This window comes from Microbacterium sp. NPDC096154, assembly GCF_040302945.1.
GTDB lineage: Bacteria > Actinomycetota > Actinomycetes > Actinomycetales > Microbacteriaceae > Microbacterium.
Window position 1 is genome coordinate 1 of the sequence record NZ_JBEOSM010000003.1, and the last position, 57,501, is coordinate 57,501.

52 protein-coding genes and 3 riboswitches (1 of these 55 only partly in view) are annotated in these 57,501 nt (G+C 67.9%); of the genes, 23 read left to right on the forward strand and 29 right to left on the reverse strand.

What is annotated here, in order from left to right; all coding sequences use genetic code 11:
- The 4 genes from ABTW64_RS04750 to ABTW64_RS04765 all read left to right on the forward strand — a co-directional run.
- On the forward strand, positions 1 to 171 hold a 171-nt coding region (locus tag ABTW64_RS04750; protein ID WP_350620495.1), incomplete at its 5' end, for an ATP-binding protein.
- A 302-nt stretch (positions 172 to 473) separates the two neighbouring features.
- Entirely contained in the window at positions 474 to 1,601 is a 1,128-nt protein-coding gene (locus ABTW64_RS04755; RefSeq protein WP_350619750.1) for an ABC transporter permease, read from the forward strand.
- On the forward strand, positions 1,598 to 2,272 hold the full coding sequence (locus ABTW64_RS04760; protein WP_350619752.1) for an ABC transporter ATP-binding protein: 675 nt from the start codon (positions 1,598 to 1,600) through the stop codon (positions 2,270 to 2,272). Before ABTW64_RS04755 ends, ABTW64_RS04760 begins: the two co-directional genes overlap by 4 nt.
- Before the next feature lie 350 nt (positions 2,273 to 2,622).
- Entirely contained in the window at positions 2,623 to 5,358 is a 2,736-nt protein-coding gene (locus tag ABTW64_RS04765; protein WP_350619754.1) for a glycoside hydrolase family 20 protein, read from the forward strand.
- A 626-nt stretch (positions 5,359 to 5,984) separates the two neighbouring features.
- On the opposite strand, the gene ABTW64_RS04770 is transcribed toward ABTW64_RS04765, so the two are convergent.
- The 6 genes from ABTW64_RS04770 to ABTW64_RS04795 all read right to left on the reverse strand — a co-directional run bounded on the left by ABTW64_RS04770 (position 5,985) and on the right by ABTW64_RS04795 (position 13,542).
- A complete protein-coding gene (locus tag ABTW64_RS04770; RefSeq protein WP_350619756.1) occupies positions 5,985 to 7,502 on the reverse strand; it encodes a UvrD-helicase domain-containing protein in 1,518 nt (505 codons plus the stop codon).
- 25 nt (positions 7,503 to 7,527) lie between these two features.
- Positions 7,528 to 8,091 (reverse strand): hypothetical protein, encoded by a 564-nt coding sequence (locus ABTW64_RS04775; protein WP_350619758.1) that lies wholly within the window; start codon positions 8,089 to 8,091, stop codon positions 7,528 to 7,530.
- A 1-nt stretch (position 8,092) separates the two neighbouring features.
- Positions 8,093 to 9,820, reverse strand: a complete 1,728-nt coding sequence (locus ABTW64_RS04780; RefSeq protein WP_350619760.1) for an ABC transporter ATP-binding protein — start codon at positions 9,818 to 9,820, stop codon at positions 8,093 to 8,095.
- Positions 9,817 to 10,722, reverse strand: a complete 906-nt coding sequence (locus ABTW64_RS04785) for an ABC transporter permease (RefSeq protein ID WP_502892304.1) — start codon at positions 10,720 to 10,722, stop codon at positions 9,817 to 9,819. Before ABTW64_RS04785 ends, ABTW64_RS04780 begins: the two co-directional genes overlap by 4 nt.
- 70 nt (positions 10,723 to 10,792) lie before the next feature.
- A complete protein-coding gene (locus ABTW64_RS04790; protein WP_350619764.1) occupies positions 10,793 to 11,722 on the reverse strand; it encodes an ABC transporter permease in 930 nt (309 codons plus the stop codon).
- Between the two features lie 188 nt (positions 11,723 to 11,910).
- Positions 11,911 to 13,542 (reverse strand): peptide ABC transporter substrate-binding protein, encoded by a 1,632-nt coding sequence (locus ABTW64_RS04795; protein ID WP_350619766.1) that lies wholly within the window; start codon positions 13,540 to 13,542, stop codon positions 11,911 to 11,913.
- Positions 13,543 to 13,757: 215 nt separating this feature from the next.
- Here ABTW64_RS04795 and ABTW64_RS04800 point away from each other — a divergent pair, with 215 nt between their 5' ends.
- Positions 13,758 to 14,543, forward strand: coding sequence for a CPBP family intramembrane glutamic endopeptidase (locus ABTW64_RS04800; RefSeq protein ID WP_350619768.1), 786 nt, complete (start codon positions 13,758 to 13,760; stop codon positions 14,541 to 14,543).
- Positions 14,544 to 14,571: 28 nt separating this feature from the next.
- Here the strand turns inward: ABTW64_RS04800 and ABTW64_RS04805 are convergent, their stop codons facing one another.
- The 9 genes from ABTW64_RS04805 to ABTW64_RS04845 all read right to left on the reverse strand — a co-directional run bounded on the left by ABTW64_RS04805 (position 14,572) and on the right by ABTW64_RS04845 (position 25,825).
- Complete coding sequence (locus ABTW64_RS04805) at positions 14,572 to 15,159, reverse strand: GNAT family N-acetyltransferase (protein WP_350619770.1); 588 nt, start codon at positions 15,157 to 15,159, stop codon at positions 14,572 to 14,574.
- A complete protein-coding gene (gcvP, locus tag ABTW64_RS04810) occupies positions 15,156 to 18,029 on the reverse strand; it encodes an aminomethyl-transferring glycine dehydrogenase (protein WP_350619772.1) in 2,874 nt (957 codons plus the stop codon). Before gcvP ends, ABTW64_RS04805 begins: the two co-directional genes overlap by 4 nt.
- Positions 18,026 to 18,400, reverse strand: coding sequence for a glycine cleavage system protein GcvH (gene gcvH, locus ABTW64_RS04815; RefSeq protein ID WP_350619774.1), 375 nt, complete (start codon positions 18,398 to 18,400; stop codon positions 18,026 to 18,028). Before gcvH ends, gcvP begins: the two co-directional genes overlap by 4 nt.
- The gene (gene gcvT / locus ABTW64_RS04820) at positions 18,397 to 19,521 is read right to left on the reverse strand and encodes a glycine cleavage system aminomethyltransferase GcvT (protein WP_350619777.1); all 1,125 of its coding nucleotides are present in this window, start codon (positions 19,519 to 19,521) and stop codon (positions 18,397 to 18,399) included. Before gcvT ends, gcvH begins: the two co-directional genes overlap by 4 nt.
- Before the next feature lie 55 nt (positions 19,522 to 19,576).
- Positions 19,577 to 19,686, reverse strand: a riboswitch (glycine riboswitch).
- Positions 19,687 to 19,792, reverse strand: a riboswitch (glycine riboswitch). It lies immediately after the preceding riboswitch.
- 139 nt (positions 19,793 to 19,931) lie between these two features.
- Positions 19,932 to 21,407 (reverse strand): bifunctional hydroxymethylpyrimidine kinase/phosphomethylpyrimidine kinase, encoded by a 1,476-nt coding sequence (locus tag ABTW64_RS04825; RefSeq protein ID WP_350619779.1) that lies wholly within the window; start codon positions 21,405 to 21,407, stop codon positions 19,932 to 19,934.
- Positions 21,404 to 22,072 (reverse strand): thiamine phosphate synthase, encoded by a 669-nt coding sequence (gene thiE / locus ABTW64_RS04830; protein WP_350619781.1) that lies wholly within the window; start codon positions 22,070 to 22,072, stop codon positions 21,404 to 21,406. The genes ABTW64_RS04825 and thiE overlap by 4 nt, the downstream gene beginning before the upstream one ends.
- Positions 22,069 to 22,944, reverse strand: a complete 876-nt coding sequence (thiM, locus tag ABTW64_RS04835; RefSeq protein WP_350619783.1) for a hydroxyethylthiazole kinase — start codon at positions 22,942 to 22,944, stop codon at positions 22,069 to 22,071. Before thiM ends, thiE begins: the two co-directional genes overlap by 4 nt.
- Positions 22,936 to 23,029, reverse strand: a riboswitch (TPP riboswitch). Its footprint overlaps the gene before it by 9 nt.
- Before the next feature lie 29 nt (positions 23,030 to 23,058).
- On the reverse strand, positions 23,059 to 23,523 hold the full coding sequence (locus ABTW64_RS04840; protein WP_350619785.1) for a MarR family winged helix-turn-helix transcriptional regulator: 465 nt from the start codon (positions 23,521 to 23,523) through the stop codon (positions 23,059 to 23,061).
- A 1-nt stretch (position 23,524) separates the two neighbouring features.
- On the reverse strand, positions 23,525 to 25,825 hold the full coding sequence (locus ABTW64_RS04845; RefSeq protein ID WP_350619787.1) for an MFS transporter: 2,301 nt from the start codon (positions 25,823 to 25,825) through the stop codon (positions 23,525 to 23,527).
- A gap of 139 nt (positions 25,826 to 25,964) precedes the next feature.
- Here ABTW64_RS04845 and ABTW64_RS04850 point away from each other — a divergent pair, with 139 nt between their 5' ends.
- The 6 genes from ABTW64_RS04850 to ABTW64_RS04875 all read left to right on the forward strand — a co-directional run bounded on the left by ABTW64_RS04850 (position 25,965) and on the right by ABTW64_RS04875 (position 32,695).
- On the forward strand, positions 25,965 to 26,654 hold the full coding sequence (locus ABTW64_RS04850) for an NUDIX hydrolase (protein WP_350619789.1): 690 nt from the start codon (positions 25,965 to 25,967) through the stop codon (positions 26,652 to 26,654).
- 160 nt (positions 26,655 to 26,814) lie between these two features.
- Positions 26,815 to 28,218, forward strand: coding sequence for a quinolinate synthase NadA (gene nadA, locus ABTW64_RS04855; protein ID WP_350619792.1), 1,404 nt, complete (start codon positions 26,815 to 26,817; stop codon positions 28,216 to 28,218).
- A gap of 2 nt (positions 28,219 to 28,220) precedes the next feature.
- A complete protein-coding gene (gene nadB, locus ABTW64_RS04860) occupies positions 28,221 to 29,735 on the forward strand; it encodes an L-aspartate oxidase (RefSeq protein WP_350619794.1) in 1,515 nt (504 codons plus the stop codon).
- A complete protein-coding gene (gene nadC / locus ABTW64_RS04865; protein WP_350619796.1) occupies positions 29,729 to 30,589 on the forward strand; it encodes a carboxylating nicotinate-nucleotide diphosphorylase in 861 nt (286 codons plus the stop codon). Before nadB ends, nadC begins: the two co-directional genes overlap by 7 nt.
- 1 nt (position 30,590) lies before the next feature.
- A complete protein-coding gene (locus ABTW64_RS04870) occupies positions 30,591 to 31,721 on the forward strand; it encodes a cysteine desulfurase family protein (RefSeq protein WP_350619798.1) in 1,131 nt (376 codons plus the stop codon).
- An 86-nt stretch (positions 31,722 to 31,807) separates the two neighbouring features.
- Positions 31,808 to 32,695 carry a glycosyltransferase family 2 protein gene (locus ABTW64_RS04875; RefSeq protein WP_350619801.1) on the forward strand — a complete coding sequence of 296 codons (888 nt, stop codon included), beginning with the start codon at positions 31,808 to 31,810 and terminating at the stop codon, positions 32,693 to 32,695.
- A 7-nt stretch (positions 32,696 to 32,702) separates the two neighbouring features.
- On the opposite strand, the gene ABTW64_RS04880 is transcribed toward ABTW64_RS04875, so the two are convergent.
- Positions 32,703 to 34,733 (reverse strand): ABC transporter ATP-binding protein, encoded by a 2,031-nt coding sequence (locus ABTW64_RS04880; RefSeq protein ID WP_350620497.1) that lies wholly within the window; start codon positions 34,731 to 34,733, stop codon positions 32,703 to 32,705.
- Positions 34,734 to 34,945: 212 nt separating this feature from the next.
- Here ABTW64_RS04880 and ABTW64_RS04885 point away from each other — a divergent pair, with 212 nt between their 5' ends.
- A complete protein-coding gene (locus ABTW64_RS04885) occupies positions 34,946 to 36,439 on the forward strand; it encodes an MDR family MFS transporter (protein ID WP_350619803.1) in 1,494 nt (497 codons plus the stop codon).
- Between the two features lie 77 nt (positions 36,440 to 36,516).
- On the opposite strand, the gene ABTW64_RS04890 is transcribed toward ABTW64_RS04885, so the two are convergent.
- Positions 36,517 to 36,669, reverse strand: coding sequence for a hypothetical protein (locus ABTW64_RS04890; RefSeq protein ID WP_350619805.1), 153 nt, complete (start codon positions 36,667 to 36,669; stop codon positions 36,517 to 36,519).
- A gap of 162 nt (positions 36,670 to 36,831) precedes the next feature.
- Here ABTW64_RS04890 and ABTW64_RS04895 point away from each other — a divergent pair, with 162 nt between their 5' ends.
- Both ABTW64_RS04895 and ABTW64_RS04900 read left to right on the forward strand, forming a co-directional pair.
- Complete coding sequence (locus ABTW64_RS04895; protein WP_350619807.1) at positions 36,832 to 37,245, forward strand: CBS domain-containing protein; 414 nt, start codon at positions 36,832 to 36,834, stop codon at positions 37,243 to 37,245.
- Entirely contained in the window at positions 37,242 to 39,071 is a 1,830-nt protein-coding gene (locus ABTW64_RS04900) for a thiamine pyrophosphate-requiring protein (RefSeq protein ID WP_350619809.1), read from the forward strand. The genes ABTW64_RS04895 and ABTW64_RS04900 overlap by 4 nt, the downstream gene beginning before the upstream one ends.
- Before the next feature lie 40 nt (positions 39,072 to 39,111).
- Here the strand turns inward: ABTW64_RS04900 and ABTW64_RS04905 are convergent, their stop codons facing one another.
- Together ABTW64_RS04905 and ABTW64_RS04910 are read right to left on the reverse strand one after the other, a co-directional pair.
- Positions 39,112 to 39,714, reverse strand: a complete 603-nt coding sequence (locus tag ABTW64_RS04905) for a flavodoxin family protein (protein ID WP_350619811.1) — start codon at positions 39,712 to 39,714, stop codon at positions 39,112 to 39,114.
- A gap of 13 nt (positions 39,715 to 39,727) precedes the next feature.
- Positions 39,728 to 40,867 carry a glutathione-independent formaldehyde dehydrogenase gene (locus ABTW64_RS04910; RefSeq protein ID WP_350619813.1) on the reverse strand — a complete coding sequence of 380 codons (1,140 nt, stop codon included), beginning with the start codon at positions 40,865 to 40,867 and terminating at the stop codon, positions 39,728 to 39,730.
- A 142-nt stretch (positions 40,868 to 41,009) separates the two neighbouring features.
- On the opposite strand from ABTW64_RS04910, the gene ABTW64_RS04915 reads away from it, so the two are divergent.
- A complete protein-coding gene (locus ABTW64_RS04915; RefSeq protein WP_350619815.1) occupies positions 41,010 to 41,711 on the forward strand; it encodes an SGNH/GDSL hydrolase family protein in 702 nt (233 codons plus the stop codon).
- Between the two features lie 37 nt (positions 41,712 to 41,748).
- Here ABTW64_RS04915 and ABTW64_RS04920 read toward each other — a convergent pair whose 3' ends face one another.
- The gene (locus tag ABTW64_RS04920) at positions 41,749 to 42,747 is read right to left on the reverse strand and encodes a magnesium and cobalt transport protein CorA (protein ID WP_350619818.1); all 999 of its coding nucleotides are present in this window, start codon (positions 42,745 to 42,747) and stop codon (positions 41,749 to 41,751) included.
- A gap of 184 nt (positions 42,748 to 42,931) precedes the next feature.
- On the opposite strand from ABTW64_RS04920, the gene ABTW64_RS04925 reads away from it, so the two are divergent.
- Entirely contained in the window at positions 42,932 to 43,351 is a 420-nt protein-coding gene (locus ABTW64_RS04925) for a pyridoxamine 5'-phosphate oxidase family protein (RefSeq protein WP_350619820.1), read from the forward strand.
- A gap of 66 nt (positions 43,352 to 43,417) precedes the next feature.
- On the opposite strand, the gene ABTW64_RS04930 is transcribed toward ABTW64_RS04925, so the two are convergent.
- Complete coding sequence (locus tag ABTW64_RS04930) at positions 43,418 to 43,642, reverse strand: hypothetical protein (protein WP_350619822.1); 225 nt, start codon at positions 43,640 to 43,642, stop codon at positions 43,418 to 43,420.
- Between the two features lie 136 nt (positions 43,643 to 43,778).
- On the opposite strand from ABTW64_RS04930, the gene ABTW64_RS04935 reads away from it, so the two are divergent.
- Both ABTW64_RS04935 and ABTW64_RS04940 read left to right on the forward strand, forming a co-directional pair.
- Positions 43,779 to 45,725, forward strand: a complete 1,947-nt coding sequence (locus ABTW64_RS04935; RefSeq protein ID WP_350619824.1) for a penicillin-binding transpeptidase domain-containing protein — start codon at positions 43,779 to 43,781, stop codon at positions 45,723 to 45,725.
- Between the two features lie 25 nt (positions 45,726 to 45,750).
- Positions 45,751 to 46,044 (forward strand): DUF1905 domain-containing protein, encoded by a 294-nt coding sequence (locus ABTW64_RS04940; RefSeq protein WP_350619827.1) that lies wholly within the window; start codon positions 45,751 to 45,753, stop codon positions 46,042 to 46,044.
- 45 nt (positions 46,045 to 46,089) lie between these two features.
- Here the strand turns inward: ABTW64_RS04940 and ABTW64_RS04945 are convergent, their stop codons facing one another.
- The 6 genes from ABTW64_RS04945 to ABTW64_RS04970 form a co-directional block, all read right to left on the reverse strand.
- Positions 46,090 to 46,602 carry an HPP family protein gene (locus tag ABTW64_RS04945; protein WP_350619830.1) on the reverse strand — a complete coding sequence of 171 codons (513 nt, stop codon included), beginning with the start codon at positions 46,600 to 46,602 and terminating at the stop codon, positions 46,090 to 46,092.
- The gene (locus tag ABTW64_RS04950) at positions 46,599 to 47,057 is read right to left on the reverse strand and encodes a hypothetical protein (protein ID WP_350619832.1); all 459 of its coding nucleotides are present in this window, start codon (positions 47,055 to 47,057) and stop codon (positions 46,599 to 46,601) included. The genes ABTW64_RS04945 and ABTW64_RS04950 overlap by 4 nt, the downstream gene beginning before the upstream one ends.
- Positions 47,054 to 49,537: a molybdopterin oxidoreductase family protein gene (locus ABTW64_RS04955; protein WP_350619835.1), complete on the reverse strand. Its 2,484-nt coding sequence runs from the start codon at positions 49,535 to 49,537 to the stop codon at positions 47,054 to 47,056. Before ABTW64_RS04955 ends, ABTW64_RS04950 begins: the two co-directional genes overlap by 4 nt.
- A gap of 95 nt (positions 49,538 to 49,632) precedes the next feature.
- Positions 49,633 to 50,301 (reverse strand): hypothetical protein, encoded by a 669-nt coding sequence (locus ABTW64_RS04960; protein ID WP_350619837.1) that lies wholly within the window; start codon positions 50,299 to 50,301, stop codon positions 49,633 to 49,635.
- A gap of 88 nt (positions 50,302 to 50,389) precedes the next feature.
- Positions 50,390 to 51,271, reverse strand: coding sequence for an AraC family transcriptional regulator (locus ABTW64_RS04965; RefSeq protein WP_350620499.1), 882 nt, complete (start codon positions 51,269 to 51,271; stop codon positions 50,390 to 50,392).
- A 295-nt stretch (positions 51,272 to 51,566) separates the two neighbouring features.
- The gene (locus ABTW64_RS04970; protein ID WP_350619839.1) at positions 51,567 to 52,265 is read right to left on the reverse strand and encodes a catalase family protein; all 699 of its coding nucleotides are present in this window, start codon (positions 52,263 to 52,265) and stop codon (positions 51,567 to 51,569) included.
- A 155-nt stretch (positions 52,266 to 52,420) separates the two neighbouring features.
- Here ABTW64_RS04970 and ABTW64_RS04975 point away from each other — a divergent pair, with 155 nt between their 5' ends.
- From ABTW64_RS04975 to ABTW64_RS04990, 4 genes are all read left to right on the forward strand, one after another.
- Positions 52,421 to 53,119, forward strand: a complete 699-nt coding sequence (locus tag ABTW64_RS04975) for a hypothetical protein (RefSeq protein ID WP_350619841.1) — start codon at positions 52,421 to 52,423, stop codon at positions 53,117 to 53,119.
- 90 nt (positions 53,120 to 53,209) lie between these two features.
- On the forward strand, positions 53,210 to 53,587 hold the full coding sequence (locus tag ABTW64_RS04980) for a GIY-YIG nuclease family protein (protein ID WP_350619843.1): 378 nt from the start codon (positions 53,210 to 53,212) through the stop codon (positions 53,585 to 53,587).
- Positions 53,588 to 54,470: 883 nt separating this feature from the next.
- The gene (locus tag ABTW64_RS04985; RefSeq protein WP_350620501.1) at positions 54,471 to 54,629 is read left to right on the forward strand and encodes a tetratricopeptide repeat protein; all 159 of its coding nucleotides are present in this window, start codon (positions 54,471 to 54,473) and stop codon (positions 54,627 to 54,629) included.
- On the forward strand, positions 54,620 to 54,982 hold the full coding sequence (locus tag ABTW64_RS04990; protein WP_350620503.1) for a tetratricopeptide repeat protein: 363 nt from the start codon (positions 54,620 to 54,622) through the stop codon (positions 54,980 to 54,982). The genes ABTW64_RS04985 and ABTW64_RS04990 overlap by 10 nt, the downstream gene beginning before the upstream one ends.
- Here ABTW64_RS04990 and ABTW64_RS04995 read toward each other — a convergent pair.
- Together ABTW64_RS04995 and ABTW64_RS05000 are read right to left on the reverse strand one after the other, a co-directional pair.
- Positions 54,954 to 55,730, reverse strand: coding sequence for an SDR family NAD(P)-dependent oxidoreductase (locus ABTW64_RS04995; RefSeq protein WP_350619845.1), 777 nt, complete (start codon positions 55,728 to 55,730; stop codon positions 54,954 to 54,956). The genes ABTW64_RS04990 and ABTW64_RS04995 overlap by 29 nt on opposite strands.
- 158 nt (positions 55,731 to 55,888) lie before the next feature.
- Entirely contained in the window at positions 55,889 to 57,430 is a 1,542-nt protein-coding gene (locus ABTW64_RS05000; RefSeq protein ID WP_350619847.1) for an MFS transporter, read from the reverse strand.
- 69 nt (positions 57,431 to 57,499) lie between these two features.
- On the opposite strand from ABTW64_RS05000, the gene ABTW64_RS05005 reads away from it, so the two are divergent.
- On the forward strand, positions 57,500 to 57,501 hold a 2-nt sliver of the coding sequence (locus ABTW64_RS05005) for a TetR/AcrR family transcriptional regulator (RefSeq protein WP_350619850.1). The gene runs 562 nt beyond the window's last position; a 2-nt sliver of its 564-nt coding sequence is all that appears in the window; the start codon is cut by the window's right edge — 2 of its three bases fall inside, at positions 57,500 to 57,501; its stop codon lies off the right edge, out of view.

Sequence of the window (57,501 nt, forward strand, 5' to 3'; positions counted from 1 at the left end):
GATCAGGTTCGCTCTCGTGAAGGTAATGAGGATAATAGTACAGGGTTAGGACTTGCCATTGTCCAAAAAATTGTCCATCTTCATCAAGGAACAGTGGAGGTATGGAGTAAGGAAGGGAAAGGGACTACGTTCGTTGTTACCTTACCAACCACTTTGTTAACTCAATTATAGTTAACACATGTATTACTCAATCTTGAAATTAGTGGTTGACAGGAAGCAAAAATAGCGAAGGGGTAGAGGGATGGTGGAGAAGTGAACACGTCCGCCTTTACAGACTGTTTTTCAACCGATAAATATCTAATTCAAGAAAATCAGGCTGTAACAGGGGTCGAAGCCACCCTCTGCACCGTAGCTGCTTTCCTCGGAAGTTAGCAACGACTGATTTATAAATAGAGACACATTTGTAATTGATTATTCATATTCCGTTCACGAACCCCTCTTACACTGTGATTATACAGAAGGAGGGGATTTTTATGTTTCTTGCCTGGCGAGAAATAAGGCATTCAAAAATGAAGTATGTATTTATTTTTACGATTATGTTTCTAGTATCCTTTTTAGTGTTATTTGTGACAGGTCTAGCTAAGGGCTTGTCTTATGCGAATACGTCTGCGTTAGAGCAATTTCCTACACACTACTATTCCATTCAAGATGATGCTGATCAAACTTTTAGAAGATCACAATTAGGTGAAGAGGATTTACAGCAAATACAAGCGTTGATTGGAAAAGATAAGGTATCCCCGCTTGGGGTTCAAACCAGCACCGTAACAGTCGAACATTTAAATCGTAAGCAGGATGTTACCTTTTTTGCAATCGATATGGCAGGGGTCTTGGCACCTAAAGTAACAGAAGGACGCATTCCTAGTGATGGAGATGGAGAGGGAACAAACGGAGAAGTAATTGTGGATAGCAAGCTAGCTAAGGAAGGCTTAACACTTGGAAGCCAAATTACAGATCAAATGTCAGGTCGAACCTTTACCATTGTGGGGTACACGAAAAATCAATCGTATAGTCACATGCCTGTCGTCTTTGTTTCCTTTGCGGATTGGAAGCTGATGAAGGGATCAAACGGACAAATATCGATAGCAGAACCTCCTTTATATAACGTATTTGCTTTGGACATTGATAAGGGGCAAGCAGAGCAACTTAAAACAGAGCTTAAAGGGCAGGAAATCATTACACAAAAACAAGCGATTGCAAATATTCCTGGTTATGCAGGTGAGCAAAAGTCGTTAACGATGATGATTGCTTTCTTATACGTCATTGGAGCGTTAGTTTTAGCAGTTTTCTTTTATGTCATTACGATGCAAAAAACTAGCCAATTCGGGATTTTAAAAGCGATGGGAACCAAAACCTCCTACTTAGCACGAAGTGTGATCGGGCAAGTGTTTATATTATCGTTACTTAGCTTAATGGTGAGCTTATTGCTCATTTGGGGAATCACCCTCATTTTGCCATCCACCATGCCATTTAATTTAGATGCAAATGCAGTAGGGACGAGCTGTGTATTGCTATTAGTGATGTCCTTGTTAGGTGCAGTAGTGTCGGTATTTAGAGTAGCAAAAATTGATGCATTGGTTGCGATTGGAGGCGGACAAGGATGAGTATAAAACTGAAAATGAGTGGTGTGACTAAAAGCTATGGTGATGGTGACAGTACATTATCCGTATTAGCTGGCTTAGAGCTTGAGGTGCGGGAAGGTGAGTTTGTCGCCGTATTAGGTCCTTCTGGTTCAGGAAAAAGCACCTTTTTATCAACTGCGGGTGCATTGGTGACACCAACGAGTGGAGAAATTAAAATTGATGGCGAAGCAATAGGTTTAAAAACGAAGCAACAGTTATCTGACCTACGACTTCATAAAATTGGATTTATGTTTCAAAGCGCACATCTCATTCCTTATTTAAAAGTAGAGGAGCAACTTCTCTTTGTGTCAAAGCTTGCAGGAACAGAACAAGCTATCGCGAAGCAACGGGCACAGGCGCTACTGACACGCTTAGGGATGTGGGAACGTCGTCATTATTATCCTGAGAAGTTATCTGGAGGCGAAAAGCAAAGGGTTGCGATTGCAAGAGCATGGATGAATAACCCAGCAATATTGTTAGCGGATGAGCCTACTGCGAGCTTGGATTATACGAGGGGAAGAGAAGTTGTGAAAATGATTGCTGATGAGGTTCAGTTAGAAGGTAAAGCAGCAGTGATGGTGACGCATGATGAGCGAATGCTGGAATGGTGTCACCGTGTGCTATATTTGAAGGACGGTAAGTTAGAAGAGTAACATTAAGTTAATAAGTTAGTAAACTAGTTGGTTGTTAGCGAAGTAAAGTTTGTTTCATGCCTAGTGTAGTGAGCCACTTAATATAAGGGTATCTTAACGTCAGCAACGAGTTGCGTTAGGATGCCCTTGTTGTTTTGAAGTTTATAAATTCGTGATGAAACGCAACTTTAGACAAAAAAATGCGTATGAAAAATATCACTGGCATACTGTGTTTTTTCCTTTAGTTTGCTCAAAGGGGTTGTCGAAGATTGTGTTGTATGAAACAATACAAGGTAAGGAAGATTAAGGATTTTAAGCTGTAGTACGCTACTTTTAAGCAAAAAGACTTACGAATTGGAGAGGTATAATTTATGAGGTTTTTGAAGACACAACATTGTTTTAAAATTTTGTTAGCTTTTACGTTATTGATTTGGGGCGTGCCTTTGTCAGCAAGTGCTGACAGTAAAGTCGAAAATTTAAGTAATGCGACGACAAATACGACACTTAATACGATCCCAGCTATTCAGAGCTGGAGTAGTGTAGCAGGTCATTATGAATTTGATTCTAATGTGAGAATTGTTGTGCAGGAACGTTACGCTGATCAGTTATCCCCAATTGCCACAACACTTACACAAGACTTACGTGCATTAACTGGACTTGAAATTCCGGTCATTAAGGGAAGTAAAGGACAAAAAGGTGATATTATTTTGACAATGGGAGCAGACGAAGCCCAATTTGTTCATGATGGTTATAACATGGTGGTATCCGATACCGTTGAAATTAATGGACAAACCTCCTCTGGTGTTTTTTATGGCACTCGTACTTTGTTACAACTATTAAAACAAAGCTGGGTAATCCCACATGGAACTGCTAAGGATTGGGCAGTTTATCCAGAACGTACCTTTATGTTAGATAATGGACGTAAATTTTATTCAATGGACTTTTTAAAAAATACGATAAGAGAAATTTCATATTTAAAATACAATTATTTCCATATGCATTTTTCCGATAATGAAGGCTTTAGAATCGAATCGGATCGCCATCCTGAAATTGTATCCAAAGATGGATTTTTAACGAAGGAACAAGTTAAGGAATTAATTGAATTCGCAGCTCAGTACAACATCACGATTATTCCAGAAATCGATATGCCTGGTCATATGGGGCAAATTTTGTCCCAATATCCTGATTTACAGTTAACTGATATGAATGGCGTAAAGAAAAGTGATTATATTGATCTTTCGTTAGATGAATCTTATACATTGCTGCAAGAGATTTTAGAAGAGTATTTAGCTTTATTCCCTGGCCCTTATTTTCATATTGGCGCAGATGAGTATTTGCGTGATGATAAATATGTTCAATACCCGCAGATGCATGACTATGCCATTAAGCATTATGGTTCAAATGCGGAACCAAGAGATACGTTTCTTGGATTTATTAATTGGGCAGATGATATTATTCAAAAGGCAGGAAAAACGACAAGAATATGGAATGATGGCTTGCAGGATAGCAAAATCACACCAGTAAACACACAAATCCAAGTTCAGCATTGGACAACTAAATATTTGTCTCCAATAGAGCTTATTGAACGTGGCTATACTTTAATTAATGCCAATTCAAAAGCAACCTATTATGTAATGGGCTTGCTGCATTCTAGACCAGATAACAAAGCAGTATATGAAGATTTTACGGCAACAACGTTTAGAGATGAAACGAAATTAAAAGAGCGTCACCCTCAATTTCTTGGCGCAAGCTTGCAGGTGTGGGCTGATTCCCCTGATGCTGAAACTCCAGAGCAGGTTGTATTAGGTACAGAATCAACCATGCGTGTTATTGCTCAAAAAAACTGGGGATCACCGTTGTTAACCCCAACATATACTGCATTTATGCCATTGATTGGTGCTGTAGGTAATGCACCTGGCTATACTGGGGATAACGGCTTTGTTTCCAACAATAATCTTGTATTAAATAAAAAAGCGACTTCATCCAAAAATGAAAGCAAGTTACTTACCGCAGAGAAAGCGATGGATGGGGAAGGATACAATACGCGTTGGAGTAGTGGTCCAATAAAAACAGCATGGCTTCAGGCTGATTTAGGTGGAGTTTACGACATCAATGAGTTGGCAATTCGTTGGCATGAAGAAGCATACGCTCAGTCTTACCGTGTTCAGACTTCAATGGATGGAAAGACATGGAGCAACGTTTATAGCACTACATCAGGTACAGGTGGTGTGGAGAGAATTCAAGGCTTAGCTTCAAAGGGACGTTATATAAGATTAACAGGCTTGGTGTCTGCTAATTCTAAGTTAGGTTATTCTATTTATGAGATGCAGGCTTATGGTAGCTCGCCTGACCTTGCTTTAGGGAAAGCGGCAAAAGCATCCTCAATTGAGAAGAAGACAAGCTTCTCTGGGGAATTGGTGACAGATGGACGTGCTAATACCCGTTGGAGTAGTGAAAAAGGCGATACACAGTGGGTACAAGTAGATTTAGGGCAAACTTATCGTATCGAAGGGTTACAGTTGAATTGGCAAAATGCGTATGCAAAAGCGTATCAAATTCAAGTTTCCGATGATGCGAAAACATGGAAGAACATCTACAGTACAAGCGCGGGTAAAGGTGGCGTGGAGCAAATTAAGGCGTCAGGCACTGGACGTTATGTGCGTATGAATACTACGAAGCGTGTAAATGCAAAATGGGGTTATTCCTTATTTAATTTGCAAGTATTTGGCACGGATTTAGCTAAAGGTAAAGCAACGACGGCTTCTTCCAACCAAAATGCAAGCACAAAGGCAAGCTTTGCGACAGATGGCAATGCATCTACATTATGGACAAGCTCTGCGGAGGATACAAAATGGTTGCAGGTTGATTTAGAAGCAGAAACTAATTTAAATAGAATTGTGTTAGATTGGGGAAAACTTGCCCCTACAGCATATCAGCTTCAAATTTCGAATGATGGAACAAACTGGACCACAATCTATAATGCAATTGATAATGATCGTAGCATTAATGATATTAATAATCTAAGCTTGAATGCTCGTTATGTACGGGCAGTCAGCCATGATGAGCAGACTATTTCATTACGTAGCTTGCAGGTGTTTGGGCAATAATGTGAGGGTAGTGCAGCCTTAGATGACTTAGAGTTGCAAAAAGAAAAATAGGGTAAAGCTCAAAAACGCCACTAAACAGTAAAAATGTTTAGTGGCGTTTTGTAGTTTAAATGCTTTAGACTAATTTCAATTACAGAAAAGAATCTTTTATTTCATCTACAGGGTCCCATTGCGACCATGCCGCTGTGATAACCTATTCTAGTAAACGGTAGTTGATTCCCCATAATATCCACCTTTCTGTTTGAAAGAAAATAAAGTTTCCAGAATAGTTAAATTATATGTATATGAAATTTTAGTGTCAATTTTTTCAAAGCAATTTTGGACAAAATTAAGTAACTGTTAAGATAAAAAAATAAATGAGTTAATTAAATAGGTTTAAGGTAAACTAGTCTGCTGAAGTTCAGGCAATGTGATCCCTAACAGATGAAGTTCCTGAAGGATACATTGCATATGGTAGTCCACAACAATATCTTGTGAGGAAGTGTCTAAGGACTGAACTTGTGTTAAAAATGACTGTACACTCGGCTCACCATGTAGACGTTGGATCATACGCATATGTGCGTATATATGGTTAATGATATCAATCTCCTCTTGGATTTGATTCATTAATGAAGACAAGTCTTTTTTTAAATGAAACTCTTCTTTACACCCACATCGATGCCGGAGACCGGCGCATCCGAGACCAGCGCGTCGACCGCGCGCCACGTGCGTCCGGCGAAGTCCTCGGCCCCGCGCTCATCCAGGCGCGCGGCGTACGCGTCGAGCACATCCGCGCACAGCGTGATCAGCGGCTCACGACGCGGCTCGCCATCGTGGCGGGCCCACGCCGCCCGCAGATCGGCACCGCTCCAGCGCAGCTGGCGGGCGCGGGAGAGCACCTGCTCCGCCGCGGCCCGAAAGCTGTCGGTGACGCGCCGCTCGAGCACACGCCAGATGTCATCGCGATCGAGCCGCCGCGTCGGGACGCCCGCGCGCTCGAGGCGCCGCGCCAGCCGGTCGATGAAGTCGGGCTGCGTGGTGTCGGACGCACGCAGGCGCAGCACGTTCGGCGAACCGGAGTCCTTCGGCGACCCTGCGCCGGGCGCAGCGCCGAGGTCGATCGCGAGGCGGGCCGCACCCGACGCGTCGACCAGCGCGGCACTCGGCCGCATCCACGTCCCGTCGAGCGTCATGCCGTACCGCACGCGGTAGTCGAGCCGACTCCACTCCCCTCCCACGAGGCCCAGGCGCAGCAGCGTGTCCGCCAGCACGCGCTCGGAAGCCGACGCGACCCGCTCGCCGCGCAGCGTGTGGGCGACGCCGTCGGCACCGCCCACCGCGGCGGCATGCAGCCCCAGTGCCGTCCGCACGCGCCCCGCCTGCCGCGGGTCGGCGAGGAAGCGAGCCACGACATCGGCCACCTCGCGCGCGGCCTCGCCCTCGGCCAGCAGCCGCATCGCACCGCCATCCGGCAGAATCGCGCGGGCGAATGCGTCGAACGTGCGCACGTGCGGCTGCCGGCTGCCGGGCACCCAGCGCGCCACCCGCTCACGCAGCTGCTGCGCCGCCGAGGCGTTGAAGGCCAGCATCAGGATCGCCCCGGGATCGGCGCCCCGGACGCGCACCAGATGCGCCACGCGGGCGACCATCGTGGCGGTCTTGCCGCTGCCCGCCCGTGCCGTGACGAGCGTGTGGCGCTCGCCCGCGAGGATGACGCGGGCCTGCGCCTCGTCGGGGCGGAACATGCGGCCGTCGTCCAAGGGCAGGTTCGCGGCGCACCAGTCCTGCACCTCGCGGACGCGCGCGGCCTCGGCCGGGTCGAGCGCGGGAGCGCCCGACGCGGCGGTGGGCGTCGAGGAGGGCGCGCGGGTCAGCGGGGTGTCGAACACGGCGGCGATGGCCTCGGCGTCACCGCGCAGCCTCGCGATGTCGTCGCGATGCTGCGCGTAGGCGTCGTCGAGAAGCTCCGGCAGCTTCCGCCATTCGTCTCCGAGGGCGGCGCGGACGATGCCGAGCCTCTCGGCCTCGGTGCGGTTGCGGCCGACGCGCCGCCCCGACAGGATGCCGGCCAGCACCCGCGCATAGGTGGTCTCGCGCGTGGTCTCCCACGACTCCCAGCCGGCCAGCAGCGCGATCAGCAGCCGCGTGGCGCGCGCATCGACCATCGCAGGTTTGGCGGTCCGACGCGCGTCAGCGCGTGACGACGAGCGCCACCACGCACCACGCGGCGATGACGACGCCCGTGACGATCGCGGGGATATCCCACGAGACGGTCGGGCGGGCATCCGGCTGCGGCTCCGCCGAGGCCCGCAGGCCGCGCAGCACGTCGAGCGTGTCGTCGGTCTCCTCGGCGACCCGTGCGGCCGCACGTCCGCGACCGCGACGCGTGAACGACCACGCGAGCACCACGCCCTTGCGGCCGCCCGCAGCGGGGTTCGCGGCGCGTGCCGCCTCCGTGAGATGGAACTCCAGCTGCCAGCGCATCACGATGTCGTCGACGGCCGCCCAGGGCAGCTCGACGGCGCGCAGGACGTTGTGCACCCGCACCCGCCGCGCGTCCACGGCGACGTGCGGTGCGTAGAAGAAGACGTACACGAACCACACCGGGACGAGAAGCCACGGCGCGATCAGCAGCGCCTGCTCCCCGCCGCCGCGCACCACGACGTCGCCGAGCAGGAGGACCGCGACCGCCGCGACGCCCACGAGCCAGAACAGGCCCGTGGGCGCGCGGAGGATGCGCGGACGCTCGGTCACGTCAGTGACCGGCCAGCTGCACCGAGGCGCCGGGGATCGCGTCGAGCAGGCGCTGCGTGTACGCCTCCTGCGGGTTCGCGAAGATCTCGTCGACCGTGCCCTGCTCGACGATGCGGCCCTTCTCCATGACCGCGACCAGGTCGGCGGCCACACGCACGACCGCGAGGTCATGCGTGATGAAGAGGTAGGTCAGCCCCAGCTCGGCCTGCAGCTCGGCGAGGAGCTTCAGCACCTGATCCTGCACCAGCACGTCGAGGGCGGACACGGCCTCATCGAGCACGACGATCGACGGCTTGAGCGCGAGCGCACGCGCGATCGCGATGCGCTGACGCTGTCCGCCCGACAGCTCGTTCGGGTAGCGCGAGGCGAGCTCGCGCGGCAGCGACACCTGGTCGAGCAGCTCGAACACGCGCGCCTGGCGCGACTTCTCGTCGCCCACGCCGTGCACCTTCAGGGGCTCGGCGATCAGGTGGCCGATGCTGCGCAGCGGGTCGAGCGATCCGTACGGGTCCTGGAACACCGGCTGCATGCGGCTGCGCAGGTCGAAGACGTCCTTGCGGCTCATCGCCTGGGTGTCGGTGCCGTCGATCAGGATCTGCCCGCTCGTGACGCTCTCCAGCTGCAGCACCATCTTCGCCACAGTCGACTTGCCCGAGCCCGACTCCCCCACGAGGGCGAGCGTCTTGCCGCGCGGGATCTGGAACGAGACGTTGTCCACGGCACGGAAGGGCTCGCTGCGGAAGCCGCCCTTGCGGATGCGGTAGTCCTTCACGAGGTCGCGCACCTCGACCACGGGCGCAGTCGTGGCGACCTCCTCGAGCGTCTCCACCCCCTGCTCCTCCACCACGGCCTGGATGCGCTGCGACGCCAGGCTCGGCGCAGCGGCGACCAGGCGCTGCGTGTACGGGTGCTGCGGGCTCTCGAGGATCACGCGGCTCGGGCCGGCCTCCACGATCTCGCCCTGGTTCATCACCACGATGCGGTCGGCGCGGTCCGCGGCCAGGCCCAGGTCGTGTGTGATGAAGAGCACGGACGTGCCCTTCTCACGCGTCAGCGACGCGAGGTGATCGAGGATGACCCGCTGCACGGTCACGTCGAGCGCGCTGGTCGGCTCGTCCGCGATCAGCAGCTTGGGGTCGGCCGCGAGGCCGATGCCGATCAGCGCGCGCTGGCGCATGCCGCCCGAGAACTGGTGCGGGAACTGGTGCAGCCGGCGCTCGGCATCGGCCAGGCCCGCCTGCTTCAGCACCTCGATCGCGCGCGCCTCGACCTCCTTGCGGCCGGTAGCCAGGCCGTTGGCCTTCACGGCCTCCTTGACCTGGAAGCCGATCGACCACACGGGGTTGAGGTTCGACATCGGATCCTGCGGCACGTAGCCGATCTCGCGACCGCGGATCGACTCCATCTCGTGACGGCTCGCCTTCGTGAGGTCGACGCCGTCGAGCGTGATCGTGCCGCCGGTCACCTGGCCCGTGCCGGGCAGCAGGTCGATCACCGCGGTCGCGGTGGTCGACTTGCCCGAGCCCGACTCGCCCACGATCGCGACGGTCTCGCCGGGGAAGACGTCGAGGTCGACGCCGTGCACGACCTCGCGCACCTTCTTGCCGGTGCCGAACGAGACCTTCAGGCCCCGGATCTTGAGAAGCGGCTCGGACACAGGGTTCTCCTTCTTGGCCGCGCGCACCTCGGCGCGCGTCAATGGGGCCTCGTTGATGTTCTGCTCGCTCATCGCTGGGCCCTCGACTTCGGGTCGAGCGCGTCGCGCAGCAGCTCGCCGAGCGTCACGAACGCCAGCACGGTGAGCGTCAGCGCCAGCGACGGCCAGAACAGCGCCATCGGCGAGGTGCGGATCGACGTCTGCGCCTGGCTGATGTCGGCGCCCCACGAGACGCCGCCCAGACCGACGCCCAGGAACGACAGCGTGGCCTCCGCCACGATCGCCTGCCCCAGTCCGATCGTCGCGACGACGATGACGGGAGCGAGAGCATTGGGGAGCACGTGCACGACCAGCGTCTTGAAGCGCGAGACGCCGAGGGCGATCGATGCCATGACGAAGTCCGCCTGCTTCACGCGCAGCACCTCCGCGCGCACGATGCGCGCGGTCGACGACCATGCGAAGCCGCCGATCGCGAGGGCCAGCACGAACTCGTTGCGGTAGTCCTTCAGCACCGTCATCACGACGATGGCCGCGACGATGTAGGGGATCGTGAAGAAGACGTCGCCCACGCGCGAGAGCAGCGAGTCGAGCCAGCCGCCGTAGAACGCGGCCAGCGCACCCATGATCACACCGATGACGGTGCCGATGATCGTCGCCATGAGGCCGACCGCGAGCGACACGCGCGTGCCGTAGACGAGCCGCGACCAGACGTCGCAGCCCTGGAACGTGTAGCCGAGCGGGTGGCCGCTCGCGGGACCGCCGTTGCTGTTCGCCAGGTCGCACGCCCCGGGCCCTGCCGGCGGAACCGAGGTGAACAGGCTGGGCCACAGAGACGTGATGACGATCGCCAGGCACATCAGCACCGACAGCCAGAAGAGCGGACGCTTGCGCAGGTCGCGCCACGCGTCGAGCCAGAGGTTGCTCTTCTTGTCGCCGAGCCGAACGGCGTCGACGACGACCTGCTCCGACCTCACCGGAGCGACGAAGTGTCCATTGTCAGCCGAGCTGACGTGTCCGTTGTCAGCGGAGCTGACGTGGGAGGCGTTACTTGACATAGCGGATCCTCGGGTCGAGCAGACCGTAGAGCAGGTCGACGAACAGGTTGACGATCACGTAGACCACCACGAACACCGTGACGAACGACACGACCGTGGGCGTCTCGTGCCGGATGATCGCCTGGTACAGCGTGTTGCCGACGCCGGGCACGTTGAAGATGCCCTCCGTGACGGTCGCGCCGACCATCAGGATGCCGAAGTTGGTCGCCGTGTCGGTGACCATCGGGATGAGCGAGTTGCGCAGCACGTGCACGGGCACGACGCGCTTGCGCGACAGGCCCTTCGAGTACGCCGTGCGCACCCAGTCCTGCCCGAGCGACTCGATCATCGAGGAACGCGTGAGCCGCATGCTGGCGGCGTACACGCTGAAGCCCAGCACGAGCGCGGGCAGCCAGAGGTCGCCCCAGCCGTTATCGCCGCCGACCGTGGGCTTGAACCAGCCGAGCTGCACACCCAGGAAGAACTGCGCGACGAACGCCAGCACGAAGATCGGCACCGCGATGAAGATCAGCGCGAGCACCAGCTGGAAGTGGTCGTACCAGGTGCCCTTGAGCATCGCCGAGCTCGCACCGATCACGATCGACAGCACGAACGCGATGAGGATCGACAGCACGGCGAGACGGAGCGTGACGGGGAACGTGCGTCCGAGCACCTCGCCGACGCTCTGACCCGTGAAGGTCGTGCCGAAGTCGCCGGTCAGGATGCCGCCGAGGTAGTTGAAGTACTGCACCACGAACGGCTGGTCCAGCATGTACCGCTGGCGGATCGCGTCGATCACCGCCTGCGGCGGCTGCTTGTCGCCGAACATCGCCGCGATGGGGTCTCCCGGCATCGCGAAGACCATGAAGAAGATGAGCAGTGTGGCTCCCAGGAACACGGGAATCACCTGCAGCAGACGTCTGAGGATGTATGCGAGCACCCTCACCCTCCCTTCGGGGGTTTGCTCTGCCGTGCGGGCACACGGAAATGGGCCCCGCACGGCGGTGCCCAAGAGTGCATCCTCACCCCGTCTCCCTGGGAAAACGGTGTGACGACGGCCCAGGACATGGGCGAGGCGGTGGCACGAATGCCACCGCCTCGCTTAGTGGAAGCTGCGCTCCCGACCGATCACTCGGCCTTGGTGATCTCGGTGTAGATCGGCACCGAGTCCCAGCCGAACTCGACGTTGTCGACGCCCTCAGCCCAGCCGCCCGTCACGTTCGAGTACCACAGCGGGATCGCCGGAAGGTCCTCGAACAGGATGGTCTGCGCCTCCTGGAACTTGGCGTTCGCCTCGGCCGGGTCGGTCGCGCTGATGCCCTCGGCGAGCAGCGCGTCGAACTCGGGGTTGTTGTACTTGCCGTCGTTGCCGCCCGCGGTCGACGCGTAGAGCGGGGCCAGGAAGTTGTACAGACCCGGGTAGTCGGCCTGCCAGCCGGCGCGGTACGGACCGACCGACGCCGCGTCACGCGCGTCGAGCAGCGTGGCGAAGTCGGGGTACGGGTCGCCCTTGGCGGTGATGCCCAGCGCGTTCGAGATCGAGTTCGCGGTGGCGTCGACCCAGGCCTGGTGTCCGCCGTCGGCGTTGTAGGCGATGGTGAACTCGCCGTCGAACGGACGGATCTCGTCGGCCTGCGCCCACAGCTCCTTGGCGAGCTCGGGGTCGTACTCGAGCACCTCGCTGCCGGGAACCTCGTCGCTCCAGCCGTCGATGACGGGCGACGTGAAGTCGCTGGCCGGCGTGCGGCTGCCGTGGAACACGACGTCCGTGATCTGCTCGCGGTTGATCGCGTGCGAGATCGCAGCCTTGCGCAGCTTGCCCTCCTCGTCGGTCGAGAAGTGCTCGAACCACTCGGGGATGGTCAGCGACTGGAAGATCGCGGCCGGCTGGTTGACCGTGCGGCCGTCCAGGTCGGTCTCGTAGGTCTCGAGCGCCGAGTCGGGCACGGCGTCGAGCACGTCGAGCACGCCACCCTGCAGGTCGGCGTACGCCGCCTCCTGGGTCGCGTAGAAGACGATGTCCAGGCCGCCGTTCTGAGCCTCGCGGGGACCGTCGTAGTCGGGGTTCTTCACGAGGTCGATGCGCACGTCGTGCTGCCAGGCGCCCTCGCCGTCGAGCATGTACGGGCCGTTGCCGATCGGGTTCTGGGCGAAGGCCTCGAGGTCCTCGAACGCGACGTCGGGCAGCGGGTAGTACGCCGAGTAGCCGAGACGCTGGGCGAAGTCCGAAGCCGGCTTGTTCAGCGTGATCGTGAACGTGTAGTCGTCGACGACCTTCAGACCCGTCAGCTCCGAGTCCTCCTCGGCGCTGTAGCCCTCGATGTCCTCGAAGAAGTACGCGCCGTAGTGGCCGTTCGAGAGCTTGGCGCCCTCGTTCCACGCCTTGGTGAAGTTGTCGGCGGTGACCTCTTCGCCGTTCGAGAACTTCAGGCCCTCGCGCAGCTTCACGGTGAGCTGCGTGGGCGAGTCGGTCGTGATCTCCTCGGCGACGTCGTTGACGACCGAGCCGTCCGCCTCGTACGAGACGAGTCCGGCGTAGATGGAGGTGACGATCTTGCCACCACCGGTCTCACCGGTCATGGAGCCGATGAGGCCGTACTGCGGCTCCGAGCCGTTCGTCGTGATGACGGCGGTCGACGAGCCCTCGGCCGGCGACTCGCTGGCGTTGTCGCCGCTGCCGCCGCTCGCGCAGCCGGCGAGCACGATGCTGCTCGCGCCGAGCAGCGTGACGCCCGCCAGGGCGATCTTGTTGCGCTTCACTAGAGGTTCCTCCTGGGGAAGGGGTGGGTGATGCCCGCGGCAGCAAAGGGCCGCGAGCGATAGCGACGACTCTAAGCCGCTTGCCGGAGTGACCCAAATCTTGCGCAGAACTGTTACATAGCCTTTACCGCGCCGGATTCGCGCTGGGCAATCTGCCGGTTTCGCCTCTGTTTCCGCCGGGTTACGCCCATCCCGCCCTATGGCAGGCTGGCCCGGTGAGCACGACCGAGCCCTTTCCCGCCGCCGTCGCCCCGACCGCCCGGCCCCGCCTGCGCGTCGAGATCGGCATCGTGCTCGCCCTCACCGTCGGCCAGTCGGCGCTGTACGCGGTGCTGGCGCTCGTGCGACGCCTGCTCGATCCCCTTCCGCTGGCCGAGCAGTCGGCGCAGCTGAACTCGCCGCTGGACGCGGCGGTCGCCTGGGACGTCCTCTATCGGCTCCTCGATGTCGCGTTCGACCTGGCTCTCGTGGCGCTGGTGCTGTATCTGCTCTGGGAGCCCGGTCGCAATGCACTGCGGCGACTGGGGCTCGGATTCGACCGGTTCGGAGCCGACGCGGCACGCGGCATCGCGCTCGTCGCCCTGATCGGCATCCCCGGCATCGCACTGTATGTGGCAGGCCGCCTCGCGGGGGTGACGGTCGCGGTCGAAGCCTCCCCCGCCGCCCTCGACTGGTGGACCGTGCCTCTCCTCGTGCTGTCGGCCCTGCGCGCGGGGCTCATCGAGGAGGTGATCGTCGTGGGATACCTCGGCGACCGCCTCTCCCGCCTGGGGTGGCGCCCCTGGAGCGTGATCGTGGCCGCGGCCCTGCTTCGCGGCGCGTACCACGCCTACCAGGGGTTCGGCGCGATCGCGGGCAACGTCGCGATGGGTCTCGTCTTCGGGTGGTGCTACCGCCGCTGGGGCCGTCTCATGCCGCTGGTGGTGGCGCACACGCTGATCGACGTGATCGCGTTCGTCGGCTATCCGCTGGCTGCGTCCGCGTTCCCCGACCTCTTCTGACCGGGGCGCCGGACCGCCGCCGCACCGATCAGGCGCGGGCGGCGATCCGGTGCTCGAGGCCGGCGCGAACGGCCGGCCACTCGGTGTCGAGGATCGAGAAGACCACGGTGTCGCGCACCGTGCCGTTCGGCAGGATGCGGTGGTTGCGCAGGACGCCGTCCTGCTTCGCACCCAGTCGCGCGATCGCCGCGCGGGACTGGTGATTGTGCCAGTGCGTGCGCAGCTCCACCGCGATGCATCCGAGCTGCTCGAACGCACGCTCGAGCAGCAGCAGCTTCGCCGACGGGTTGATGCCCGTGCCCTGCGCCGAGCGCGCGATCCACGTGTAGCCGATCTCCACGCGGCGGTTGGCGACATCGGGATCGGCGAGCGATGTCATGCCGACCGCGCGCCCCGTCGCCGGGTCGACGACCGCCCATGGCGCCATCGTGCCGTCCGCCTGCCGCGCGAGGCGGCGCTCGATCTCGTCGCCGATGCGCTCGGGAGCCGGCACGGACGTGTACCAGGTGCGCCAGAGATCCCCCACGGCGGCCTCGAGATTCTCGCGGTGCGCCGGGGACAGCGGCTCGAGCCGCGCGAGCCGGCCGTCGAGCACCGGCGTGTCGGCGAAGCTCACGCGAACGCCTCGATCGGCGGGCACGCGCACACCAGGTTGCGGTCGCCGTAGGCCTGGTCGATGCGGCGCACCGGCGGCCAGTACTTCGCCGCCGTCGACCCGGTCGGGTACACGGCGAGCTCGCGCGGGTACGGGTGCGTCCACTCGCTCGCGACCGCGGCCGCGGCGGTGTGCGGGGCGTTCACGAGCGGGTTGTCCTCGGCGGGCCACTCCCCCGCTGCGACCCGCTCGGCCTCGTCGTGGATCGCCATCATCGCGTCGGCGAAGCGGTCGAGCTCGGTCAGGTCCTCCGACTCCGTCGGCTCGACCATGAGCGTGCCCGCGACGGGGAACGACATGGTGGGCGCGTGGAAGCCGTAGTCGATCAGGCGCTTGGCGACGTCGTCGACCGTGATGCCCGTGCGCTCCTTGAGCGGGCGCAGGTCGAGGATGCACTCGTGCGCGACCAGGCCGTCCTCGCCCGTGTAGAGCACCGGGAAGTGGTCCTTCAGACGCGCCGCGACGTAGTTCGCGGCGAGCACCGCGGCGCTGGTCGCCTCGGTCAGGCCCTCTCGACCCATCATCCGGATGTACGCCCACGTGATGGGCAGGATGCCCGCCGAGCCGTAGGGTGCGGCCGACACCGGGCCGATGCCCGCGGTGTGGGTCTCGCCCTGCGCGAAGGGATGCGACGGCAGGAACGGCGCGAGGTGCGACTTGGCCGCAACCGGGCCCACGCCGGGACCGCCGCCGCCGTGCGGGATCGCGAACGTCTTGTGCAGGTTGAGGTGCGAGACGTCGCCGCCGAGGTCGCCGAAGCGCGAGTGGCCCACCAGCGCGTTGAGGTTCGCGCCGTCGATGTACACCTGGCCGCCGGCCTCGTGCACGGCCGCGGTGATCTCGCGCACATCGTGCTCGTAGACGCCGTGCGTGGACGGGTAGGTGATCATGAGGGCCGCCAGCGTGTCGGCGTTCTCCGAGATCTTCGCGCGCAGGTCGGCCAGGTCGACGTCTCCGCCCTCGGCCGTCGCGACGACCACGACCTTCATGCCGGCCAGCACGGCCGACGCGGCGTTCGTGCCGTGCGCCGACGACGGGATCAGGCACACGTCGCGCCGCACGTCACCGCGCGAACGGTGGTAGCCGCGGATCGCGAGCAGTCCCGCCAGCTCACCCTGCGATCCGGCGTTGGGCTGCAGTGACACCGTGTCATAGCCCGTGATGTCGGCCAGCCATCGCTCCAGCTGGTCGATCATCTCGAGGTATCCCGGCACATCCTGCACGGGGGCGAACGGATGGACGCGGCCGAACTCCGGCCACGTGATCGCGGCCATCGCCGTGGCGGCGTTGAGCTTCATGGTGCACGAGCCGAGCGGGATCATGCCGCGGTCGAGCGCGTAGTCCTTGTCGGCGAGCGACTTCAGGTAGCGCATCATGGCCGTCTCGCTACGGTGCGCGTGGAACACCGGGTGGGTGAGGAAGTCGTCCTCGCGGGACAGCGCGGCAGGCAGGCCGCGCAGGTCGAGCGCCGGATCGAACTCCTCGGGGGCCGCGCCGCCGAACGCCACGATCACCCGCGCGAGGTCGTCGGTCGTGGTGCCCTCGCCGACCGCGATGCCGAGGGTGTCGGCATCCACGCGGTGCAGCAGCACGCCGTGCTCGTGCGCCGCTGCCAGCACCTCGTCGGCGCGGCCCGGCACGCGCACGGTCAGCGTGTCGAAGAACGCGTCGTTCACGATCTCGGCGCCCGCGGTCGCGAGCGCGTCGCGCAGCAGCGCCGTCTTGGTCGAGATCTCGGTGGCGATCGCGCGCAGTCCCTCCGGGCCGTGATAGACGGCGTACATCGACGCCATGACGGCGAGCAGCACCTGCGCCGTGCAGATGTTCGAGGTCGCCTTCTCGCGTCGGATGTGCTGCTCACGGGTCTGCAGGGCGAGGCGGTACGCCGGCTTGCCCTCGGCGTCGACCGACACGCCCACCAGGCGTCCCGGCAGCTGGCGCTCGAGCCCCTGGCGCACGGCCATGTAGCCCGCGTGCGGACCCCCGAAGCCCAGCGGCACGCCGAAGCGCTGCGTCGAGCCCACGACGATGTCCGCGCCGAGCGAGCCCGGCGACGCGATCAGCGTGAGGGCCATGAGGTCCGCCGCGACCACGACCTGGCCGCCGGCGACGTGGACGGCATCGATCACTCCCGAGGGATCCCAGACACGGCCGGATGCGCCGGGGTACTGCACCATGGCACCGAAGACCCCGTCGGGCAGCGGCGCGCCGCCGGCCAGGTCGAGCTCGACCAGCTCGATGCCGAGCGCCTCCGCCCGCACCAAAAGCACCGCCTTGGTCTGCGGCAGGGCGTCGGAGTCGACGACGAACACGTCGCCGCCGCCGCGCACCGCGCGCCGCGCGACGAGCATGCCCTCGACGACGGCCGTGGCCTCGTCCAGCATCGACGCATTGGCGACGGGGAGGCCGGCGAGATCGCCCACCATGGTCTGGAAGTTGAGAAGCGCCTCGAGACGGCCCTGCGAGATCTCGGGCTGGTAGGGCGTATAGGCCGTGTACCAGGACGGGTTCTCGAGCACGTTGCGCTGGATGACCGACGGCGTGAGCGTGTCGCTGTAGCCGAGGCCGATCATGGGGGTGAGCACGCGATTCCTGCCCGCGAGCGCGCGCAGCTCGGCGAGGGCCTCCGCCTCGGACACGCCCTCCTGCGGCAGAGCGCCCTGCCCCGCCGGCGATCCCGTGCGGATGACGGCGGGCACCGCGGCATCCATGAACCGTTCGGCCGCGCGCCTGCCGTCGGTCGCGGTGCCGATCAGCTCGGCCATGGCCTCCTGGTCGGCGGGCGACGTGCCGATGTGGCGGGCGGCGTACGACCCGGGCCCGCCGATCATGCCTGGCCCGTCAGCGCGACGTAGGCGTCGCGGTCGAGCAGCCCCGCAGGCTCGCCCGTGACGCGCACCCGGATGAGCCACGCGCCGAACGCGTCTGCGTTCACGAGGGCCGGGTCGGCGTCCACGTCGCCGTTGACCTCGACGACCTCGCCGTCGACGGGGGCGTACAGCTCGGACACCGACTTGGTGGACTCGATCTCGCCAAAGACCTGACCGGACGTGATCGTCGTGCCCACCGCGGGCAGGTCGACGTAGACGACGTCGCCCAGCTGGTCGGCGGCGAAGTCGGTCACGCCGACGGTGGCGACGTCGCCCTCGAGGGCGACCCACTCGTGCTCGGCGGTGTACTTGAGGGCGGTGAGATCGGTCATGAGTTCCTCCGGTAGAAGGGCAGATCGGTGACGGTCGCGGGGATCCGGGTGCCGCGGACGTCGATGGTCAGGTCGGTGGCGTCGGCCGCAGACGGCTCGAGGAACGCCATGGCGATGGGGTGGCCGAGCGTCGGGCTCAGGGCTCCGCTGGTGATCTCGCCCACGGGCGCGTCGCCGCGATACACGCCGTAGCCGGCGCGGCCGGCCCGTCGGCCCTCGGCCGTCAGCCCGACCAGCACTCGGGCATCGGGACGGGCGTCGTGTGCGCCGATGAAACCGGTCTTGTCGGCCGGGATTACCCGGCCGAGGCCGGCCTGCGCGGGCACGATGTCAGGCGAGAGCTCGTGGCCGTAGAGCGGCATTCCAGCCTCGAGGCGCAGGGTGTCGCGCGCCGCCAGGCCGGCCGGCACCAGGCCGTGGGGTCGGCCCGCCGCGAGCAGCGCGCGCCACAGGGCGGCGGCCCGCGGCACGGGCGCCATCACCTCGAAGCCGTCCTCACCCGTGTACCCCGTGCGCGCGATCAGCAGCGGCTCCCCCTCGAAGAGCGCCGCGCCCCACGCATAGCTGCGGAGGTCGGCCAGCCGCGGCGAGATCTCCTGGACACCGGCGGTCTCCGACAGGATGCGCTCGGCCGCGGGGCCCTGCAGCGCGATGAGCGCGTAGTCGTCGCTCTGGTCCTCGACCGTGGCGTCGAACCCCGCGACGCGGTCGGTCAGCTCGCGCGCGACGGTCTCGCGGTTTCCCGCGTTGGCGACCACGAGGTACTGCTCGTCCTGCAGCCGATACACGATGAGGTCGTCCAGGACGCCGCCGTCGGGAGCGAGGATCATCGTGTACTTCGCCCTGCCGACCGGCAGCCCCGAGAGGCGCCCGGCGAGCGCGTGGTCGAGGAACTGGCCCGCCCCGGCGCCTTCGACGAGGATCTCGCCCATGTGCGAGATGTCGAACAGTCCGGCCGTCTGCCGCACCGCGTGGTGCTCGGCGAGATCGGACGTGTAGCGCACCGGCATCATCCAGCCGCCGAAATCCGTGAACGAGGCGCCGAGCGCTTCGTGCTCGGCGCGCAGCGGGGTGTCGCGCGGCTCGTCGCCCTCGGGGGCGTCGGGAGGGTGCTGATCCATGAGTTCTCCTGCGGCGGTTGCTCGCCAGTCCCTGGTCTCGGAATGAGACCGGGAGAACTCCCCCTCTGTCATGGACCTGAGAGCTTCGACCGGACGCGCCTCGCTGCGCGGGGCATCCGGTCTTTCACCGTCGGCGGGAGCGTGGGCTCCACTTTTCAGAGTGGCCCGATCCGCACGGTACGTGCACCTGAGAGATTGGCGGGGAGGCTTGCTCCTTCGGTGTCGCGGTGGCGTCTCGCGTGAGACGACCGGACTCTCCCGGGCGGATCATGGGGCCGTATTCGGTTGTGCCGCCCACAGGGATGGGCGCGGTGCTCCGGCCAGCATATCGCGCGGCGCCCGGGGAGACCATGCCGCGGCCCGCGGCGCGTCGCGACGGGAGCGGCGACCGCGGAGCAGGCAGGAGGGTCTCACGCGATCGCGGGCGCCCGCTGCGCGAAGAAGGCGAGCTCGTGCCCGCACGACGCGTCGAATGCCGTGCGCATCCGGCGCAGGCGCTCGTCGTCCGCCGCTCGCGCGGCGTCCTGCGTGAAGGCGATCGCGCGACGCGTGGCGTCGGCGAACCCGGGGTCGCCGTAGGTCGCGAGCCAGTCGGCGTAAGGGTGGGCCGAGCGGTCGAGGGCCGACAGACGCGCGCCGAGATCGTCGTACAGCCAGAAGCACGGCAGGACGGCCGCGACGAGCACCGCGTGATCCCCCGACGCCGCGGCGGCGCGCAGGTGGTCCAGGTACGCGGTCGTCTCAGGCGAAGCTGCGACGGCACGCCGCGTGTGCGCACGGTGCAGCTCGAGCTCGACCTCCCGGCAGCGGCGCGACGACTCGGACCAGAACGCCCGCTCGTGAACCGACGGGGCCAGCTCCGCCGCGCGCGCGAGCACCTCGGCGTAGTCGTGCAGGTAGAGCGCATCCTGCGCGAGATAGTGCTCGAAAGCGGCCCGCTCCAGCGTGCCGTCCGCGAGAGCGCGCACGAACCAGACCTCGTCGATCGCCGCCCGCAGCTCGGCGATGTCCTCCCACCAGTGGGTGAGCTCGGCCGCTCGGCGGGGCACGCCTCGCCCACTCCACAGGGCGTGGGCATGATGCAGCGGACCGTGACCGCCGGGGCCGCCCACGTCGAGCCCCGTCGCCGCCTCGATCGCATCGCGCAGCCACGCGCGGGCCAGCCGTGCAGCAGCGGTCCAGTCCCCCTCGCGCGCGTACAGCGTGGCGAGAGCCGACGAGAGCGAGCAGCCCGTGCCGTGCGTGCTGCGGGTGCGGATGCGACGGCCGGCGAACTCGTCGACCACGCCGTCGGCGCCCACGAGCGCATCAGGCGTGTCATCGCCGGCCAGGTGACCGCCCTTGGCCAGCACGAGCAGCCGGCGCCCCTCGGAGCCGTGGGCGCGGGCGAGCCGCCGGGCCTGATCGAGCGCGTCCCCCCAGCTCGCCGCGGTCGGCTCGCCCAGCAGCACCGCCAGCTCCGGAAGGTTCGGCGTCACGACGTCGGCCCGTCCAATCAGGCGGCCGAGGGCGGCCTCGGCCGCCTCGTCGATCAGGCGATCGCCGCTCGTGGCCACCATGACGGGATCGAGCACCACCGGAGGGCGGGCGGGAAGACCGTCGAGCCACTCCGCGACGGCATCGATCACCTCGGCCGTGGGGAGCATCCCGAGCTTCACGGCGTCGATGCGGATGTCCGCGGACAGCGCGTCGAGCTGGGCTCGCAGGAACGACGCGGGCGGGACGTGGACGCCGGAGACGCCCTGGGTGCTCTGTGCCGTGAGCGCGGCGACGGCCGCCATGCCGTATCCGCCGCACGCGGTGATCGACTTCAGGTCGGCCTGGATGCCGGCTCCGCCCGACGGATCGGACCCGGCGATGGACAGGATGTTCGGCACCCGCATCATGCGGCGACCCCTGCTTGCGCCCACTCGCGCCGCAGCTGCGCCGCGGCGTGCGCGGGCGCGTCCGCCGCGCAGATCGCGCGCACGACGGCAAGGCCGGCCGCACCCGCGCGCCGCGCGTCTGGCGCGTCGCCCGATCCGACACCGCCGATCGCGACGCACGGAAGATCCGCGGCGAGCGCCGCGAACCCGCGGAAGCCCTCCCAGCCGAGCGGGGTGGGGTGATCCTTCTTGGTCGGCGTGGCGCGGATGGCGCCCACGCCCAGGTAGTCCACCGTGCCAGGCGGCATGCGGCGCAGGGGCTCGAGCTCCTCCGGGCGGCTGGCGCTGAGACCGATGATCGCGTCGGGCCCGAGCAGCGCCCGCGTGCGGTCGGCGGGCAGGTCGCTCTGCCCGATGTGCACGCCGTCCACCGGAGTCCCCGCGATCCGTGCCGCGAGCGCGACGTCGACGCGGTCGTTCACGAGAAGCGCGGCCCGTCCGTCGATCCGCGCTGCGCACGCCTCGACGAGGCGCAGCAGCTCCGCCGCGCTCAGCTCCTTGCCCCTCACCTGCACGACGCCCGCCCCACCCGTGACGGCGGCATCGACGATGTCGGCGACCGCACCCGCGGGAACGCTCGCCACGTCGGCGACCAGATACGTCGACAGGTCGAGCGCCCGCCTCATCGGACCGGCTCCGCCTCTGCCACGGCTTCGAGGGGCAGGGCACGCTCCGCGAGATCCTGCGGCTGGACCGCGGCGAGCGCATCCAGGAACGCGACCGCGAACCCACCGGGACCGGACGCGGCCGCCTCGGCACGCTCCGACGCCGCCGCATGCAGCGCGTGCGCGGCTACGGCGCCCGTGAGAGCCGGGGTCGCGTCGGCGGCGGAAGCCGCGACGAACGACGCGACGGTGGCGCCGAGGGCGCAGCCGCCGCCCGTGACCCTGGTCAGAAGTGCGCTGCCGCCCGGCACGCGCACGACCTGCCGACCGTCGGTCACGAGGTCGACGGCGCCCGAGACGGCGACCACCGCGCCGGTGTCGCGGGCGAGTGCGACGGCGACGGCACGCGCCTGCTCGACGTCGTCGGCCGAGTCGACCCCCCGGCCACCGAGCCCGGCCCCGGCGAGGGCGAGCACCTCCGACGCGTTGCCGCGGATCACCGCCGGCCGGTGGGCCAGCAGCTCGCGGGCGAAGCCGGTGCGCAGCGTCAGCGCCCCGACGCCGACCGGGTCCAGCACCCAGGGCGTGCCGGCCTCGGCCGCCGCGGCCACCGCCTCGACCATCGCCGCGCGCTGCTCGGCGCCCGGCGTTCCGAGATTGACCAGCAGCGCCGACGCGAATCGCGCGCACTCGGCGGCCTCGCCCGGCACATCCGCCATCACCGGCGCGGCCCCCGCGGCGAGCAGCGCGTTCGCCGTGAAGTTCACCACGACCGCGTTGGTGATGCACTGCACCAGAGGCGCCGTCTCGCGCAACCGCGCGAGCGCCTCTCCGGCGTCGACCCCGGCCGGGCCCCTCCGAACCCGCCCCTGCTGTGAACGCACGTCACTCATCTGCGACATCCCTCCGCTCGTGCTAACGAGATCAGGTGAATACGGGTGTGATCTCAGTCCCGATGGGACACCCCGTGTCACTGCCGCCGAGCCTAGCGCTCCTTCGCGACGTCGTCACTCGATCCGGTGCAGCGCCGACTGCGCCAGCCGACCCAGCAGCTCGGTGAGCTTCTCGACGTCGCGCTCGTCCCACTCGGCGAACACCGAGCGATACTGCGCGCGCGCCGCGCGGCGCACCGCGGCGTGCCGCGCGATCGCCTCGGGGGTGGGCGACACCTCGAAGATGCGGGCGTCCCCCTGCGACCGGCGCAGGGTCACGAGCCCCCAGTCCTTCAGGTCGCGCAGCTGGCGCGACACCGCCGACTTGTCCATCTGCGTCTCCGCCACGATGTCCGAGACCGCCAGCACCGCTCCCGGTGGGCGATGACTCGCGGTCAGCACAACGCGCAGCACATTCCATCCCGCGGGTCGCAGGCCGGGATGGATGGCCGCCGCGACGGCGGCCATCCTCCCCTTGACCAGCGGTCCGAGCGTCGCGAACGCGGCCTCGAGGTCGTCGACGGGCGTGGCGTCGTCCATCTCAGTCCTCGCGGACCGCCGGGTCGCCGGGGAGCTCGGCGAGCGCCCTCTCGGCTGCCTCATGACGCGCACGCGCCTGCTCGAGCACCTGCCCGGCATGCGCGGCCTCGGCGCGCATGGCCTGCTGCAGGCTGCGGTCATAGGCCCGCAGCGTCGCCGCGGCGTCGGCGGTGTGACGATCGATCTCGTCGAACGCGGCTTTGGCGCGGTCGACCACGGACTGCATCCGCTCCACCGCCTCCCGGGCCTTCTCCGCATCTCGCCAGACGGCCGCCGTCGCATCCTCGGTGAGCCCGCCCGCCGACGCCGGCTCGAGGTCGCCGTTGGCGCTCATCGCCCGGCGCTGTTCGGCGCGGGTCTGGGCCGCCCGGGCATGCTCCCGCTCCGGCTCATCCGTCTCGGGAAGAGCGATCTGCCCCGTCTCGACCAGCTCGCGGAAGCCGGCGCCGCCCTTCTCGGCGGGCTCGAGGGCGGCGAGCTCGGCACCGAGCTCCTCCTCGATCTGCTGCGCCGCGGTCTTGCGCGACAGCGGCTTGTTCGGGAGGAAGATCGTGCACAGCAGTGTGACGATCGCGAGGGGCACGACCAGGAGGAACAGGTGGGCGATCGAATCGCCGTAGCCGCTCTCCACGACCGTGCGCACGGGCTCGCACAGCGCGGCGATGTCGGGAAGGCTGCCCGACTGCATCCGCTCCAGGCTGTCCGCGCAGTCCGGGTACTCCGCCAGCACCTCCGGAACACCGAGGGCCGGGTCGATCCCCGCGAGCAGGTCCTCCAGGCCGGTCTTGATCTTGTCGCCGACCTGAGTCCCCAGGATGGACCCGAGGACGGTGACGCCGACCGTGCCGCCCAGGCTGCGGAAGAACGCGATGGCACCGCTGCCGGCGCCGAGCATCGCCGGGGGCAGCGAGTTCTGCGTGACGAGCACGAGGTTCTGCATCAGCACGCCCGAGCCCAGACCGAGCAGGAACATGAAGATCCAGACGTGCCACATCTCGGTGTCGTAGTGGATCGTCGACATCAGCCAGAGGCCCGCGGTGAGGACCACCGCGCCGAGGATGACGAAGATCTTCCACTTGCCGGTGCGAGAGATCGCCTGCCCGACGCCGATCGCGCCGGCCATCGAGCCGATCACCATCGGGATGGTCGCCAGCCCCGCGTCCGTCGGCGTGAAACCGCGCGCGTACTGGAGGTACTGGCTCAGGAACACGGACGTGCCGAACATCGTCACGCCGACGGACACCGACGCGACCGAGGCGAGGGCGAACGTGCGCTGCGCGAAGAGGCGCAGCGGGATGATCGGCTCCGCCACGACGAACTGCGTGATGATGGCGCCGAGCGTGAACAGCGCCCCCACGCCGACCATCGTGAGGCTCGCCGCCGAGTCCCACTCGAAGCCGCCGGCGTCGGGCTTTCCGCCGAGGCTGATCCAGATCAGGATGAGGCTGATGCCGGCGACGATGAACGCCGCGCCGACCAGGTCGAGCTTGACCGGCACCGGCTGCCCGGGGGCCGCGGGCTCTGAGACCTTCGCCCGGAACTCGGTCACGATCGCCGCGGCGGCCAGGAGCACGCCCGCGCCGGCGATGAAGAAGCTGATCGCGGAGTCCCACGCGAAGCCGCCCTCGTCGGGCCGACCGCCGAAGCCGACCCACAGCATGAGCATGCCGATGCTCGCCACGACGAAGCCGATGCCGAGGAAGTCGACGCGCACCGCGCGCGTGCGATTGGACACCTTGAGTGTCGCCTGCATCAGGACGAACGCGACGACCGCGACGGGCACCCCGATGAAGAAGCACCACTCCCAGCCCCAGGTGTCGGCGACCACGCCGCCGAGCAGAGGACCGGCGATCTGCCCGACCGCCATGACGGCGCCCATGATGCCCATGTACTTGCCACGCTCACGCGGGGCGATGATGTCGGCGATGACCACCTGACCCAGGGCCATGAGGCCGCCCGTGCCGACGGCCTGCACGAACCGCCATGCGATCAGCCATGTCGCGCCGCCTTCATCGAGATAGCCCGCGAAACCCGCAGCGACCGTGGCGAGCGTGAAGATCGCGAGCGCGATCTGCAGCAGCAGCTTGCGGTTGAAGATGTCGGCGAGCTTGCCCCAGACCGGCGTGGTCACGGTCATCGTCAGGAACGCGGCGACCAGCACCCACGTGTACTCGGTGTTGGTGCCACCGAGGTCGGCCATGATCTTCGGCATCGGCGTCGCGACGACCGTCGATGAGATCAGCACGACGAACATCGCCGCCATGAGGCCCGAGATCGCCTGGATGACCTGTGCGGGACGCATGGCGGGTGGGGACTGCGTATCGGGACGCCGAGCATCAGTTGACATGCATCAACCATGTCACAATCGTTGACTTGGATCAAATTCCCGCCCGCCGGCCGCCGCTGGGGCCTCGCGGCCCACACGAAGTAGGGTCGAGGGCGTGACCGAGACCAGCACGCGGAACGACGAGATCCGGGTCGCGGTCTCGACCGTGATCTTCTCTCTGCGCACCGCACCCGGCGCCGACCGCCTGATGCTGCCCCTGGTCAAGCGCACCCGCGCACCCCACGAAGGCATGTGGGCGCTGCCGGGCGGATGGCTGGACGCGACGGAGAGCCTCGGCGACGCCGCGTCACGCACACTGGCCGAGACCACGGCCCTCGCGCCCAGCTATCTCGAGCAGCTCTACACGTTCGGCGACGTGGACCGCTCCCCCACGCGCGTGGTGTCCGTCGTGTACTGGGCACTACTGCGCTCGGACCTGGTCGACGCACAGCGCTCGGTGGCCGGGGCTCCCGAGAACGTCGAGTGGTTCGACGTCGACGGCCTGCCGCCGCTCGCGTTCGATCACAACCGCATCGCCGAGTACGCGCTGTGGCGGCTGCGCAACAAGGTCGGCTACAGCCGCATCGCGGCGGGCCTCCTTCCCGACGAGTTCACCCTCACCGAGCTGCGCGAGGTCTACGAGTCGGTGCTCGGCCGCCGCCTGGATCCGTCGAACTTCCGCCGCCTGCTGGAGGGCTCGGAGGCGCTCGTGCCCACGGAGTCGTTCCGCACCGGCAAGCACCGCCCGGCGCGCCTCTTCCGGTACAACGCCGAGGCCGAGGCGGAGAGCCTCGGCCGCTCGTAGCCGCAGCGCCCCGCAGGGCGAGGCACCCCGCTCGCACGCGCCGGCCTCGCGCCGTCGGCGGGTGCGCGCGTCTTCACATGCCCGGCGTTGCAGTTCTGGTCAGGGTGACTTAATGTGGGCGCGACAGTAAGTGTCGCTTCGACCAGAAGGCGAGGGCCGCATGGCCGCCACTCCCCTGACCACCGCGCCGTCCGCGCCGTCCGCGCCGTCCGCGCCGTCCGCGCCGTCCGCCATCCCGTCGTCGACCATCGCTCGCTCGCGCGCGCTCGACGCCTCCGTGGACCGCGGCATCCAGGCGATCGTCTCCGGCGCCGCTCCCGGGAGCACCTGCAGCACGGAGCTGGCGGCGTCGCCCTGGACCTTCGACACAGCGCCGGGCTACGGGCCGGGCGCCTCGATGGGCGACGTGATCCCCACCGGCGCGCCACGTCAGGGCGAGCTGCCCATGGCCTATCGCGAGGCCTCGGACGACGAGCTGCATGCACGCATCGGGGCCGCCAAGCGGGCCCTCGGCGATCGGGTCGTCATCCTGGGGCACTTCTATCAGCGCGACGAGGTGGTGCGGCACGCCGACTACGTCGGCGACTCGTTCCAGCTGGCGAACGCCGCGAAGACCCATCCCGACGCCGAGGCGATCGTGTTCTGCGGCGTCCACTTCATGGCCGAGACCGCCGACCTCCTGTCGGGCGACGGGCAGGCCGTCATCCTGCCGAACCTCGCTGCCGGATGCTCCATGGCCGACATGGCCGACATCGACCAGGTCGAGGAGTGCTGGGAGCAGCTCGAGGAGCTGTACGGCCCCCTCGACGAGCCCGACGCGGACGGCCTCGTGCCCGTGGTGCCGGTGACCTACATGAACTCGTCGGCGGCGATCAAGGGCTTCGTGGGCCGGCACGGCGGCATCGTGTGCACCTCGTCGAACGCGCGCACCGTGCTCGAATGGGCGTTCGCGCGTGGCCGCCGCGTGCTCTTCTTCCCCGACCAGCACCTCGGCCGCAACACGGCGAAGGCCATGGGGGTGCCGCTCGACGCCATGCCCATGTGGAACCCGCACCGCCCGCTCGGCGGCTCCTCGACCGACGAGCTCCGCGCGGCTCGCGTCATCCTGTGGCACGGCTTCTGCTCCGTGCACCGTCGCTTCACCGTCGACCAGATCGACCGAGCGCGCGCCGAGCATCCCGGTGTGCGGGTGATCGTGCATCCCGAGTGCCCGATGCCGGTCGTGGACGCGGCCGACGAGTCCGGCTCGACCGACGTCATCCGGCGCGCGATCGAGCAGGCGACCGAGCCGACGACCTTCGCCATCGGCACGGAGATCAATCTGGTGCAGCGACTCGCCGCGCAGCATCCGCAGCACACGATCTTCTGCCTCGACCCGGTGGTCTGCCCCTGCTCGACCATGTACCGGATCCACCCCGGTTACCTCGCCTGGGTGCTCGAGGAGCTGGTGGCCGGCCACGTCGTGAACCGCATCACCGTGCCCGACGCCGTCGCCCACCCCGCGCGCGTCGCGCTCAACCGGATGCTCGCCTGCGTGCCGCAGGCGCCCGCCCGACGGGCCTGAGCGTGACCTCAGCCATCGTCGTGGGCACCGGCATCGCCGGTCTCACCTTCGCCCTGCACGCCGCACGCCGGGGCGTCGACGTGACGCTCGTGTCCAAGGCCGCGGCCGACGAGGGGTCCACCCGCCTGGCGCAGGGCGGCATCGCGGGCGCCGTCTTCGCCGCGGACCGGATCTCCGACCACGCGCGCGACACCCTGGCCGCGGGAGCCGGCCTGTGCGACGAGGCCGCGGTGCACGTGCTCGTCTCCGAGGGGCCCGCGCGCGTCCGCGAGCTCGCCGGGTGGGGAATCGCCTTCGACCGGGATGCCGACGGGCGGCTGCGCGGTGGACTGGAGGCCGCGCACTCGTTCCCCCGCATCCTGCACGCCGGCGGCGATGCGACCGGCCTGGCCATCGAGAGCGCGCTGCTGCGGGCCGCGCGCGAGGCGGGCATCCGGATCATCGAGCATGCCTTCCTCACCGGGATCGTGATGTCGGCAGGCAGGGCGAACGGGGTGCGGCTGCTGCGCGAGGGCAGGTCGCAGACGCTGACCGCGGACGCCATCGTGCTCGCCACGGGAGGCGCCGGCCGGCTGTTCTCGCGCACCACCAATCCGCGCGTGGCGACCGGAGACGGCATCGCAGCTGCGTTGCGCGCGGGGGCCGAGGTGCGCGACCTGGAGTTCGTGCAGTTCCATCCGACCGTGCTCGCGGCCGGATCGCCCTTCCTGATCTCCGAGGCGGTGCGGGGCGAGGGCGCGACGCTGATCGACGATGAGGGGAACCGCTTCGCGCTCGATGCCCATCCGGACGGCGAGCTGGCGCCCCGCGATGTCGTGGCGCGGGCCGTGGCCGCGTGCATGGCGGCGCAGGGCGGGCGGCCGGTGCGGCTAGACGCCACACGGGTGCCCCGTCTGCGGGAGCGCTTCCCCTCGATCGACGCCGCGATGCGCGAGCGCGGGCTCGACTGGACGCGCGAGCCGGTTCCTGTCACGCCCGCGGCGCACTACCTGATGGGAGGCGTGCGCACCGATCTGCACGCACGCACCACCCTGCCGGGGCTCTACGCGATCGGCGAGACCGCCCGCACGGGCGTGCACGGTGCCAATCGCCTCGCCTCGAACTCGCTGCTCGAGGGCGCGGTGTTCGGTGCGCGCGCGGCGGCGGACGTCGCACGCGGCGGCGGCGATCACCCGCTGCGCGCCACGTCTCCGGCCCGCGCTGAGGCGAGCGGCGACATCCTGCCGTTCTCGCGGGAGGCGCTGCAGGAGCTCATGTGGGCGCATGCGGGCCTGATCCGCGATGCCGACGGCCTGAGGCTCGCGGCCGACACGATCGCCGCCTGGTGCGCCGGGCGGCCCGCCCCGCGCACCGTCGCGGAGCACGAGGACGACAACCTGCTGCTGGTGGCGCAGTCCCTCGTGGCGGCGGCGCTCGCCCGACCCGCATCCGTCGGGGCCCACTGCCGTTCCGACGACATGCCGCGATCCCCCCTCCCCGTTCCCGCTCTTTCCGTTCCGTCAGGAGCCGCATGCTGACCCCGCAGACCATCGACCGCACCGTCGCGCTCGCGCTCGAGGAGGACGCACCGTGGGGCGACATCACGAGCCAGGCGCTGCTGCCCGCCGACGCGACGGCACGCGCCCAGCTGGTCGCGCGGGTGCCCGGCGTGCTGAGCGGCGCCGAGGTGTTCGCCGCCGCGTTCCGGCTGACCGACCCCTCGGTGAGCGTCGACCTGCATGCGGCCGACGGCGAGCGCTTCGAGAGCGGAGCCGTGCTCGCCACGGTCGCCGGACCGGCGCAGTCGCTGCTGACCGCGGAGCGCGTCGCGCTCAACTTCGCGCAGCGGATGTCCGGCATCGCGACCCTCACCGCGCGCTACGTCGCGGAGGTCGCGCACACGCGCGCCCGCATCGTCGACACCCGCAAGACCACGCCGGGCCTGCGCGCCTTCGAACGTCACGCCGTGCGATGCGGCGGCGGGTTCAACCACCGCTTCTCGCTGTCCGACGCCGTGATGGCGAAGGACAACCACCTCGCCGTGCTGACCGCGGGCGCGACAGGCGATGCGCTCACCGCCGCACTGCGTGCGGGGATCGCACGCCTGCCCCACACGATGCATGTGGAGGTCGAGGTCGACCGGCTCGAGCAGATCGAACCGGTGCTCGCGGCGGGAGCCCACACCGTGATGCTCGACAACTTCGCCCTCGCCGATCTTCGCCGGGGCGTCGAGCTCATCGGCGGACGAGCGATCGCAGAGGCGTCGGGCGGGGTCGACCTCGACTCCGTGCGCGCGATCGCCGAGAGCGGCGTCGATGTGATCTCGGTCGGAGCGCTGACGCACTCCGCCACCGCGCTCGACCTGGGCCTCGACGTGGTCGTGGGCGCCTGACGTGCTCTATCTCGACAACGCCGCGACGACCCCGGTGCGGCGCGAGGTGCTCGAGGCGATGGCGCCGTACCTCACCGGCGAGTTCGGCAACCCCTCGAGCCGCCATACGTATGGCGAGCGCGCCGCAGCGGCCCTCGAACAGGCGCGGGAGCGGATCGCGCCGCTGCTCGGCATGCGGCGCCGCGACATCGTGTTCACGTCGGGCGGCACGGAGGCGAACAACCTCGCAGTCAAGGGCATCGCGATCGCGGCGCAGCAGACACGCGGATCGCGGCACGTGATCGTCTCCGCCATCGAGCACGAGTCGGTGCTCGCGTCCGCCGACTACCTGCAGCGCGTGCACGGGTTCGAGATGACGCGGCTCCCGGTCGACGGCGCCGGCCGCGTGGATCCCTCGGAGCTGGCTGGCGCGATCCGGGATGACACGGCCCTGGTCTCGATCGCGCTCGCCAACAACGAGATCGGCACGGTGCAGGACATCGCCGCGCTCCGCCGTGCTGCGGAGCACGTGCCACTGCACACCGACGCCGTGCAGGCCGCCGGATGGCTGCCGCTCGACGACCTCGGGGTCGATGCCCTCACGGTGGCCGGCCACAAGCTGGGCGCGCCGAAGGGCACGGGGCTGCTCGCGGTACGAGGGCGCGTGCCGATCGAGCCGCTCGTGCACGGCGGCGGTCAGGAACGCGGGCGACGCAGCGGCACGGAGTCCGTGGCCGGGGCGGTGGCGCTCGCCACGGCGATGGAGCTGGCGGAGGCGGAGCGCGTCGCGAACGCGGCGCGCGTTGCGGCCCTGCGGGACGAGCTCGTCGAGCGAGTGCTCGCGGAGGTGCCGTCGGCGCGGCTCACGGGCCACCCGCGCGAGCGCCTTCCGGGCACCGCCAGCTTCACCTTCGAGGGCACGAGCGGAGAGGCGGTGCTGCTCGAGCTCGAGCGCCGGGGCATCGTCTGCTCGAGCGGCTCGGCGTGCGCCGCGGGCAGCTCCGACCCGTCGCACGTGCTCCTGGCCGTGGGGGTGCCGGCGGAGGTCGCGCTCACGGGCGTGCGCCTGTCGCTCTCCCAGACGCACCGCGAGGGCCTCGGTCCGGTCGCCGAGGCGATCGCCGCGTCGGTCGCGGCCGTGCGGGGCCTGTGACGCGTCGCCGCAGGAACGCGTCGCCACAGGACCGCGTCGCCGGAGCACCGCGTCGACGGAAGGCCGCGTCGCCATAGGATCGGCAGGTGACCGCCTCGCCGCTCGTGACCGTCATCGTGCCGGGCTGGAACGTCGCGCCGTACGCCGCAGAGGCGCTCGACTCGCTGCGCGCGCAGACGCTCGAGCGCTGGCGGGCCATCCTGATCGACGACGGGTCCACCGACGGCACCGGCGAGGTCTTCGCGGATGTCGCGGCGCGGGACGCGCGCTTCACGGTGGTCTCCCACCCCGTCCAGCGCGGCCTCGGAGCCGCCCGCAACACGGGACTCGCCCTCGTCGAGACCTCCTACGTGGCGTTCCTCGACGCCGACGACGTGATGCTCCCCCGCGCCCTCGAGCTGCTGGTCGGATCGCTCGAGCGCACCGCCAGCGACATCGCGGTGGGTCAGTACACCCGGCTGCGTCCGCTGCCCGGCGGACGATATGCGCCGTCGCCCGTGCAGCCCTGGGTCGAGGCCTCCACGTCGCCGGCACGCACCGGCGTCACGCTGGCCGAGCATCCGGAGGTGACCGGCAACATCGTGGCGTGGTCGAAGGTCAGCCGCACCGAGCTGTGGCGCGACGTGCGCTTCCCCCAGGGCCTGTACGAGGATCAGGCGGTGACGCAGCTGCTCTACACGCGCGCCCGGGCCATCGACACCGTCGCCGAGCCGGTGGTCCACTGGCGTGTGCGCGCGGAGGGCACCTCCATCACTCAGCGCGAGGCCGCACCCGACGTGCTGGCCGCGTGTCTCGACGCCCTGCGCGACGGCATCGACGTCCTGCGGCGAGAAGGCCCGGAGGTCGCCGTGCAGGCGCGCATCGCGCAGATCCTGCGGATGGACGTCCCCCGTCTGCGCTCACTCGATCTCGCTCCGCACTCTCGTGCGGCCGTGGAGGCCTTCGCCGCCGAACTCCACCCGCTCGTGCGCTGAATCGCGGTCAGGCGCCGGGAATCTGCGGCGGCGGAGCGTCGTCGAGCGCCACCGGCGTCAGCGCGACGCCTCGCGGGGACACGGGGCGGTCGTCGTCCGGCGGCTGATCGGCGCGGCGCGTGCGCAGCTGCGGGTCGTCGGCGTCGGACAGGCCCTCGGCCTCTGCCTCGAGCACGCGACTCGCGGCGAGCTGCTCCTCCGCCAGGTCCGCGTACAGGCCGCCGAGCGCGAGCAGCTCGGCGTGCGTGCCCGACTCGACGATGCGCCCGGCCTCGATCACGTGGATCACATCGGCATCGATGACGGTCGACAGGCGGTGCGCGATCGACAGCGTCGTGCGACCCGCGGCCGCCGTCTCCAGCGCATCCTGGACGATGCGCTCCGAGACGGTGTCGAGCGCACTGGTCGCTTCGTCGAGCAGCAGCACCGGCGGATCCTTCAACAGGACGCGCGCGATCGCGATGCGCTGCTTCTCGCCGCCCGAGAGGCGGTAGCCGCGCTCCCCCACGACCGTGTCGTAGCCCTGCTCGAACCCGGCGATGATGTGGTGGATGTTCGCCTTGCGGCAGGCCTCCTCGATCTCGGCGTCGCTCGCGTCGGGCTTCGCATAGCGCAGGTTCTCGCGGATCGTGGCGTGGAACAGATAGGTCTCCTGCGACACGATGCCGACGTGGTCGATGATCGACTCCTGGGTGAGCCGGCGCACGTCCGCTCCGGCGAACAGCACCTCTCCGGACGCCGCCTCGTACATGCGCGGGGTCAGGTACAGCACCGTCGTCTTGCCCGCGCCGCTGGGGCCGACGAAGGCCACCTGCTGCCCCGGCTCGGCCACGAACGAGACGCCCTGCAGCGTCGGCCGCGTCCGAGGGCTCGCGTCGGGGTACCGGAACGACACGTCGCGGAACTCGATGCGCCCGATCGGCCCCGGCGCATCGGCCACCGACATCGCGTCGGGAGCGTCCTGGATCGCCGGCTTCAGATCGAGGTACTCGAAGATGCGCGCGAACAGGGCCGCCGACGTCTGCACGTCGAGCGCCACCCGCATGAGGCCGATCAGGGGCTGGAGCAGGCGCGCCTGCACGGTCGTGAACGCGACGATCGTCCCCGCGGTGAGCATGCCGGCGCCGCCCGCCAGCAGGAATCCGGCGACGAGATAGATCACGGCCGGGACGCTGGCCATCAGCACGTGCACGACCGCGAAGAACCCCTGGCCGCTCATGGCCTGACGCACCTGCAGCCGGATCTGATTGGCGTTCTCGTCGGCGTAGCGCGCCGATTCGGTGCGCTGGCGGTTGAAGGACTTCGACAGCAGGATGCCCGACACGCTCAGGGTCTCCTGGGTGATGGCCGTCAGCTCCGACAGCGACTGCTGGGTCTCGGCCGCGATCTTCGCGCGGATCTGACCGACGCGTCGCTGCACCAGCACCAGGATCGGCATGAGGACCACCGCGATGAGGGTCAGGCGCCAGTCGATCAGGATCATCGCGACGAGCGACGCGATGACCGTGACGGTGTTGCCCAGGATGCTGGACACGGTGTTGGTGAGCACGCCCGAGACGCCGCCGACGTCGTTCTGGAGGCGCGACTGGATGACGCCCGTCTTGGTGCGCGTGAAGAAGCCGAGCTCCATGGCCTGCAGGTGCTCGAACATCCGCACCCGCAGGTCGCCCGTCACCCGGTTGCCGACGTTCGAGGTGAACCAGGTCTGGGCCACTCCGACGAGCGCGCTCGCGACGTACAGGCCGATCATGAGCAGGACCAGCCGCACGAGCAGGTCCATCCGCACGGCGCCGCCGTCGGTCGGGAACAGCGCGTCGTCGAAGATGCGCTGGATGACCAGCGGCGGGATGGCTCCGAGCGCCGCGCCGACGATCACGAGCAGCCCGGTGACGGCGATGCGGGCGCGGTAGGGGCGGAACAGCGCGACCACGCGCCGCCCCAGGTCGGGCACGCGCGGCGCCTCGGCGTTCTGCCGTCGCTGCGCGTCCTCGTCGACCCGGCCGAAGCCGCCCGGGCGGCCGCCGCCGCGCATCCCCATGCTCATGCGGCAAGCCTAATGACGGGCGCCGACAGGGTGACCGCCGGATGAACTCGCGCGGATCGGGAATGGGATGTCGGACGCCGCCGTTACGCTTGTGAGTCCGGCGGATCTCGCGTGGTTCATCCCGCGCCGCCGCGTCCGAGCCTCCGCTCGCTCCGCCCATCCGACGCTGCATGCGGCGATCCCGTCCCGCCTTCTCGAGGAGAACGATGACCGCCACAGACACCAGTACGAGCACCGGCTCGGTGCCCCGCCTCCCCGAGGTCGACCCGAAGGGCATGCGGGTCATCTGGCTGCTGCTGATCGCCGCGTTCGTCGCCATCCTGAACGAGACGACGATGAGCATCGCGATCCCGCATCTCAACGTCGATCTCGGCGTCCCGCCCGAGCTCGGCCAGTGGCTCACGAGCGCCTTCATGCTCACCATGGCCGTCGTCATCCCGACCACCGGCTTCCTGCTGCAGCGCCTCACGACGCGCCAGGCCTTCGTGCTCGCGATGTCGCTGTTCACCGCGGGCACCCTGCTGTGCCTGGTGGCGCCGGGCTTCGAGGTGCTGCTCGTCGGCCGCATCGTGCAGGCGGCCGGCACGGCCGTGACGATGCCGCTGCTCATGACCACGGTCATGACGGTGGTGCCGGGCCACGCGCGGGGCCGCATCATGGGCCGCGTCGGCATCGTGATCTCGCTGGCTCCTGCCATCGGGCCGACGCTGGCGGGCGTGCTGCTCGACGTCGCGAACTGGCGCTGGATCTTCGGCGTCGTGCTGCCCATCGCGCTCGTCGCGCTCGTCATCGGCGTCAAGCTGCTCACCAACCTGGGCGAGACCTCGCACGCGCCGCTCGACGTGCTCTCGGTCATCCTGTCGGCCCTGGCCTTCGGCGGCATCGTGTTCGGGCTCAGCCAGATGGGCGGCGGCTCGCACGGCGCCGAGGGCACGGCCGCGATGTCGCCCGCCGTCGCCACGGGCATCCTCGCCGGAGCGGTGGTCATGCTCGGCCTGTTCGTCTGGCGGCAGATCGCCCTGCAGCGGGTCGACGACGCGCTGCTCGACCTGCGCGTGTTCACCTCGCGCAACTTCACCATGGCGATCGTCGTGATGGGCATCCTGTCGCTGGCGATGTTCGGCACCTTCACGGCCCTGCCGCTGTACATGCAGAACGTGGCGGGCCTCACCGCGACCGAGTCCGGCCTCGTGGTGCTGCCGGGCGCCATCATGATGGGTGTGCTCGGCCCGTTCATCGGCCGCATCTACGACGCGCGCGGGCCCCGCATCCTGCTGATCCCCGGCACGGTGCTGGTGGCGGGGGTCATGGCGTTCTACGCGACGCTCACCGAGGCGACGCCGGTGTGGGCCCTCGTCGTGGCGCAGGTGACCATGTCGATCGGCATGGCGATGTCGTTCACGCCGCTGTTCTCGGCGTCGCTGGGATCGCTGCGGCCGCGCCTGTACTCGCACGGCTCGGCCGTGCTCAACACGCTGCAGCAGGTCGCGGGAGCGGCCGGCGTCGCGGTGCTCATCACCACCATGGCGTCGGTGTCCGCATCGCAGCAGGAGGCCGGCGTGGCAGAACTCGCGGCGGGAGCGGCCGGGGCGCGGGCGGCCTTCCTGTTCTCGGCCATCGTCGCGGTCGTCGCCGTCGTGGCGGCGTTCTTCGTGCGCAAGCCCGACGAGCCGGCCGAGGGATTCCACGGCGGGCACTGAGCCTGCCCACGCGAAAGGCCGTCACGCCGCAGGGACGTGACGGCCTTTCGCCGTCCGGGCACGGGCGTCCCGCGGGCTCAGACCGGCAGGCGGCACATGCCGTCGGCGCAGACTTCGGCCGCCGGGTCGCCGAGCGGTGTCAGGCCGAAACCCGGTCCCGGAAGCGCATCGAGGATCTGCGCGCGCACCGTCTCGTCGGGGTCGACGACGTCGTCTTCATGCGAAGTCACGCGGGCCATCGTACGCCTGGCGCGACGCGACGAGGGCCGCGGCTCGGCTACGCCTCCGGTCTGCCCCTGTCAAGGGACGTGCCCGCGAAGGAGGCGCCTCCTAGCGTCGCCAGTGTCCGGACGACCGGCCCGGGCACGACCGCAAGCGAAAGGGATGGACCCATGACCCTCGCACGTGACCTGATGACCCCCGATCCTCGATGCATCGCCGAGAACGGCACGCTCGTCGACGCCGCGAAGCTGATGTCCGACCTCGACGTCGGCGCGCTGCCGATCTGCGGCGAGGACGGAAAGCTCAAGGGCATGCTGACCGACCGCGACATCGTGGTGAAGTGCCTGGCGCAGGGCGGCGATCCCCGCACCGCGACCGCCGGCTCGCTCGGCGAAGGCACGCCCGTGTGGGTGGAGGCCGGGGCCGACGTGCGCGACGCCCTCACCCTCATGCAGGACCACCAGGTGCGTCGTCTCCCCGTCATCGAGGACCACAAGCTCGTCGGCATCCTCGCGCAGGCCGACGTGGCGCGCGAGCTCTCGGCGGTGGAGGCGGGAGAGACCGTCGAGGAGATCTCCGAGTGAGCGAGGCCGACGGCAGCCCCCAGCCCGGCACCGTCGCCGATCAGATCGTCCGACGCCTCAGCGAATGGGGCGTCGGACGCGTGTTCGGGTACAGCGGCGACGGCATCAACGGGGTGCTGGATGCCCTGCGCCGCTCCGAGGCCGACATCGAGTTCGTCCAGGCCCGGCACGAGGAGAACGCGGCTTTCATGGCGGTGGGCCAGGAGAAGTACGACGGCGGGGCCGGCGTGGTGATCTCCACGCAGGGCCCCGGCGCGATCCACCTGCTGAACGGGCTGTACGACGCCAAGCTCGATCACGCGCCGGTCGTGGCCCTGATCGGCCAGCAGCACCGCAGCACGCTGGGCTCGGGCTACATGCAGGAGGTCGATCTGCGCACGCTGTTCGCCGATGTCGCTTCGGCATACATCACCCAGGTCGCCACGCCGGAGCAGGTGCCGCTCGCGATCGACCGGGCCTTCCGGTGCGCGCTCGCCGAGCGGGCGCCGGCCGTGGTCATCCTGCCGCACGACGTGCAGAGCGCCGAGGCCTCGGAGGTCACGCGCTCGCCGAGCACCCCGTCGCACGGCGTCGTGCGCACGGCGGCGGTGTACGAGCCCGCCCTCGTCGCGCCCTCCCCCGAGAGGCTGCGTGAGGCCGCCGACCTCCTCGCCGGGGCGCGCCGCCCGATGATCCTCGCGGGCCGGGGCGCAGCGGCATGCGCGGATGAGCTCACGGGCCTGGCACGGCGTCTGCGTGCGGGCATCGTCACCAGCCTGCTCGGCAAGCCCTTCATCGACGAGTCGCTGCCGTTCGCGGCCGGCACCATGGGCCACCTCGGCACCACGGCGAGCGCCGAGCTGCTCACCGGGTGCGACCTGCTGCTGATCGTCGGCTCGAACGATCCCTGGACCGAGTACTACCCGGCCCCGGGACAGGCCGCCGCGATCCAGATCGACCGCGACCCGCGGATGATCGGCAACCGCTTCCCCGTCGATGTCGGCGTCGTGGCCGACGCGACCGCGGCTGTGCGCGGGCTCGCCGAGCTGATCGAGGAGCGCCCCGAGGACGACTGGTGGGCACGCGTGCTCGACGCGGTCGAGCGCTGGAATGACACGAGCGCGCGCCGCGCGGCCGTGCCGGCCGAGCCGCTCAACCCCGAGGCCGTGCTGCGCGCGCTGAACGGGCACCTGCCCGGCGACGCCCGCGTGGCCCTCGACGTCGGCAGCGTCGTGTACTGGTACGCCCGCCAGCTGCGGCTTCCGCGCGGGGTGCCCGCGCACGTCTCGGGCACGCTGGCGACCATGGGGTGCGGCGTGCCGTACGGTCTGGCGGCCAAGCTCGGCGCGCCGGGCAGGCCGACCGTGGTGCTGGCGGGGGACGGCGGCATGCAGATGACGGGCGTGGCCGAGCTGATCACGGTGGCAGACCGCTGGCGCGACTGGGCCGATCCGCGCTTCATCGTGGCGGTGTTCGACAACGGCGATCTGGCCGAGGTCAGCTGGGAGCAGCGCGAGATGGAGGGCGCGCCCCGCTTCCCGGATACGCAGGATCTGCCCCGATTCCCCTACGCCGAGTACGCCCGGATGCTGGGCCTGGAGGGCGAGACCGTCGCGTCGCCGGATGATCTGGATGCCGCGTGGGGCCGCGCGTTCGCGAGCGACCGGCCGTACATCCTGCATCTGCGGACGGATCCCGCCGTGCCGCTGCTGCCGCCTTCGGCGTCATCCCCCGACGCGGCCGACACCATGCGGAAGGCGCTGCAGGACGAGGCCGCGCACGGCGGCGCGCACGCCGAGCGGGCGCTGCGGCTCTTGGACGCCTACCTCGACATGCCCGCGACCTGAAGGAGGCGGCGGGCCCGGACGCACCCGGGCCCGCCTCCCTTCACGCGGGCGGTGGATACGGCGACTCGATCAGCACGCGCGCGAGGTGCGCGGCGTTGCGGGCGAGCGTCGCCGTGGTGCTCGCCACCTTCTCGGGCGTCTGCTCGAGGTCCTTGTAGTCGACCGTCTGCATGGCCTCCCCGTTCCAATAGACCCCGCCCTGCGAGGGCACCGAGAAGCCGACGTCGACCAGCGCCTGGTACAGGTCGGCCGTGATGCCGTGCGCCCCATCCTCGTTCCCGAGCACCACGGTCACGGCGACCTTCCCCGCGAGGATCTGGCGGCCCTCCTCATCCGTCTCCGACAGCTCCGCGTCGAGCCGCTCCAGCACGCGCTGGGCGACGCTCGACATGTGCCCCATCCAGGTCGGCGTGCCGAACACCAGGATGTCGGCCTCCAGCACCTTGCGCCGCAGCGCGGGCCACTCGTCGCCGTCCCCCATGTCGGTCTTCACCCCGGGACGCACGTCATGGTCGACGACGCGGACCTGCTCCCCCGTCACGCCCCACGTGGCCAGCGCGTCGAGCACCTGGCCGTTGAGCACCTCGGTGCTCGATGCCGCCGGCGAGGGCGAGAGGGTGCAGTTGAGTGCGAGTGCGCGCACGTTCGCTCCTCCCTCAGGCAGCCGGGTGCAGCAGCACCTTGGTCCAGCCGTCCTCGCGCTTGTCGAAGCGCTCGTAGGCCGACGGCGCCTCGTTCAGGGCGAGCTCGTGCGAGACGATCAGCGAGGGGTTCGCACGGCCCTGGATGATCAGGTCGCGCAGCTCGCGGTTATAGCGCTTGACCGGGCATTGCCCCGTGCCGATGGTCAGCCCCTTCTCGAACGCCGCACCGAACGTGAACTCGTAGCGGCCCTGCTTCGCGGGCTCGGTCGATGCGCCCGGATCCTGCGACACGTACACGCCGACCACCCCGAGACCGCCGGTCGCGCGCACCACCTTGACGAGCTGGTCGAGCACCAGCTCGGGGTGCTCCTCGCCCGCCGCGTCGTGCGCCTGGTAGCCGACCGCCTCGATGCCGCAGTCGGCGCCCTGCCCACCGGTCGCATCCATGACCGCCTGTTCGACATCCGTCTTCGAGAAGTCGACGGCCGTGGCGCCGAACCGCTCGGCCAGCGCGAGCCGGTCAGGCTCCTTGTCGACCACCATCACCTGCGCCGCCCCCTTGAGCATCGCGCTGTGTGCGGCCATGAGGCCCACCGGACCCGCCCCGAACACCACGACCGAGCTGCCCGGCTTCACTCCGGCGAGCTCGGCGCCGTGGTAACCCGTCGGGAAGATGTCCGACAGCATGGTGAAGTCGTTCTCGTGCTCGGTCCCCTCGGGCAGCAGCAGGAGGTTGAAGTCGGCCCACGGCACCCGCAGGTACTCCGCCTGACCACCCTGGTACGGGCCCATCTTCGGATAGCCGTAGCCGGCGCCGGGCATTCCAGACGGGTTCGCGCGCTGACAGGCCGACGTGAAGCCGGCGTTGCAGTTGCGGCACGTGCCGCACGCGATGTTGAACGGCACAGAGACGCGATCGCCGACCTTGATGCGCTCGACCCCGGGACCGACCTCGACCACGACGCCCATGTTCTCGTGGCCGAGAGTCATGCCCGACTCCATCGGGGCGCGCCCCTCGTACGGGTGCAGGTCGGAGCCGCAGATGTTCGCGGTCGTGATCTTGATGACCGCGTCGAGCGGGGCTTCGATCCTCGGATCGTCGACTTCCTCGACGCGCACGTCGAAGGCATCGCGATAGACGACGGCTTTCATGGCTCTCCTCTCGTCGCCGGCGCGGATCGCCGGCACTCGCGAGTCAACGCCACCCGTCTTCCGCTGTCGCCCGGGTTGACAGACCGGCGGTGCGCGCGACCGATCCAGGGTTCGAGCAGGTTGACCGCGTCAGGATGGGACGATGCGCACCCGCCGGATCCTCATCGCCGTGGTCGCGACCGCCGTGCTCGTGGCGGGGGCCGTGGCCGCCTTCGCACTGACGCGTTCGCAGGCGGCCGCACCGGGATGCGCGGACATCCAGGCCTACCAGGAGCGCTACGGCGAGGTCGAGCCGCTGGGGCGCGGCGCGCGCGGCGTCACGGTGCTGGGCGATTCGTACTCGGCGGGCGACACGCTGAGCGACCGCGGTCAGCGCTGGACGGACGAGCTCGTGCGCCTCGAGCCCGACCTGACGGTCACGCTCGACGCGGTGGGCGGAACGGGGTACGCGAACCCGGGGCTGTGCGGCGACGAGTCCTTCCGCGACCGGATCGGCCGTGCACTCGAGGTCTCCGACGGCGATCCGCTGATCATCCAGGGCGGCATCAACGACGTGTTCGCGCACCCCGCCGACCTCGAGGCCGCCGTCGACGACGTGCTCGCCCACGCCGAGGCGGCCGGCGAGGTCGTGCTGATCGGTCCGATCGATGCCCCCGCGACCGACCGCGAACGCGACGTGGACGCGCTGCTGGCCCGCGAGGCGCAGCGGCACGGCTTCGCCTACATCTCGACCCTCGAGTGGCGCCTGCCGTTCGGGGCGGACCGCCTGCACCTCACCGCCGAGGGCCACCGCGCCTACGCCGAGCGCGTCCGCGACGCCTTGCGGCAGGCCGGCGTCCTCTGAACCCGGGCCCGCGCATCCGGCGCGAGCTCATCCGGGCTCACATCCAGCGGCGCCACTTGAACACGGCATACAGGCCGACGGCGGTGGCCGCCATCATCCCGATGGCCATCGGATAGCCCCACACCCAGTGCAGCTCGGGCATGTGGTGGAAGTTCATGCCGTAGATGCCGGCGACGATGCTGGGACCGAACAGGATCGCCGCCCAGCCCGAGATGCGCTTGACCTGCTCGTTCTGGGCGAGCGCCGTCTCCGTCTGCCGCCGTGTGACGAGCGTCGAGTTCACGGTCAGCGCGTTGTCCAGGATGACGCGGAACGACCCGAGGCGCTCGGCGATCCGGATGCCATGGTCGAGCACATCCCGCAGCGCGCGCTGCAGCTCGATGTGCACGCCGTACCGGTCGGCACCGCGCAGCAGAGCTTCGAGCATCGTGCGGATGGGGTCGGCCGCGCGCTGGAATCCGATCACCTCCCGGGAGAGCTTGTAGATGCGCTGCGAGAGCTCGGCGCCGTCGTCGCCGAACAGGTCGTCCTCGATCTCGTCGATGTCGTTCTGCAGCCCGCGAGCGACCGGCTCGTACTCGTCGACGACCTCGTCCAGGATCGCGTAGAGCACGGCCTCGGGGCCGTAGGCGAGCATCTCGGGCAGCCCTTCCATCCGCTGCCGCACGCGCGCCAGGTCGGGTGACTCGGCGTGCCGGATGGTCACCACGAAGTCGGGCCCGACGAACACGTGCAGCTCGCCGAACTCGACCATCTCCTTCGCGTCGACGTACCGCGCGGGAAGCAGCACGGCGAAGAGGATGTCGCCGTAGCGCTCGAGTTTCGCGCGCTGGTGCCCCGACAGGGCGTCCTCGACCGCGAGCGGGTGCAGCGAGAACTCGGCCGCGACCTGCTCGATCTCCGCGCGTGTGGGCCGGAACAGCCCGATCCAGGCCATGCCGCCCTGCGCCCGCATGTACTCGAAGGTCTCGTCGAGGCTCGCCGGGTTCTCGATCCGGTGTCCGCCGACGTAGACGGCGTTGTCGATGATGGGCACCCGCTCATTCTGCGCGGCGGCGGCGCCCCGACCGCGCAGGCGCGGCCGAGACCGGTCGGTCATGCGGCGTCGTGGCACAACCGGGCGCATCCCGCAACCTCGACCGGCCTCTGGGACGCCGACGTACGATCGGAGGGAAGACGCAGGGCCCGCATGATCCACGACGGCAGGAAAGGGTGCCCGGATGATCATCACGCTGAGCGAAGAGGAATGCCGCGAGCTGCTCACCACGGCTTCGGTGGGGCGTCTGGGCTTCGTCCATGAGGGCGAGGTGCAGGTCATTCCCCTCAACTACCTGCTGCACGGAACAGACCTCGTGCTGCGCACGGTTCCCGACGGCGTGGTCGGCACGCTCGCGCCGCATGCCGAGCGCGTGGCGTTCGAGGTCGACCACCTGGAGGCGCACCGCGGCCTCGGATGGAGCGTGCTGATGCACGGCAGTCTCCATGCCATGACCGACGCCGAGATCTCCGAGCTCGCCGACCCGGGGCGGGTCATCCCGTGGGTCGGCCGCTCGCGTCCGCTCCACCTCCGGTTCCATGCCCAGAGCGTGAGCGGGCGGCGCGTGCGCCGCGAGCGCACCGACTCGCTGCGGCGTGAGTGAGCATGCCGCACGGAGGGCTCCCGTCGACCTACGCGATCGCGCAGCGGGAGCCGCCGGGTGGGATGGTCACACGGCGGTGCCGCGCGCGCTCTCGGCGTGCCGTCTGGCCGCCTCCAGCACCGCGTCGAGGCCGTCGGACTCGCCGTCGACCTTCTCCTCGCCCACCGCGTCCGACGTCGCGTAGCGGTGCACGACCTCGACCAGGTCGAGCGTGAACTGCGCACGCTCCTTCTCGTCCATCGCCTTCAGCTGCTGCTCGATCTCTGCCGCGAGCATGGTGTCCAGAGCCATACCGCGACGCTAGGCCGACCGCGCTCGCGCACGCCAGGGGTTGCGCTCGTGCGCGGACCCGGTTATCCGAGCGCTGTCTCTCCACATGCGACGCCTGCTTCCCAGCGATGTCCCAGGTACGTGCCAGGATGACGGGGTGCCCGTCCCCCGCTCCTTCGCTCCGCCCCGCTCGGCGTCCCGCTCCCAGTGCCCCGCCGCCCTCCGGCGAGGCGGCGTGCTCGCCCTGGCGGCACTTCTGCTGCCCCTGGCGGGGTGCGCCGACACCAGCGGCGACGCGGCCCGCGCGCTCGCGAGCGACCTCGCGACCGCCCTGTCGCAGCACTCGCTCGAGGGCGTGCCGCTGATCGACCCGAACGCCGAAAGCGTCTTCCAGGAGCAGGCGTCGCCCCTCGGCGGGTACGAGGTCGACGTCACGGCGGGCGAGCTCGAACGCGACGGCGATGAGGCGACGGTGCCGCTGAGCTGGTCGTGGACCGTCGAGGGACACGAGTGGACCTACGACACGACGGCCCTCCTCCTCGAGCGCGAGAGCGAGGGCGACGCGGAGTGGGCGGTCGATTGGACCCCCGCGACCTTCGTCCCCGAGCTCCAGCAGGACGAGCGCATCGAGATCCGGCGCGAGTTCGCGCCCCGTGCGGATGTCGTCGATGCGTCCGGAGAGGCCATCGTCACGAGGCGGCCGGTGGGGCGGTACGGGCTCGACAAGGCCAACACCGACCCGGCTGCGGTCGGCGCCTCGGCCGAGCGCATCGCCGCGGCGGTCGGCATCGATCCTGCCGCGTACCGCGCCGCAGCCGAGAGCGCGGGTCCGGAGGCCTTCGTCGAGGCGCTCGTCGTGCGCGAGGGCGAGGAGCACCTGCACGTGAGCCCCGAGTTCGCGAGCATCCCCGGTGCGCTTGTCGTCCCGGACGAGATGGTGCTCGCGCCGACGCGCCGCTTCGCTCGTGAGGTGCTCGGATACGTGGGCGAGGCGACCGCCGAGGTCGTCGAGGCGTCGGAGGGCGCGGTCAGGCCTGGCGATCAGGTGGGGCTCTCGGGGCTCCTCGCGACCTACGACGCGCAGCTGCGCGGCACCCCCGAGACGGCGATCGAGGCGGTCACCGCCGACGGGACACGGCGCACTCTCGCGACGTGGGACGCCGTCCCCGGGGAGCCGCTCGCGGTCACGCTCGACCAGAGCCTCCAATCCGACGCCGAGCAGATCCTGTCGCAGCTCGGCGAGGAGAGCGGGGCGAGCGCGATCGTGGCGCTGCGCCCCTCCACCGGCGAGATCCTCGCCGCGGCGAACGGCAGCGGCAACGGCGGCATGAACGTCGCGACGGCCGGGCAGTATGCGCCCGGCTCGACCTTCAAGCTGGTCACTGCCCTCGCGCTGCTGCGCGCGGGCGTCGCGCCCGACGACACCCTGACCTGCCCCGAGACGATCACCGTCGATGGCTTCACCTTCCAGAACTACGACGACTACCCCGCCGCCGCGGTGGGAGACATCACGTTCCAGACCGCGATCGCGAACTCGTGCAACACGGCCCTGATCGGGGCACGCGACCGCATCGACGATGGCGCGCTCGCATCCGCGGCCGAGACACTCGGCCTCGGCGCCGAGCTGGACCTCGGGTACCCGGCTGCGATGGGCGAGGTGCCCCCGGCCGAGGGCGAGACCGAGAACGCCGCCGACCTCATCGGCCAGGGCCGCATCCTGGCGTCACCGCTCGCGATGGCCACGGTCGCCGCGTCCATCCAGGCCGGCCACACGGTCGTGCCGCACCTGCTCGTCGACCGCGCCGGCGAGGCGAAGCCGGCCACGCCGCTCACCGAGGCGGAGGCGGCGGCCCTGCGCGGCTTCATGCGTGCGGTGGTCACGGAGGGCTCGGCGACGTTCCTCGGAGCGGCGCCGGGTGAGCCCGTCGGTGCGAAGACCGGCACGGCCGAGTACGGCGAGCCGGGCCCGGACGGCGCGTACCGGACCCACGGCTGGATGGTCGGCACACACGGCGATCTGGCCGTGGCGGTGTTCGTCGAGTCGGGCGTCTCCGGCGCCACGACCGCCGGGCCCCTGCTCGCGTCGCTGTTCGAGCGCTGGTGAGCCCCGCGCGCGTACGATCGGCGGCATGGCGTGGAGGTTCGAGGCCGAGCTGATCGAGTGGCGCGGGCCCGCGCCCTTCGTGTTCGCTCCTGTTCCCGTCGCGCTGTTCGGCGAGATCAAGGACGCCGCGCGCGGTCTGCAGTACTGGGGCCAGATCCCCGTGACGGCTGTGATCGGCGGCACCGAGTTCGACACCGCCATGTGGCCGAAGGACGGCCGGTTCCTGCTGCCGATCAAAGTCGCGGTGCAGCGCGCCGAGCGGATCGACGTCGGAGACGTCGTGATCGCGACGGTGCGTCTGCCCGGCGAGCGCGACTGACCCGTCGGAGCCCGTCCTGCGCCACGAACCGGCGCATCGCGGAGCTCACGCGCGACCGAGCAGCAACCGGTTGATGCCCCATCCGGCGAGCGTGACGAGGACGATCGCTCCCGCCATCGCGAGCAGCTGCGGCGGCTGGCTCAGGATGCCGAGGCTGACGATCATGGTCGTGGCACCCGCCGGCGGGTGCGGCATGCGCAGCAGGGTGAGCGCGAGCGTGGTGAGGGCCACCGACAGCGCCGCGGCGACGGCATGGGCCGCCGTCAGCCCGCCCTCGGGTGCCGACGGCTGCCCGGCAAGGCCCAGCGCGTACAGACATCCCGCGCCCACGATCAGGCCCACGCCGTGTCCGACGATCGCGTTCCGAGGACGCGACGACGGCGTCTCGGGCGACTCGAAGAAGAGCATGACGGTCGGCCCCAGGCTCGGGAACAGCCATGGCTGCCGCAGCGCGAGCCCGACGCCCCCGGCGAGGGCGAGCACGATGAGCGCGCACAGTGCGGCGTAGCCCGCGGCGCCGGCGCGGGTCTGGCGGAGACGGGCTCCCGCCGTGGTCATGACGACACCAGCAGCGCCTGCGGTGCCGCCTGCTTGATGCGGGTGCTGAGCCAGTCGTGCTGCAGCTTCGTCTGCTGCTCGCACCGCGTCGCCACGCCGAGAAGCTCCTCGTCCCGCAGTGCGAGCGCTCCCTGCTTCACGACGGTCCAGGTCGTGTCCACGAAGCACGCCAGCATGTGCACATCCTGCAGATCGCGCAGCAGCGCGAGCGCACCCGTCCGGCTCTCGCTCATGGCGTCCGCGCGGAAGCGCTCGGGCTCGTCATCGGGCTGCTCGCCGTAGCGCTCCACGATCGGCGTGAGCAGCCGCTCGTGCTCCTCGCTCTGGCCGGCGAGCGTATGGCACAGGTGGTACACGTCGGGCTCGTCGCCGTGCCCCTCCGCCAACTGGCGGAACGACTGCGCGAGCGCTTTCTCGCCCGCGCGCAGGAGACCGATGTAGACGGCCAGCTTCATGACGTCCTCCTCGCGCCCGGCGGTCGCGGCGGCTCGGCCGCGCCCAGCGCTTCATCGACCTCCGCGTCGCGGCCGCCGACCGTGGCGGGAACGCGCGCGGGCGCGGCCGGGCGCGACGCGGTGGTGGTCGGAGCCGGCGCGGGCGCGTCGCCGTCGGCCACCCTCTCCACGCGCACGGCCGCGACCTTGAAGATCGGCTGCTTCGACACCGGGTCCCACTCGGTCATCGTCAGCTCGTTGGCGGCGGTCGGGTGCCCGTCGGGGCCGGAGCGATCATCCTCCCAGTAGCCGTAGTGGAAGGGTGCGAAGACGCAGCCCTCGCGCACATCGCCGACGCGCGCGGGCACGACGATCTCGCCGCGTGGCGAGACGACGCGCACAATGTCGCCCTCGTCGATGCCGAGCTGCGCGGCGTCCGCGCGCGACAGCTCCACCCAGGCCGAGGGTGCGGCCCGGCGCAGCTGGCGTGTCCGCCCGGTCTTCGTGCGCGTGTGGAAGTGGTAGACCGTGCGGCCGGTCGAATACTGCAGCGGGAACTCGTCGCTGGGCACCTCGTGCGGCGGGTTGTATGCGGCGGCCTTGAGGATCGCCCGCCCGTCCGCGCGCAGAGCCCGGTACGCGACCGGGCCGACGGTGGCGCCCGTGAGCAGATCGTGGCCGAAGGTCTCGGCTCGCTCCGTCTCGGTGGGGAACACTCCATCCGCGTACAGCCGGTCGGTGCCGTCGGGATGCTCGTCGTTGCAGGGCCATGGGATGCCGCTGCCGCCGCGCAAGCGCTCGTAGCTCAGCCCCGTGTAGTCGCACAGCCGCCCGCGACTGCACTCCTGCCAGGCGCGGAAGCCGTCCTCCGGGCCCGACCAGTCGAGCAGCGGCGCACCGTCATCGCGACGGAAGTCCATGCGCCTGGCGTAGTCGAGGAAGATGTCGAGGTCGCTGCGGGCGTCGCCCGGTGGATCGACGGCCTTGTCCGAGAGGTGCACCGTCCGGTTCACGTTGGTGAAGGTGCCCTGCTTCTCGCCCCAGCCGGCGGCCGGCAGCACGACGTCCGCCAGCCGGGCCGTCTCGGTCAGGTAGAGATCCTGCACGACGAGGAACAGACCCGGGGTGCCGAGGATGCGCCGGATGCGCTCGGCCTGCGGCATGGACACCGCCGGATTCGTCGCCTGCACCCACAGGAACTCGATGCTGCCCTGCTCGACGTAGCGGAAGATCTGCATGGCGTGTGTGGGCGGGGCCCAGTGGGGGATCTGATCGACGGCGACTCCCCACAGGTCGGCCAGCTCTCGCACGTGCTCCGGGTTCTCCCAGTTGCGGAACCCCGGCAGGTCGCCGTCCGCGCCGGCTTCCCGCGTGTTCTGCGCCGTCGGCTGCCCGTTCATCTGCAGGATGCCCGATCCCGGCTTCCCGATCCGTCCCGTCAGCAGGTGCAGGTTGTTGACCTGGCATGCGGAGGCCGTCGCATCCGACGACTGATAGAACCCCTGCAGCACGGTGGAAAGCACGCGATCCGACGTGCCGAAGATGCGGGCGGCGTGCCGCACGTCCTCGGCGCGCACGCCGCAGGTCTCGGCGACGCGCTCGGGGGTCCAGGGCTCGACCGTCTCGCGGAGCTCGTCCCGGCCGATCGTGTGCGCGGCGACGTACTCGTCGTCGATCCAGCCGCCTTCGAACAGCTCGCGCACCAGGCCGTTCATGAGTGCGAGGTTCGTGCCCGGTCGCACCGCGAGGTGCACCTCGGCATGGCGGGCGACCTCCGTCTCCCGCGGGTCCACGCACACCACCCGTGGCGGGTTGGGGCCCGCGAGTCGGTCGAGGATGCGCGCCCACAGCACGGTCTGTGTCTCGGCCATGTTGTGGCCGAACAGGAAGACCGCGTCGCACTCGTCGATGTCGGAGTAGCTGCCGGGCTGTCCGTCCGACCCAAAGCTCTCCTTCATCGCCGCTGCGGCCGTCGCCGTGCACAGCCGGGTGTTGCCGTCCATGTGGGGCGTTCCGATGCCGGCCTTGCCGATGATCCCCAGCGCGTAGTACTCCTCGAGGAACAGCTGACCGCTCGTGTAGAAGCCCATGCTGAGCGGGCCCTTCTCGGCGAGCAGACGCCTGCTGCGCTCGACGATCGCGTCCATGGCGGTGTCCCAGTCGGTCTCGACCAGCTCGCCGTCCCGCCGGATGAGAGGCGTGGTGAGCCGGTCCTGCCCCGTCATGCCCTGCCAGCTGCCGAACAGCCCCTTCGGGCCCAGGCGTCCGTGGTTGACGACGTCCGCCGCGCGCCCCCGGATGCCCACCATGCGCCCGTCCTTGACGGCGATGTCCGCCGCGCAGCCGTTGCTGCACAGGACGCAGGCGGACTGCACCCAGCGATCGACCTCGCCCGAGTCGAGCCCGTCCGCCAGCTTCGTGTCCACACGCACGGGCCACTGCTCGCCGCGCGCGAACGGCGTCCTGGTCCCCCAGATGTCCGCGATCCGATCCACCGCCATGCCGACCTCCCGCGCAGAGTCTGCGGCGGCAGCGCGCCGAGGTGTACCCGCTCGACAGCGGCCCGCGGCGTGTGAGAGCATCCGCGGGCTCGCGATCATCCCTCAGGACGCGGGGCTCGCCCCGACGACGGCACGGCGTCGGGCGCCGACCTGTGCGGATCGCCAGCACCGCGAGGCGCCCCGAGGATCACGGCCACGGCCTCCGCTGCCAGCAGGACGAGACTGCCGTGCGGCCAATATCCGAACGTCAGCACGCCGACGACTACCACGAGGAGCGTGAGTCCGAGCAGCACGCGCACCCACCGTGGCCAGCGGCTCCTGGCGGTGATCGCCGCGACGGGGCCTGCGAGCCCGATGGCGAGGAGCAGCAGCCCCTCCCATCCCCACATGAAGTGGAGCGGCGACTGCTCCGGCGCGCCGACGTAGCTGAGCGCTGTGATCGGCGCACCCGCGATCACGAGCCACGCGAGGAGGCGCCCGCCCCACCCGGCGCCGCTGAGATCGGGCAGCAGCGCGACGCCGATCAGGAGGAAGGACAGACCGGCGAGCGCGCCGAACACGATGTACGGATCGCCCACCGCTGTCGCGATGCGCGCGTAGAGCGGGTAATCGTAGATGTCCTCGATCCACAGCCACGACCAGTCGCCCCAGTCGCTCGCCGGGAAGGGCAGGATGATCGCCGCCCACACGCCGCCCACTGCGGCGAGCGCGACGCGCCATGCCCGTGACCTGTCCGCCAGGGACGCACGCCCCGCCTCAGCCATGCGGGCATTCGAGCACGCCGCGCCCGCGCCCGCAAGGCGCACAGCGCTCGACCGCACGCGCACGGGGCCGCGCCCGCCGCACCCGTCGTCAGGTGTGTTCGACCGGCAGCCACAGCTCGCACGTGGCGGTGCGGAAATCCGCCGCGCGCTCGAGCACGGCCACGATCGACGGGCCGGGTCGCAGCCGCCAGGGGTTCGAGGGAAACCACTCGGTCGCCATCGCCGCCCAGGTCGACTGCAGCGCCGCCGGGTGTGGACCCGACGTGCGAAACACGGCCCACATGCCCGGAGGCACCGCGATGGCGTCGAGGTCGTCGGGCACCGCGGCGTCGGCGTCCACCGCCACCCCGTGCAGGTAGGTGAGCTCCGTGCCCTCGGCATAGTCCGGGTCGACGTCGGCGCTCACCTGCAGCAGTCCGCGCGGTTCGGTGGCGCTCAGCTGCTTGAGGCGCTCGTGCTCGCTCGCGGGGAGCGACGCGATGTGCGCCTGGATGTGCGGGTTGACGCCCTCATGGATGAGCGGCACGCGGATCGCGTGGCCGATCAGCCGGATTGCGGGGCGTTCTACGAGACGGGCTTCCATGGGAGCACTCCCTTCGACGGTCAGGCGGAACCTGAGCTGCGGTTGGCTGCGAAGGGGGCCGCCGTCGCGGCGCACGTCGCCGTGGCCGGCTCCGTGCACGGCGCGGAACGCCCGGCCGAACGCCTCGGTCGATCCGTACCCGTACCGCACCGCGATCGTCAGCAGATCCTCGCCGCGGATGAGGTCGGACGCGGCCAGCGTCATCCGCCGCCGCCGCACGTACTCCGACACGGGCATGCCCGCAAGCGACGAGAACATCCGACGGGCGTGGTATCCCGTCGTGCCTGTCCTCGCGGCGAGCGCATCCACGTCGAGCTCGGCGGCCCCGGCGCCCACGCTCAGCTGCGCCTCGATCTCGCCGACGATGCGATTGAGGATCTCGATCACGGTGACTCCCTTCACGCACCACTCTCGCTCCGGGCCGGGCGCGCCGCCCGACTTCTCGCGTCCGATTCAGTCGGCCCGCACACCCGACGCATAGTGTGCGTAGACGGTGCCATTCTCGAAGACCCGGTGCTCGACGAGGCGCAGCTCCAGACGCGCATCCCGTGGCAGGGCTCTGAGGCCGCCGCCGCGTGATCCGGTCTGACCCCACGGAGAATCACCGCGACGACGGATCGGAACCGCACATGCCCTCCGTCGTTTCGGCATCGGTCCGTCGCAAGGGGTACGCCAGCCGGGGCTACCCAGGGGTCGCACGCTGCGCGGCGCGGTAGCTCGGCTGCCGAACTCTGCGCACCCACGGGTAGATGGTCGATCCAGGAAGCGGATGCCCCACCGGATCGAAACGCAGCTGAGCCGAGTCCTGCTCAGCAGCGGGTCGAAGCAGCACCTCTGCAAAGGGGTGCCACGTGCCGGTCGGCTCCGAGTGATAGAGCCGGACGTGCCACGGCTGCTGCTCGAGCGACCGCCGCAGGCTCCCCAGGTCGGCCGGGAATGCTCGAGCGGGGACGCTCCGGGCGCAGATCAGAACCGGTCCCCGCGCCGAGCGGTACGGCAGCAGACTCCCGAACGTCGCGCCCGTCGCCGAGCGCCGGGGCACGAGCACGAACCGGGAGGGGAAGCCGATGCCGGTCGCCGCCAACAGCACATCCGCGGGCCGTCCGTCGTCGAGGTGGAACCGGATGGCGAGGCCGAGCACGTCCGGAAGCGTGTCGGGCAGCCCTATTCCTCGGGACAGCCGCGCGGTCACTTCGAGCGGCTTCTCGCCGACGTCGTCGATCCAGTCGATGCCCGACGGCGCCCCATCACGCATCCAGGTGGCCTGCCCCGCCAGCACGAGCCCCCGCGAATGGATAGGGCGCGGATGACGGATGCGCCGGAGCAGAGAGAAGAAGCCGCGCAGAACGGTTCCGGCCACCCCTACAGGTCCAGCGAGCATGCGGCCATTATCCCGACTGCGCGGTGCCGGGATAAGGATGTTCAGGGCGCCCCCGCACGTTCAAGCGGCACTCACCGTGCACCAGCGAACCGAAGCGGCACTCGCCGCATGATCGCTACTGTGGCCATGAGTCGCGCATCGAAGGAGCACTACGCATGTCCCGCAACGCCACGATCACCACGGCGCTCGCCGCCCTGGCCGTCGCCACACTGGCCCTGTCGGGATGCACCGCCACCGCAGCGCCCACGGCCGCCGAGCAGACGCCCAAGGCCTCCCCCGCTGCGGCGGCCACCGCGAGCCGGCCGACTCCCACGGCCACCCCGACGCCGGAATCGCCCAAGCCGGAGACCTGCTCCCGCATGTCGGAGGTCGTCAGCTACAACGGCGGCTTGTATAGGGAGCGAAAGCAGCCGCTCCGGGATCTGGGCGCGCGAGAGTTCGCGGAAGGCGAGGTGACGTTCGATGAGGACGGCACACCCGTGACGTACACCGTCGCGCCCGGGGACGTCGAGGCTGTGATCGCTGAGCGACTCTGCGCGTATCCCAACCTCGCCTCGATGAACCACGAGCACTACGTGTACCCAGGGCTGGTGCTGTGGCTCTCCCCCAACCCGGACACCCCCTGGATCGGCCTCTACGGCCCGCCGGACGCCGAGGCCGGGTTCCGGCAGATCCCTTACCAGGAGGCCATCATCGCGGCAGGCGTGGCGGTCGACGCGGGCGACATCGACACCGCGCGCGCGATCTGGAACGACACCCTGTCGGGCATGTTCACGAACCAGGAAACGATAGACGCCATCCAGAAGGTGGTCGACTCCGGCGACCCTGACGCGCTGCGCCAGTTGTTCTCCTAGGACGCGTTCCCTCGCCCTGAAGCCCTCGGACGCCACTCCGAGGGCTTCAGTTGCGAGAGTGCTTGCGCCGCCAGCGAGACCGCCTCTGCCGTGACGAGCGGTATCTGGCACGCGCGGCAGACTGGCGGGCAACTCAAGGAGGCAGCTGCTGATGGCTTTCACGCACGGTCCAGGCTCGTCCTGAACTACGTTCAGCTCCAGGCAGTCATCGTCGCCGAAACGCGCGACGGACGCCACGATGTCAGCAGGGCGGACGGTGAGGAGAGCATCCGTCAGCGTTGGAGCGCCTACGCCGCCAACGGACACGGCGGCAACAAGGAGCTGCGTACCCTCGACCCGAGCACGTTCCGGTACTCGCTTCTGCGTGTATTCGACCCTTCGACGCCTGAGAACGAAATCAACATCGCGGAGAGCCACTACAAGGAAGCTCTGGACAGCCGCGTCCCGCACGGGCTCAACTGGAACTAACGGCAGATAGGTCAGAGCACGGCCACGACCTTCGGCAGCGTCGCACCGAATGCTTCCGCCACGGGGAACCAGGACTTGCAGCGACGGGCGCGCTCAACTCGCCCTCGTCGCCCGCCGCGCGTCGAGTACCCCACAAGTCGGGCGATCCCTAGCTCGGGCGGTGCGATCAGCCGAGCGGCGGCCACTCGTTCCGGCGGTAGACGGGACGATCCCGCAGCTCGCCACCGTCAGCTCGTCGCCTCGCGCATCTACACCTCTGCGTCCGACCATCCGCGTCATGCTGGTGCATCGTGGCCTGCACGCCGGCCACGGTCAGGAGCACGCGAGCTGCGGGGATCCCCAGTGAGCGAGGCGTGCGATCGCCTGTGCGCGACGTTCGCAGCACCGTTTGGCTCGCGAGTTCGATCCGGGTCTACGGCGCGGGATCGGAGACGGGATGAGCCCGTCGTCATCCCGGACCGAAGTGACGGAGCAGACCCGAAACGACGGAACGAATCCGCCGATCCGAGCCGTCGTTTCGGTCGAAGTCCGGTGATTCGAACGTGACTACACGCTGAAGCGGAACTCCACGGCCTTCAGGGACGGAGAATCCTCTGGGCTATCCGCGTCTGATGGCACCCGTTCGACTACGACGCCGGCGAGCACCGCTGCCTGACAGAATCGGCGCCATGGCAACGACAGTCGGGCAATGGGAAAGCGCATCTGCCGGCGTCTGGGCGCGCCTCGACTCGTTCGATCGCGATGAGGGCGTCGCAGTGATGCGCGCCTTGGCCGAGACATGCCCTGCCGCAGACGGTAGGGCAGCGTTCGAGTTCGCGGGCATGTACGACTCGATGGGATATGAGGATATGAGGCTGAAGCCCGCGCCGAATACGACCGCGCGCTGGAGCTCGGTCTCGACGAAACCGGGAACGCACAACTCGCCGTCCAGTACGGATCGACATTGCGTAATCTCGGCCGCCTCGACGAGGCGATCGGCATCCTGGAAACTGCGCCGACGCATGAATCGACGGCGCCGCACCCCGACTCCTGCTGGCGCTAGCCCTCCATAGCGCTGGCCGCAAGGATGAAGCACTCCGGGTCGCCATGGAAACGCAGATTGAAGCGTTGCACCGCTACCAGCGTTCGATGCGCAACTACGCCGCTGCCCTGATGGAGTCTGCCACGTCCGGCGATCCGGCTACACGTTTAAAGCGGAACTCCACCGCGTTCCGTCACGGAGTAACCTCACGACGAGCTCGGCGAGCTCGTCTCATCCGATGTGACGATCATTCCTTCACACGTGACAGTGCAACGAGGCCATGGGGACCGTCACAACCGGGATCCATCGCTGCGATTCCAGCGGCTGCGACGGGTCGATCTGCCCTTACTCCCTTCCGTCTTCGAGCGGGATGAGCAAGGTTCGGAAGGGCCCTCGATCGGTGTGCAGTTCCCAGACCCGGTCGGCCACATCATCGATGCCGTTGGGCAGCTGGAGTCGGGGAATCGCTCCCGGGATCACGAGCTGCTTCACCCGCACGCCCTCGTTCTCGAGGGCGTCGTGAATCATCTCGCCGTACGCGCTTTCCGCGGGGAAGGCGACGGAGGTTCCCGCGAAGTCGGCGCGTGCCTTCACCGAGGTGCCTCCGTTGATCAGGATGATGGTGCCATCTCCCGACTCTCGCATCGCGGGCAGCACCGCGCGGGCGGCGTGGATGAGGCCGAGCAGGGAGAACTGTACCGCTTCCAGTGCGAGCTCAGGGGTCAGCTCAAGGACAGGCTTCAGGTAGTCGCGAGACGGAAGCGGGCTGTACTGCAGGACCGAGATGGCGCCGAGGTCTGCTGCGGCACGGGCGAGCGCGTCCTCGAGCTCAGCGGGGATGCGCACGTCTGCTGAGTAGCCTCTGGCTGTCACCCCCTCCGAGTCCAGCTCCGCCACCATGTCGTCGAGCTTCGATCGGTCGCGGGAGATCAGGGCGACCGAGAAGCCCTCCCGACCGAAGCGACGCGCGACGGCCGCGCCCAGTCCCGGTCCCGCTCCGATAATGGCGATGACGGGCATGACGGGCTCCTTCGGGCTGTGACGTTGCGGGGAATTCAGGGGGGCAACCAGGGTCAGACATTGAAGGGTAACTCCTCCACGCAGCGGCGCCTCAATACCCATCACGAATCCGTGCGTTGCGGGCGAAGCCGACCGCCTTCGACGCCGACGATCGCCGTTCACGAAGCCTTCAACGATGTGGTTACGCAGTGAATCCCACGGGCATATCGGTCACGCGATTGCTGGTCAGACCTTGAAGCGAAGGGGACATTCCGCCTTCCTCACCGAGTTGGCGTCTCCGCGACCTGTTGTGACGTGACCGAGCGCAAGGCGATTCCGGTGAACGCCGCCGCGCCGGCCAGGACTGCGGCTCCGGCGATTGCCGCAACTGTGAACCCGCTGCTGTAGGCGTCGAACGCCTGCCGCAGCAGGAGCGGCGCGACCTCTCGTGGCAGATGCTCGGCGACCGCCACGGCGGCGCCGACGGTGTCGTTCGCAGCCTGCGCGGCTGCGCTTTCAAGCCCGGGGACGGCGGCGTGCTGCATCGTGCCGCGGTAGATGGATGCGGCGAGGGTGCCGAGGACAGCGATGCCAAGCGCGCCGCCGAGCTCATTGCTGGTCTCGGCGAGGGCGGACGCGGCTCCGGCCTTCTCCGGAGGTGCGGTGGTGAGAACGAGGGAGGTGACCATGGTGGCGGTCATGCCGACGCCGAGAGTGAGCACGGTGTAGGCGGCGATGAGGTGGCCGACCCCCGAGTCAGGCGTGACTGTGCTGACGACGGCGAAGCCCGCGGCAGCGGCGAGCAGGCCGGCCGCGACGAGCATGGCGGGGCAGATCTTCGGGGCGAGGATCGAGGCGACCGTGACGCCCGCGATACTGCCACCTACGGCGGGCAGCGCCCACAGCGCGGCGGCGAACGGGGTATAGCCGAGCACGATCTGAATGAAGGTCATGGTCAGCAGCCCCATGCCCGCAGTGGCGAAGGTGATGATCAGGTTCGCCACAATGGACCCGCTGAACGAGGGCCGGGCGAACAGGCGTACGTCGATCATGGGGCTTCGCGCGTTCAGCTGCCGCAGTACGAACAGCCCCGCGAACACGATACCCGCGGCGAGCGATGCGATCGCCGTGCCGTCGAGGCCGTCTTCCGCGGCGCGCTTGACGCCGTACACAATCGGGAGCACCGCCGCCAGCGACAGCAGCGCGCCGAGCAGGTCGAAGCGGCCGGGGGCCGAATCGCGCTGCTCGCGGATGATGATCGGCGCGACGATCAGCAACAGCACCATCACGGGGACGTTGATGAGGAAAACCGACCCCCAGCCGAAGCGCTCCAGCAGGAGGCCGCCGACGATGGGGCCGACCGCCATACCGCCGGTGAACGCGCCGGTCCAGATGCCGACCGCCGTGCGGCGCTGGTTCTCGTCCTGGAACATCCCCCGGATCAGGGAGAGCGTCGACGGGGCAAGCGTCGCGCCGCCGAGACCGAGTAGGGCGCGGGCGGCGATGAGGATCTCGGCGGAGGTCGAGTGCGCCGCGATCACAGAGGCGGCGCCGAAGGCGAGCGCGCCGATCAGCAGCAGCTTCCGCCGCCCGATCCGGTCGCCGATCGAGCCCATGGTGATGAGCAGGCCGGCCATCACGAACCCGTAGATGTCCATGATCCACAGATGCTGACTCGCGGTGGGCGCGAGGTCGGCGCTGATCCAGGGCGAAGCCATGAACAGCACGGACAGATCCATCGAAGCCAGCAGAGCGGGAAGGACCAGCACGGCCATGCCGAGCCAGTCGCGAGCGGTTGCGCGTGGAAACGGTGTCGTCGTCATACCCTCAGTGTACGAGCGTCTAATACGTGTGTACAAGACACGTGTACGCTCCAGCGTTACCCTGGACGTAT

Coding starts and splice junctions, on each gene's coding strand:
- ABTW64_RS04755 (WP_350619750.1), top strand. CDS start 474: ATGTTTCTTGCCTGGCGAGAAATAAGGCATTCAAAAATGAAGTATGTA.
- ABTW64_RS04760 (WP_350619752.1), top strand. CDS start 1,598: ATGAGTATAAAACTGAAAATGAGTGGTGTGACTAAAAGCTATGGTGAT.
- ABTW64_RS04765 (WP_350619754.1), top strand. CDS start 2,623: ATGAGGTTTTTGAAGACACAACATTGTTTTAAAATTTTGTTAGCTTTT.
- ABTW64_RS04770 (WP_350619756.1), bottom strand. CDS start 7,502: ATGGTCGATGCGCGCGCCACGCGGCTGCTGATCGCGCTGCTGGCCGGC.
- ABTW64_RS04780 (WP_350619760.1), bottom strand. CDS start 9,820: ATGAGCGAGCAGAACATCAACGAGGCCCCATTGACGCGCGCCGAGGTG.
- gcvP (WP_350619772.1), bottom strand. CDS start 18,029: ATGATCGGCGGGCCCGGGTCGTACGCCGCCCGCCACATCGGCACGTCG.
- gcvH (WP_350619774.1), bottom strand. CDS start 18,400: ATGACCGATCTCACCGCCCTCAAGTACACCGCCGAGCACGAGTGGGTC.
- gcvT (WP_350619777.1), bottom strand. CDS start 19,521: ATGGATCAGCACCCTCCCGACGCCCCCGAGGGCGACGAGCCGCGCGAC.
- ABTW64_RS04825 (WP_350619779.1), bottom strand. CDS start 21,407: ATGATGCGGGTGCCGAACATCCTGTCCATCGCCGGGTCCGATCCGTCG.
- thiE (WP_350619781.1), bottom strand. CDS start 22,072: ATGAGGCGGGCGCTCGACCTGTCGACGTATCTGGTCGCCGACGTGGCG.
- thiM (WP_350619783.1), bottom strand. CDS start 22,944: ATGAGTGACGTGCGTTCACAGCAGGGGCGGGTTCGGAGGGGCCCGGCC.
- ABTW64_RS04840 (WP_350619785.1), bottom strand. CDS start 23,523: ATGGACGACGCCACGCCCGTCGACGACCTCGAGGCCGCGTTCGCGACG.
- ABTW64_RS04845 (WP_350619787.1), bottom strand. CDS start 25,825: ATGCGTCCCGCACAGGTCATCCAGGCGATCTCGGGCCTCATGGCGGCG.
- nadA (WP_350619792.1), top strand. CDS start 26,815: ATGGCCGCCACTCCCCTGACCACCGCGCCGTCCGCGCCGTCCGCGCCG.
- nadC (WP_350619796.1), top strand. CDS start 29,729: ATGCTGACCCCGCAGACCATCGACCGCACCGTCGCGCTCGCGCTCGAG.
- ABTW64_RS04880 (WP_350620497.1), bottom strand. CDS start 34,733: ATGGGGATGCGCGGCGGCGGCCGCCCGGGCGGCTTCGGCCGGGTCGAC.
- ABTW64_RS04885 (WP_350619803.1), top strand. CDS start 34,946: ATGACCGCCACAGACACCAGTACGAGCACCGGCTCGGTGCCCCGCCTC.
- ABTW64_RS04895 (WP_350619807.1), top strand. CDS start 36,832: ATGACCCTCGCACGTGACCTGATGACCCCCGATCCTCGATGCATCGCC.
- ABTW64_RS04910 (WP_350619813.1), bottom strand. CDS start 40,867: ATGAAAGCCGTCGTCTATCGCGATGCCTTCGACGTGCGCGTCGAGGAA.
- ABTW64_RS04915 (WP_350619815.1), top strand. CDS start 41,010: ATGCGCACCCGCCGGATCCTCATCGCCGTGGTCGCGACCGCCGTGCTC.
- ABTW64_RS04925 (WP_350619820.1), top strand. CDS start 42,932: ATGATCATCACGCTGAGCGAAGAGGAATGCCGCGAGCTGCTCACCACG.
- ABTW64_RS04930 (WP_350619822.1), bottom strand. CDS start 43,642: ATGGCTCTGGACACCATGCTCGCGGCAGAGATCGAGCAGCAGCTGAAG.
- ABTW64_RS04940 (WP_350619827.1), top strand. CDS start 45,751: ATGGCGTGGAGGTTCGAGGCCGAGCTGATCGAGTGGCGCGGGCCCGCG.
- ABTW64_RS04945 (WP_350619830.1), bottom strand. CDS start 46,602: ATGACCACGGCGGGAGCCCGTCTCCGCCAGACCCGCGCCGGCGCCGCG.
- ABTW64_RS04950 (WP_350619832.1), bottom strand. CDS start 47,057: ATGAAGCTGGCCGTCTACATCGGTCTCCTGCGCGCGGGCGAGAAAGCG.
- ABTW64_RS04955 (WP_350619835.1), bottom strand. CDS start 49,537: ATGGCGGTGGATCGGATCGCGGACATCTGGGGGACCAGGACGCCGTTC.
- ABTW64_RS04960 (WP_350619837.1), bottom strand. CDS start 50,301: ATGGCTGAGGCGGGGCGTGCGTCCCTGGCGGACAGGTCACGGGCATGG.
- ABTW64_RS04970 (WP_350619839.1), bottom strand. CDS start 52,265: ATGCTCGCTGGACCTGTAGGGGTGGCCGGAACCGTTCTGCGCGGCTTC.
- ABTW64_RS04975 (WP_350619841.1), top strand. CDS start 52,421: ATGTCCCGCAACGCCACGATCACCACGGCGCTCGCCGCCCTGGCCGTC.
- ABTW64_RS04995 (WP_350619845.1), bottom strand. CDS start 55,730: ATGGGTATTGAGGCGCCGCTGCGTGGAGGAGTTACCCTTCAATGTCTG.
- ABTW64_RS05000 (WP_350619847.1), bottom strand. CDS start 57,430: ATGACGACGACACCGTTTCCACGCGCAACCGCTCGCGACTGGCTCGGC.